The following is a 56,034-nucleotide window of genomic DNA, read 5'->3' on the forward strand; positions in this document are numbered from 1 at the left end:
CGCAGCAGTTGCTGGAACATCGGATTGCCGAGGTCGGGTACGACGAGGGCCACCGTATTGGTGCGCCCGAGCGAAAGACTGCGAGCGACATTGTTGGGGCGGTACCGAAGCTGGTCGACCGCGGCATGCACCCGCGCGACGATCTCGGGGGCGACGGTCGTCCTGCCGTTCATCACCCGGGAGACCGTCGCCCGGGACACCCCCGCCGCGACGGCGACCTCTCCGATGGTGCTGGTCCCCTTGAGCGATCCCACCACTACGCCGCTTCCTCCGCAGGTCTGCGACCGGAACCCCGGAGGGAAACCGGTTCCTCGTTGTTACCGTATCTGATGGCCAGCCCGGTTCCCACGCGCTTGGGACTCCGCGATGCGCCGGGCAGCCGCTGAGCTGGGCGACCGGGCTACCTTGATCCGAGCGGACACCTACCGGGCGGGACTGACCGAGTTCGGCGTGCCGGTGCTGGTGCACGAGCCTGGCTCGCATGCCGCCGCACGCCTGGTGGAACAGTTGTGCGATACCGGGCTGGTGCTGGACGTCCTACCCACTCCAGGGTTCGCCTTGTCCACAGCGGACTTCGCGACGTGGGTGGGTGACCGGAAACGGTTCCTGCTCGAGGACTTCTACCGTGACCAGCGACGCCGGTTCCGGGTGTTGCTCGAACCGGACGGTGAACCGGTCGGCGGCAGTTGGAACCTCGACAAGGAAAACCGGCAACGCCCGCCCAAGCAGTCCACACTGGACGTCCCCGCTCCGTACACGCCGCGGGAGGACGCGATCGACGACGAGGTGCGGACCGAACTCGACGAGTTGGCCGCACACGGACGGATAGCCACCGTCGGCGCCGACGGCCCCCGCCTGTTCGCCGCCTCACCCGCGCAGGCACGCCGCGCGCTGCGCCGGTTTCTCGACACCAGGCTGGCGACCTTCGGGGGCTGAACCGCCGGCCATTTTGTCAACAATTTTGGTTCAGCTATCCGCTGCGATCAGCCTCGTCCAGCGCGGCGATCACGCCGCGCAGGTGTGCCCTGGTCGTGGCCTCGGCCATCACCGGGTCGCCCGAGGAGATCGCCTCGATGATGGCGAGGTGTTCCGGCAGGGACACCGCGAGCCGTCCCGGCCGCATGGCGAGCGTGAACTGGTGGCGGACATTCTGCGCGCGCAACCGTTCCAGCAGCTCGCGCGCGGTCCGCTGGCCGCTGATCTCCCGCACCCGCTGGTGGAGCTCCTGGTTGAGCCGCGAGTAGCCGAGCACGTCGCCGGTGGCGACCGCGGTGTTCATCCGCTCCCCGAAGGTCGCGAGCTCGCGCACCTCGTCCTCGGTGGCGCGCTCGGCCGCCTTGGCCGCGCACAGGCCCTCCAGGGCCATCCGGACCTCGCTGATCTCGATCGCCTCGGCCAGGGAGACCGCGCGTACCCGCGCGCCCCGGTTCGGCACCCGCTCGACCAGCCCCTCGGCGGCCAGCGCCACCAGCGCCGAGCGGACCGCGGCCCGGCTCGCCGCCAGCTGATCGGACAGGTCGGCCTCGACCAGCCGTTGGTTGGGCACGAACTCGCCACGCACGATGGCCTCGCGGATCTGGTCGACCACCGACCGCGCGCTCTCGCTCACCGGCACACTCCGCCAAGATTGTCGCCAATTTTGTCGCAGCGCAGTGTACGGCCCGGAGGACTAGGTCACGGCCACCTGGCGCCGGTGGTGGCGTGGGGTGTCGATCTCGTCGAGCAGGCCGATGGCGAAGTCGGCGTAGGAGATGCGGGCGGCGGGGTCGCCGTGGGCGCGCTGGTCGTAGTGGCCGACGCGCTCGCCGTCGTGGTCGAAGTCGCCGGCGGGAGTGACGTACACCCAGTCCAGCGCGCCGCCGTCGGCCTGGAACACCGCGAACCCGGCGGCATGCGCCAGGCAGAATGGCCGGTGCTCGGCGGGGAAGTCGGGTGAGTCCAGCAGCCGGGTCCCGTCCGGGCCGGGCAGCAGCGTGGACAGCCCGATGGCGACGAGCCGGTCCACCCCGGCCTGGCGCAGGCCCTCGATGAGCGCCCGCGCGGCGCCGGGGAAGAACGCGTCCGGGTCGGTGCCCGCGCCGTACACCGCGGCCGCGTTGATCGCCGCGTCGTGCCCGGCCGCGAGCGCGGCGACGGCCGCCACGTCGGTGACATCGCCGGCCGCGACCCGCACGCCGTCGTCCGGCACACCGCGGTAGCGCGCGGGATCGCGCACCACCGCGGTGACCTCGTGGCCCCGCCGCCGCGCCTCGGCCACTGCCCGCTGTCCCGCCCGGCCACCGGCACCGAAAATCACGATCTTGCCCATCCGCGGAATACCTCCCGTTGAGTCGATGCTCTGGAAGGTAGCCAGCAGGGCGGTTACCACCTGGATACCAAGGGAGTCTCGATGACGCACCGGCAACCGCTGCCGTCCGACATGTTCGACGAGCTGTGCCCATCCTCGCTGGTGCCCTTCCGCTTCGGCGACAAATGGGCGGCGCTGGTCATGCGTTGCCTGGAAGGCGGACCGCGCCGGTTCTCCGAACTCCGCGTGCCGCTGCACCGCGTCACCCCGAAGGTGCTCACCCAGTCGCTGCGCGGCCTGGAACGGTCCGGGTTCGTCTCCCGAACGGCGCACCCCGGCCCGGCGCCGAGGGTCGAGTACGCGCTGACCCCGCTCGGCCGCGGCATGTTGGTGCCGTTGGCGGCCGCGTGCGCCTGGGCGGCCGAGCACTGGGACGAACTACTCGACGCCCAGGAGCGGTATTCGGCCGCACCCGGTGGCGGACACCGCTGACGGCTTACGACTGTTGCACCGCCGGGGTCGTGGGCACGGGCGTGCGCCGACGACGCCACCACCGCAGCGCCGGCACCCCGGGAATCGCCAGCACCAACAGGAACGGCAGCACCGCGCCGACCACGCGCAACGTCGCTCCGCCGAAGGCAAGGAACGCGCCCCACCCGTCGGACAGGCCGCCGATGAACCCGCCCGCCTGCTCCTCCTCCGGCGGGGGCGGCGGTGCGGTGGCGGACTTGCTGACCTCGATGGTCACTGTGGACATGGCGACCTGACCGGCCAGCGCCTGCTGGCGCTGGGTCAGCGACTCGAGCTCGGCCTCCCGGGTGGTCACCTCCTGCTCGATCCGCACGATCTCCTCCACCGTGCCCGCCCTGGCCAGCAGCGCGCGCACCCGGTTGACGCTGGCCCGCTGGGTGGCGACCCGGCTCTCCAGGTCGACCACCTGCTCGGTGACGTCCTCCGCGGTCTGGTCGCGGGAGACCACCTCCCCCAACTCGGACAGCTCGCCGAGTGCCCGGTCGAACCGGTCGGAGGGAATGTGCAGGGTGAGTGTCGCGGCCTCGGCCCGCACCTCCTCCCGGCCGGCGTAGCCGCCCTCGGTGCCGGCGATGCCCCGCGCCTGCTCGACGACCTCGCCGACCTCCTTGGCCGCCAACGAGATCGTCGCGGTACGCACCAGCTTTCGGTCCACCCCAGGCTGGTTGATCTGCTTGCTCTCCGCCGCCCGCGCATTGTCCTCCTGCGCGGGCGCCGCCGGGTCGCGGTCACCGACAGCGGCCCCTCCCGGTGTCCCCTGCTCGTTCGCGATCGCGCCGCTCGTCGCGCTGTCGGAGCTGCCGGTGCAGGCCGAGGCGAAAACAGCCGCGACGCCCAACACGAGTGCCATGCCGGCTAACCCGCGGTTGCGTTGTCTACCCAGTTTCATGCTCCGATAGACGGAACACCGGCCGGCCTCAGTTGCTCGGCCCCGATCACGAGTCGGCCTCGATCCGGCATTCACCGCACGATCCCGCGACCCGGAATGTCCACGTGCTGTGCGCCATTGTCCATGCGGCTGTCCTTAGCCTGAGGCCACCGCGTATGTCCACCTGAGCTGAGGAGGCCGGACAATGAGGCTACGTAACCGCGGCCCATCCGCCCGCTGGCGAACAACGGTCATCGCCGGGGTGGTCGCCATCGGCGCCGGACTGGTCGGCGTGGCGGGCGCGAACACCGCCGCGGCGGCCAGCGTCGACACCGGCGCCACCTACGTGTTCGTCTCCCGCCACAGCGGCAAGGCGATGGACGTGTACAACTGGGCGACCAACGACGGCGCCCCCATCGTCCAGTTCGCCCGCAACGACCTCGCGGTGCAGCAGTGGAGATTCGTGGACGCCGGCAGCGGGTACTACAAGATCAGATCGGTGCACAGCGGCAAGTTCCTGGAAGTGCCCGACGCCAACGACGGCACCGGCCTGGTCCAGACCGCCGACAACGGCAGCACCCGCCAGCACTTCCGCCTCGCCGACTCCGACAGCGGCTACGTGCGCTTCGTCAACCGGCACAGCAACAAGGCCCTGGACGTGTGGGAGTGGTCCACCGCGGACGGCGGCGTGATCGCGCAGTTCACCGATCTCGACGGGTGGAACCAGCAGTGGCAGCTGGCCACCGTCGGCGGCACCAACCCACCGCCCGGCACCTGGCCGACCCCGACCGGGCAGGTGTCGGTCAACGGCACGATCTCGGTGTCCGGCACGCTCGACGGCGGCCTGCGCCGCTACTGCTGCATCGGCGACGGCGGGCAGGAGGAGGACCAGGACCCGATGTTCCAGCTGGCCTCCGGCGCCACGCTGCAGAACGTGATCATCGGCGCCCCGGCGGGCGACGGCGTGCACTGCGCCGGCCCGTGCACCCTGCGCAACGTCTGGTGGGAGGACGTGGGTGAGGACGCGGCCACCTTCCGCGGCAGCGGCTCACCCAACTTCCTGGTCGACGGCGGCGGCGCCCGGGCGGCCTCGGACAAGGTGTTCCAGCACAACGGCCCCGGCACGGTGACCATCCAGAACTTCCAGGCGAGCAACTTCGGCAGCTTCTACCGCTCGTGCGGCAACTGTTCCAGCCAGAGTCAGCGCAACGTGGTCATCCGCAACGTCACCCTCACCCGGCCGGGCAACACCGTGGCCGGCATCAACACCAACTACGGCGACACCGCGCGGTTCTCCGGCATCACGATCGTCAACGACTCCGGCAGGGCCATGGTGATCTGCCGCAAGTACGTCGGCAACGACGACGGCGACGAACCGGACCAGATCGGCACCGGACCCGACAGCACGAACTGTCTCTACAGCTCGTCGGACATCACCTATCGCTAGCCGACCCACCCCGAGACCCGGCTGGGCCTTCAGCACGAGCTGGAGGCCCAGCCGGCCGGCTGACCAGGCCCTGACATGGCTACCGACATGGCCACTGACTTGGCCATTGACGCCGAGCGACGAATCGTTGACTATGGGCAGGCACTTACCTACTCACGAGTAGCCTTCAATGTCGCAGGAAGAGGTGCCATGTCTCGTCGCCTGTTCGCGTCCGTCACCGTGCTGGCCGCCGCCGCACTGAGCCTGGTCACGGCCGCCCCGGCCACCGGGGCGCAACCGCTGAACTACGTCGCACTCGGAGACTCCTACAGCGCCGCGTCCGGGGTGCTGCCGATCGCGTCCGGGTCGCCGCTGCTGTGCCTGCGCTCGGCGCGCAACTACCCGCACGTGCTCGCGGAGCGAACCGGCGCGACCCTGGTCGACGTGACCTGCGGCGCCGCCGAGACCAGCCATTTCACCGCCGCCCAGTACCCCGGCGTGCCGGCGCAGGTCGAGGCCCTCGGCGAGGACACCGACCTGGTCACGATGACCATCGGCGGCAACGACAGCGGCGTGTTCATCGGCGCCATCCTCGCGTGCGGCTCGGCGGGCATCGTCACCCTCGGCCACGGCAACCCGTGCCAGACGATCTACGGCTCCCGCTTCGAGGACACCGTCCGCAACACCACCTATCCCGCGCTGGTCGAGGCGCTGACCGCGGTCGTGGACCGGGCGCCCAACGCCGAGGTGGCCATCCTCGGCTACCCGTGGATCGTCCCGGAGTCCGGCGGCTGCTTCACCAGGATGCCCATCGCCACCGGTGACGTGCCGTATGTGCGGTCGCTGCAGGCCACCCTGAACGACGCCGTGCGCCGCGCCGCCGCCGCGACCGGTGCGACCTATGTGGACCTGAGCGCCGCCTCCAACGGCCACGACGCCTGCCAGCCCCAGGGTGTCCGGTGGATCGAGCCGGTCCTGCACACCACCAACCCGGTGGTCGTGCACCCCAACGCCCTCGGTGAGTCGAACATGGCCGCCACGACCAGTCAGGCGCTCGGCCTGGGCTGAGGCATCAGCGCCGGCCGCCGGTTCACCATCACCGGCAGGTTGGCGTGCTCGTCCCGCAGGCGGACTGTCGCCGCCTGCGGGTTTTCGCCGTCGATCCCAGCAGGACAGTCCGGCACCGGACGTACACCCGGGATCGACACCCTCCCGCCTGGTCCATCTGGGACTGTCCAGTGTGGTCACTGGAACGACCTGCGCATGTCGACGTGCGCCGTCGCCCGCTTGGCCATAAATTTGCTTATCCGCAGGCGGCGGGAGGAGTTCTCGGTGACCGAAAACCAGTACCAGCCGTGGATCGCGCGCCCGAACCAGCGGCCGTCGGTCGCGGCTGGTCGCATGTGGACCGGCGGGATCGCGACCGCCATCGTCGCCGCGCTGGTCGCGTTCGTCGGGGTGCTCAACATTCGCGGGGTGTTCGGCGTCGCGGTCATCGCCCCGGAGAACACCCCGGGCACGATCGACTACCTCGGCGCCATGTGGGTGGCCGGCTTCGCCGCGGGCGGCACGTTGCTGGCCACCGCGCTCGCGCACGTGCTCCTGCTGATCGCCCCGCGCCCGATGGTGTTCTTCTGGTGGATCGTCGGCCTGGTCACCGTGGTGCTGGTGGTCTGGCCGTTCAACCTCGCGGTCGCCGTCGAGGTGCAGGTGGCCAACGCGGCGCTCTACCTGGTGATCGCGGTCGCGATCAGCTCGTCGCTGGCCAGTTCGGCGCACGCCTCCGTGCGGCTGCCGCCCGATCACGGGTGGCAGGAACGCGGCTGGCGGGCCAGGAGCTGACCGGCTGGCCCGCCGGCCGCGCGGAGACGTGACGCGGAGTGATCAGGCGCTGCGGTAGGTCATGCAGTTCGCGTCGTGCCCGCCGGGACCCGGTCCGACCTTCACCGCCGAGGCGGTGCACTCGAGGTCCTTGTTGTGCTGGCAGTCGGCCCGAGAACATGCCCCTACCTGGGACAACACCTTCGGCAGGCCGCCCTTGGCGTCGAGCGGCACGAAGGTGGCGCAGTCGGCCGCCCCGTTGACCCCGCTGACGGTGATAGCGAACGCATGGCAGTCATGGTCGTCGTTGTAGGAACACGCCGTGACCGTACATTCACTGATGGCCGGCATTTCGGTGGTGGTCATTCACCGGCTCCTTTCGTGAGAAGCAGTTCGGAACGCCTGTCAACTCTCCCAGCGATGATCCGGTCCCGCAATTCGTCCAAAGAGGACCATCACCCGTTCGAGTGGTTTACCAGCCGCAGCACCGCAAATCGTCACGAAGCGGTCTCCGTGCTTACCAAACTCCGGTCAGGACGGTCGTGACCACGGAGGAGATCAACAAGTTGGCTGGTCCAGGATTTATTGGACGGCGAATCAGTGGAATTCACCGACCCCGTTCGCGCGCTGCGAACCGATGCGCGGAAATGATCGAACAGCACCCGGCCGAACCATTTCGCGACACAGTGTCATGGTCACGGCATGAGGAACGCATGGGCGACCTGTGAGCCGAGCACTGGCTGGTGCTCGCGACGGTGTCGACACTTCCATGACAAGGCCGCAAGGTCGAAGACCAGTCGAAAATCACTCAAGCCGAGGAGCCATCATGGCCGTCGCTATTGACACCACGCCCGCCACCGTCCAGCTGACCACGCTCGCCGTGGACGGCGGCCGACCCGACTTCCAGCACGTGTTGGTGATCGACGAGTTCGATCACTGGCACAACCAGCCCGACTCCCTGCTGTCGCCGACCTCGATCACCTGGAACGACGCGCTCCCCGTCGCCGGTCGTGCGGCGTGAGACCCTTACCGGGCCTTGAGTTCCCTGGTGAGATCGTTCACCGATGACTTGGCGTCGCCGAAGAGCATGCTGGTCGTCGGCAGGTAGTAGAGCTCGTTGTCCACACCCGCGAAACCGGGGTTCATCGACCGCTTGAGCACGATCACCGAGCGACTCCGGTCGACATCGAGGATCGGCATACCGTAGATCGGCGAGCCGGGATCAGTGCGTGCCGCCGGATTGGTCACGTCGTTGGCGCCGATGACCAACGTGACGTCGGTGTGGGTGAACTCCCCGTTGATATCTGACATCTCCTTCAGCTGGTCGTAGGGCACATCGGCCTCAGCGAGCAGCACGTTCATGTGGCCGGGCATTCGCCCGGCCACCGGGTGAATCGCGTAGTAGACCGCGATCCCCTTGGCCTCCAACGCGTTCGCCAGGTCCCGCACGGTGTGCTGGGCCTGTGCCACCGCCATCCCGTACCCAGGCACGATGATCACCTGGCGGGCGTATGCCAGTTGGATGGCCGCGTCCGCCGCGCTGGTCTGGCGGGCCGACCGGTGTCCGGCCGCGAGTGCCGGCGCGCCGGACGGCCCGTTCCCGCCGAACCCGCCGGCGACGATCGAGGGAATGGACCGGTTCATCGCCTTGGCCATCAGGTTGGTCAGGATCGAGCCGGACGCGCCGACGATCATGCCGGCGACGATCAACGCCGTGTTGTCCAGCGCCAGCCCCATGGCCGCGGCGCTCAGCCCGGTCGCCGCGTTCAGCAGCGAGATCACCACCGGCATGTCCGCTCCGCCGATCGGCAGCACCACCAGTACGCCCAATGCCGCGGTGGCCACCAGCAGCCCGATCATCAACAGCTCGGACCGTCCACCCGCGACGATCAGCACCGCGCAGGTGAGCGCCCCGAGCAGCAGCACGAGGTTGATCGGCTGCTGGAGCCGCCCGGCGCCGATCGGCCGGCCGGGAACGAGCTCCTGCAGCTTGCCGAACGCGACCGTCGACCCCCAGAACGACAGCGAGCCGATCGACGCGGCGAACAGCGACGCGATCGACACGTAGGCCACCTCGTGGGCGAACCCGTTGCTGTGCCGGAACTCCACCCAGGCGATCAACGCGATCGCACCGCCGCCGACCCCGTTGAACAACGCCACCATCTGGGGCATCGCGGTCATCCGCACCCGACGCGCCGCCGGCACGCCGACCGCGGTCCCGATGGCCACACCGAGCAGGATCAGCCACCAGTTGCCGAGGCCGGGGGTGAGCAGGGTCGCGCCGACCGCGACCGCCATGCCCAGCGCGGCCAACAGGTTGCCGCGCACCGCGGTGCGCGGACCGGTCAGCCCCATCAGCCCGAAGATGAACAACGCGAACGCGACGATGTACAGGCCCTGGATGACCGTCTCGTCCCGCACCCAGCTCATGGCCGCGCCTCGTCCGACTCGTCGACCCGCTTGGTCTTGAACATGCCCAGCATCCGGTCGGTCACCAGGAATCCGCCGACCACGTTCATGGTGCCGAAGGCGATCGCCACCACCAGCAGGATCTTGTTCATGGTGCCGTCCGCGCCGGCGCCGAGGACGATGAACCCGCCGAGCACCACGATGCCGTGGATGGCGTTGGTGCCCGACATCAGCGGCGTGTGCAACGTGTTGGGCACCTTCGAGATGACCGCGAACCCGACGAAGCCGGCGAGCACGAGTATGGCCAGGTTCTGCATCAGCATCCGACGACTCCTTCGGCGTACAGATCACCTTCAGGTGTAGCACGCCGATCCCCGGCTGGCACCCACCTCACGGGTGGAGATCCTTCGTCGTCGACGAACGTGGTTCTTCTCAGCCGTCCTGCAGGACGCCGAGCACGTTGCCGTCCGGGTCGGTGAAGGTGGCCACCAGGCGCCCGCCGCCGACATCGCGTGCCGGCTCCTTCACGGTGGCGCCCGCGGCGGTCACCTCGGCCAGCTTCGCCTCGATGTCGGCCACGTGCCAGTAGGCCACCGGCGAGGTCATGCCCTGGGACGATCCTCCCGGCACCAGCCCGATGTGCTGGCCCTCGACGTCGAAGCCGACGTAGTAGGGCCCGTCGTGCTGCGGCGGGATGCCGAGCAGCGCGGCGTACATCGCGCTGCTCGCGGCCAGGTCGGTCACCGGATGCAGCACGGTTCGGATTCCCTGGGTGGTAGAGCCAGTCATGCGCACTCCTGTGGTCGTCGGTCCAATCTGGACTGTCTGACGAGCACGGTAGTGCGGCGCCAGCGGATCCCGCTTCTTCAATCCTGACCGATCCGTCGGCGGCCGCCGTGGCGACCGCCGACGAATCCGTGGTCACCGCAGGGTGTAGGCCCTGATCACGGTCTGGTTGACCGTGTTGCCGTCCCGGTCGGTGGCCGACGCCCGCAGGGACACCGAGGACGCCCCCGCCGGGTGGTCGAGCACGGCCTCCTGACGCGAGGTGACCGGCACCTGGTGCCAGGTCTGACCGTCGTCGTAGGAGGCCTCGACCGTGACCTGTTTCGGCCGGTGCGTGGCGCCGGTCTGGTCCCGCACCCGCAGCGGGACGCGGAACTCGCCGGTCGGGGCGGTACCGTCGTCGTCGAGTCGGGGCAGGAACCGCACCACGTTCAACGGCAGCGCGGCCTGATCGTCGACCTGGGCGGACGTGAATGTCCACTCGGCACTGACCGAGGTGCTCAGGCCGTAGTCGGCGGCTCTGGTCGCCTCCGTGGTGAGCCGGTAGTCACCGGGCTCGGCCGGCAGGTCGGTGAAGTATCCGGCGCCGCCGAATGGCGACTCGCCGACCAACTCCGCACCGAGGTACAGCTTCGTCGAGCCGGACTCCGTGGCACTGAAACCGGCGTTCCCGTCGCCGTCGGTGAACAACGGGATGGTGGCCACGATGTCGTTGGCATCGCGGTAGACCCACGGGGCGTCCGCCAGGGGTAGGCCAGGACCGAACACCGGGTGGTTGAACCGGTCGTGGTGGGTGCTGCCGGGTTTGAAGGAGCGCAACGGTTTCTCGAAGGAGGCGATGTGGTTGAAGTCGGCGTCGGTGATCGCCAGTTCGGTCTTCCAGCGGACGTTGTCGGTGGTGACGTAGGTGGTCGCGGTGCCGGGAATCGTCGCGGTGTGCCCGATCGACACGGCCATCGTCGAGCCGGAAACGGACTGGGGCTGCCACATCGGTGTACCGCTGGTACTCAGTGGACTCCCGCCGACCTCCGTCCGCACGGTCGCGAGTTCGCGCTGCTCGACCACCTTGGTGAACCCGGTCGGGTACCGGTCGAAGAACCAGGCCAGCGCGTAGATCGCTTCGTCGGCCACCCAGGTGCCGTACAGCCAACTGGTCATCGACGTCCCCGGCAGCGGATCACCGATTTGCGCGGTCGATACGAGGCCGAGATCCCCAAAGATCAAGAAGCCGCCGGTGAAGGACGAGTTCTCGGTATCCATCTGGTAGGCGATGTCCGCGATGCTCGGGTCAGCGGTCCGCGGTGGGGTGACGCTGTTCGGCTTCGCGGCGGCGAGGTCGATCTCGAAGGTCTGGTCGCGGTCCAGCACGATGCCGGGCTGCACGACCTGCAGGAAGTGCTCGCCCTCGTCGGCGATCACCAGGTGGTCGACCAGATACCGGCCCTTCGGCAGGCGGATGGTCACCGAGCCGTCCTCGTCGACCGCGTCGTCCATCGTGTAGGTGTCCAACCCGACCACCATGGGGGCGTACAGCTCGACGGCATGACCGGGCGCGTCGGTGTAGTTCAACGTGAGGTTGTACTGCTCCTCCTCCCGAGTGATGCCGACCGGCGTGCGGGTCACCCTGCCGGTGGTGGACGTGGCCACGACCGTGCCGGAGTACGCGCCGTCGACCGGGCCGGTGCTCGGGTCGCCGGTGACCGTCACCTCGGCCGTGCCGCCGGCGGCGAGCGCGACCTCGTCGGCACTCAACGAGAACGCGTCGACCGGGTCGCCGTTGGGGTCGGTCGCGGTCACGGTGAGGTCGAGCGTCACCTCGGTCTCGCCGAGGTTGCGGTAGGTGAGGGTCCTGGTGACCGGCTCGTCGTCCTCCCTCGGCCAGGGCAGGATCCCCAGGCTGAGGCTGGACGGCTCGGTGACCACGGCGGCGTTCATGGCGCCGGCCACGTCGACCCGGCCGCTGCCCTGCTGGAACACCGACAGGTCCTGGGTGGGCGTGGCGGTGGCGGCGAGCGCGGCCTTGAGCCGCTGGCCGGTCCAGTCGGGGTGCTGCTGGGCGATCAGCGCCGCCGCGCCGACGACGTGCGGGGTGGCCATCGACGTACCGGACAGCGCCGTGTACCCGTCCTCGACGGGCGGCGCGATGGTGCCCGCGGCGTGCAGGGCGGCCACGATGTCCACGCCCGGCGCGGTGAGGTCGGGCTTGACCGCGCCGTCGCCGACGGTGGGGCCGGTGAGGGAGAAGTCGGCCAGCGCGTTCTCGCGGTCAACGGCACCGACGGTGAGTGCCGACGGGGCGCTGCCAGGGGAGGCGATGGCGCCCCGGTACCCGTTGCCGGCCGCGATCACGAACAGGACCCCGTGCTCGGCGGTCAGCGACTCGACCGCCTGCTCCAGCGGGTCGATCTCGGGGGTGTCGGCGCCGCCGAGGCTCATGTTGATGATGTCGGCCTCCTGCTCGGCGGCCCACTCCATGCCGGCGATGATCCACGAGTCGAAACCGGAGCCGTAGTCGTCGAGCACCTTCCCGTCCAGGATCTCGGCGCCGCTGGCGATCCCCCGGAACTTACCGCCGGACTTCGCCCCGGTGCCGGCCACGATCGACGCGACATGCGTACCGTGCCCGTAGTTGTCGACGGTATCCGGGGAGTCGGTGAAGTTCTGCTCGGCGATCTCCCGGTCAGCGAGATCCGGGTGGGTCTGGTCGACACCGGTGTCAAGCACCGCAACGCGCACCCCCTCCCCCGTCAGCCCGGCCTCCCAGGCGGCGGGGGCACCGATCTGCGCCGCGCTGCGGTCCAGGACGGCCGCGCGCTTGCCATCCAGCCAGACCCTGGTCACGCCGCTGGCCGTGGTGGCGACGGTGTCGCCGTCGGTCAGCGCCTCCCAGGTCGTGGTGTCCTTGGCCGCGGCCACCGCGACCCCGTTGATGCTGGGTAACGCGCGGGCGTCCCGTGCCAGTCGAGGCGCCGCCTTACCCGCCGGGTGGGTGACAATCAGCGGCACGGTGTCGCGGTGTGCGTCGTCGTAGCCGAATTCCACGAGCGTGGTGATGTCGAACAGTCGCCGGTCCAGTTGTCCGGTCGCGACGAGTTTTCGCGCGTCGTTGGGGATGACGTGGGTGTGGCCGCCGTAGGTGGATCGGGTGAACGTGGCGTTTTCGCGGTTCTTTCCTGGCGTTATCGAGATGCCGTTGGTGCCGTGCACGGTCACCCGGTCGCCGGTGATCAGGGTGACCGTGGAGCCGTCGGCTCTCGACGCCGCAACGGGTCTGTGCTCACCCGGGGGTGCCGCGCCGGCCGCCGGCACGGTGCTGAGCACCACCCCGAGGACCGCGACGCTGATCCCGAACCTGCTGGCGATACGCACTCGAACCTCCGCTTCGTCGGTTGTTGTGCGGAAAAAATTAGCTGGCGGACCTGTTGCGTGCCAACAACTATGAGAAATTCCGAATCCACGCAACCAAATCCGCGCCGGACGCGTTGTTCATATGGCGACAGCTGGCCTGGCGGCGCCAACACGGGCACCAGGACAGATGAGGCCTCGGCTCGCCGGAGCTGATGATCACCCGTTTGCGAGTCCGGTCATTCGTTCGTGGTCTCCAGGGTCCTTTCGGGGCTGCCGAACTCAATTGAGGTAGTGGTGGTGTCGAACGTGGGGAGTTGTCGATGAGTGTGGTTGCCGGTAAGCCCGTGGTGACCGTTCCGGTGGAGGGACACGACCGGCGACTGGCGGGCATGCGGCACGTGCTCCACGACCTGCTCGACGACGTGCTCGACAGCGGCACGACGTCGCTGGGTGAGTGCACCCGGCGGTTGGAGGAACAGCTCGGCCGGCGGTGGGGCGGGCACGCGGTGGCGACCTCCTCTGGCACCGACTCGCTGCACTTCTCCGTGCGCGCCGCGGGCATCGGCCCCGGTGACGAGGTGATCGTGCCGGACATGACCTTCGTCGCCACGGCGTTTGCGGTCAACGCCACGGGCGCGCTGCCGGTGTTCGTCGACGTCGAGCCGGGCAGTTGGCTGATCTCACCGGCGGCGGTCCGCCGGGCGATCACCCCGAGGACCAGAGCGATCATCGCGGTCCACCTCTACGGCCAGGTCGCGGAGATGGACGCGATCATGGCCATCGCCAAGGAGCACGACCTGGTGGTGGTCGAGGACTGCGCGCAGGCCCACGACGCCACCTATCGGGGCAGACCCGCCGGTTCGTTCGGGGACTTCGCCTGCTTCTCCCTGTGGGCGGGCAAGAACCTCGGCGGAGTCGACGACGGCGGTCTGGTCCTGGTCAAGGACGAGGACAACGTGCGGGCGGTGCGGCGCATGCGCAACCTCGGCCGCGACCGCGGCACCCGCCACCCGCACCACGGCTGGGGCGGCCGGTCCCGCCTCAGTGAACTCAACGCCGCCGTGCTGTCCCACCAGCTCACCCTGCTGCCGGCGTGGAACGAGCAACGACGAGTCATCGCCGACAGCTACGACAAGGCCTTCGCCGGACTGCCGCTGAACACACCGACCGCGCTGCCCCGAGGCGAGCACGTGTTCTACAAGTACACCCTGCACACCGAACGCGCCGGCGCGCTGGCGGAGCACCTGGCCGAGCGCGGGATCGGCACCGAACGCGTCTACCCCTTCCGGCTCGCCGAGCAGCCCGCGTTCGCCGCGCTCCCGCACCGGGCCGAGCCAACCCCGGTCGCCACGGAGAACAACCCCAAGCTGCTCAGCCTGCCGATCTACCCCGAACTCGTCGAGGAGGAGAAACACGCGGTCATGGCGGGCGTTACCTCGTTCTTCGACAGCACCGGCTGACCGCGCGCGAACGACATCGGCCGCACACCCTCGATTCCGGGGGTGTGCGGCCGATTCCGTGGTGTCAGGCCATCATCGCGTTGGCGGCGGAGGATTCGTCGTCACTGGTCACGTAGGTCTTCCAGGCGTCGTAGTAGGCCGCCCGGGTGATCACGCCGTCGGTGGCCAGCGTGTCGAACACGGCCGACGCGTGCAGCGGGTCCTGACCGAACCCCGCCATCAGGGAGGCGAACTCCACGCGGTTGAGCTGCCCGTCACCGTCGACGTCCACGTTGTCGAACTCGACATCGCAGGTCGGACCCCAGATGTCGTCGAAACGGGCCTCCCGGTCCGCCTGGGTGGCCATCGCGGCGTGGAACTCGTCCCGGTCGATCCTGCCGTCGCCGTCGGTGTCGACGTGCGCGACGAACCGCGCGAAGACCCGGCGGTACTGGACGCGCACCGCCTCGGCGGACCGCGCGTGCGGGTTGTCAACTCCCGCCTCGATCAGGGCTTCGGCGAGCTGGTCGAAGTCCGCACGCTCGATGGCACCGCTGCCGTCGTAGTCGAGCAGGTCGAACAGCTTGTCGTGCTTGGTCTTCAGCAAAGCGGTGGTCACCGGTTCTCCTCTGTTCTCGATCGGTCGTCCTGCCGTGGGAACTCGGGCGCACACCCGGATTCCCTTGCACACCAAGCAATTCTGACCACTCCAGAGCCGCTTCCCCTGGCACCACGCCCGACACGAACGGGTTACGTGACACGTCGAGCATTCGGCATCCGGAAGGCAATCGAGGGCCGACGACCGCCCCTGTCAGGTCACAACACCACGCGTCGATTGCCGTTGTCCTCAGCGGCGGAACTGGTCGTAGAAACCGGCTTTCAGGTCCACGACCGCCTTCTCGGTGTGCCGGAACACCGTCTGCTCCGCCGGCGACCCGAGTGCCTGCCACAGCCGCAGCCCCAACTGGTCGGAGTGCGTCGACGCCAGTGGTGAGCCCTGTTCGAGCGGGCGGACCTTCGCGTCGTGCACCTTGTGTGGCAGGTAGAACGTCGACCGGTCGCCGAGTACCGGGCCGATCCGCCGCCACAGCTCCTCGTACTCCACCGACACCAGCACCTCGCCCCAGAACCGGAGAATGGTGATCAGCCCGGTCACCGGATGCGCCCCCGCGCCCGCCTCGGCGATCAGCTCCAGCGTGCCGGTGATGGTCCGCAGCGTGCACAACGACGGCCGCGACCGCACCAGCGCGGCCATCGGCACCCCGACGCGCAGGATGTCCTCCTTCATCTCCTCCCGGTGCGACGGCGTGCGGCCGTCCTCGTCCGGGTACTCCTCGCGCAGGATCGCGCGGGCGATCCGCAGGCTCTGCTGGTCGGTCAGCAGGTCGATCGCGAGGTCGTAGGCCGGCGTGAACGCCAGGGACAGGAAACGGCGCTGGAGCAGCAGTTCGTGGAACTCCGCGTCAGTCAGGCGATCCGCCCGGCTGAGCACCGGATGGCCGCGAAACCGCGCGATCAGCTCGTCTTCGAACAGGTCCAACTCGTGCATCATCCCCACCTCACGGTCGAATTCGGTCCAGGTCGTGTTCCCAGGAGGCCGGGTTCACCGGATAGCCGATGTCCCACAACGTGTCCAGCTCCAGTTGGAACTGTTTGGCCAGCACGCTGTCCGCGCCGTCGAGCTCGAACTGCGGCGAGTCGATCGCCAGCTGGCCGTGCAGGAAGACACTGACCAGGTAGTGCTCGTCCGCGCGGTACACCGCGATCGAGGGCAGCGAGTTGTACACCTTCACCCTCAGGTGCGCCGCCCGGCGTTTGCGTTCGGCCACCAGCTCCTCCAGGATGCCGAGGCACTGCCGGACACCGTTGCGCACGTTGGTCTCCAGGTGGTTCACGCCCCTGGCCTTCAACGCGTCGTCGCGTAGTGCCGCGACCAGGGAGTTGGGGTACAGCAACAGGATCCGCACCTCGGCCCGCCGGTCGAGCGCCTCGGCGAGCGGTTCGCGCAGCCGGTGCAGGTTGGGAATCCAGGTGTTGAGTATCGTCACCTCGTTCGCCTCGCGGACGTAGCGGTTGAACGCCTCGTCGGTGAGCCGGGGATGCACCGCGACCAGCCCGGCATGCCGGTCATGCGCGAAACCCCGGTCGACCGCCGAGGTCAACGTGGTCAGCTTGCCGTCGATGGCGTCGAGCTTGTGGAAGCCGTCCAGCTCGAGAAGCAGCACGACGGTCACGCTGCTCAGCACCAACAGGGTGATCTTGGGAATCGCGCCGCCGGGGGCGATCGCGTCGAGCCAGCCGAGCATGTCGGCCAGCACGACGAGCACACCAAGGCCCGCCATGCCGAACAACCCGAGGCGCTCGGAGTTCCGGCGGAGGTTGACCAACGGCTGGGAGGTCATGTGAACAGGCCGATCACCTGGTCGTAGGCCAGGTAGCCGAACAGCGCCAGGCACGCGCCGAGCAACGCGTTGGACACCCACCCCGACCGCCTGACCGACGGCGCCCGGTCGGAGTTGAGCAACACCAACAACGTCCCGGCGAGGAAGGGCATGAACAACGCGCCGAGCGCGCCATAGGCGACGGTCAGCTGGAACGGCTGATCGAGGAACAGCAACGCCATCGGCGGGAACGTCAGCCACAGCACGTAGGCGCGGTAGGCGGGCGCGCGCTCGCCCGCCGCCCGCTCCGGCCGGTCGCGGAAGGTTCGCCACCAGTCGGCGAACAGCAGGCTGACGCCGTGCCACACCCCGATCACGGAGGTGAACGAGACCGAGAAGAACCCGACGAGGAACGGGATCCGCGCCCACTGCCCATAATCGGCGGCCAGCGTGTCGCCGAGGGTCAGCAGGCCCTGGTCACCGGTGACCACGTCATGCCCGGCGAGCAGCTGCGAGCCGACGATCAGCATCGCCACCACGAACACGCCGGTGGTGACATAGCCAAGCGCGTTGTCGGTACGCATCATCGGCAGCCACCTCGGCCCCCGCCAGCCCTTGGCGGTGGCCCAGTAGCCGTAGGCGGCCATGCTGATCGTGCCGCCGACACCGCCGATCAGGCCGAGCACGTAGACCAGTGAGCCGGCCGGCAACCTCGGCACCAGCCCGGCGCCGACATCCACGAGGTTCGGGCCGACCAGCACGGCGGTGCCGACCACGGTCACGAACATGACCCCGATGAACGCGGTCATCACCTTCTCCAGCACCGCGTACCGGCCGTACCAGACGAGCAGGAAACCCGCGATCCCGCACAGCATCGCCCACCACCGGACCGACAGCGCGGGAAACATCGCGTTCAGCGGCAGGCCGGAGGCCGACATGGCGGTCGCGCCGTAGACGAACCCCCACACCACGGCGTACGCGCCGAAGTAGACCAGCGCCCACCGGCCCAGCGTGCGCCAGCCGGCGAGGATCGTCTGCCCGGAGGTCAGCTGCCAGCGGCCGACGGCCTCACCGAGGGCGAGTTTGAAGGCGGTTCCCAGGATGACGGCCCACAGCAGGGTGTAGCCGTACTTGCTGCCGGCGACCATCGTCGCCACCAGGTCTCCCGCGCCGACTCCGGTCGCCGCCGCCATGATTCCGGGGCCGATCTGCCGGAGTCGTGCACGCCAACCCGCCGGCGTGGCCACCACATTGTGGTCTAGTTCACTCGACATGCCGGGAACGTAACCCCGGGTCCAGGTACGAACGGGCAGACTTAACGGTCGCTTAGGAAAGAGAGGCTCGCATGCGGGTGCTGGTCGTCGAGGACGACGACGGGATGGCGAACGCGGTCGTCGGCGCCCTGCGCGCGAGCAAGTACGTCACCGAGCGGGTCATCCGGGGCGAGGACGCGCTCACCCGCCACCACGACGCCGACCTGGTGCTGCTGGACCTCGGCCTGCCCGGCATCGACGGGTTCGAGGTGCTGCACAAACTCCGCCGGGTCGCGGCCACGCCGGTGATCGTGCTGACCGCCTACGGCGACGAACGCTCGGTGGTCCGCGCGCTGCACCTCGGCGCGGACGACTACCTGGTGAAACCGGTGCGGCTGGCCGAGCTGCTCGCCAGGATCCACGCGGTCACCCGCCGCGCGGCGCCGGCCACCGAGCCGGGAGTGGTGCGGGTCCGGGACCTGGAGATCGACCTGGACGCCCGCCGGGTCACCGCCGGCGACCGGGAGATCGACCTGACCACCAAGGAGTTCGACATCCTCGCGGTGCTCGCCCGCGAACACGGCGTCGCGGTGAGCCGGCAGCGCCTGCTGGACGTCGTGTGGGGCGACGCCTACCTGGCGAAGTCCCGGTCGCTGGACGTGCACCTGACCCAGCTGCGCGCCAAGCTCGACCGGCCGGGCCTGCTGGCCACGATCCGCGGCTTCGGCTACCGGCTGGCGGACTGACATGCGGCGCAGACTCATGCTGGTGCTGCTGGCGTTCGCGGTGGCCGCGGTCGCCGGGTTCGCGGTGCCGCTGCTGCTGTCCACCGCGGCCAACCGGACCCAGCGGTTCGTGCTGTCGCGCACGGCCGACGTCGCGCGGTTCGCCTCACTGGCCCGCGAGGACACCGGCCAGCTGGCCGCCGAGGTCCAGGCACACGTCGACCTCTACGGCGACGGGGTCGTGGTGGTGGACGCCCGGCGGCGGGCGGTGGTGGCGGCCGGGCTGACCGCGACCGACCCGGCGGTGGCCGCCGCGGTCGACGCCGCCCTGCGCAACCAGCCCTCCGCGACACCGGCCGAACTGCGGCCGTGGTCGTCGGGCACGGTGCTGTTCACCCAACCGGTCGGCACCGGGCCGAGCGTGTCGGGCGCGGTGGTGCTGCGCTCGGCGATCACGCCGGCGGTGGGCGACATCCGGGCCCAGTGGGCGGTGATCCTGGTCGGCGCGCTGGCCGCAGGCGGGGTGTGCGTGCTGGTGGTGCTGCGGCTGACCAGGTGGCTGGTGCGGCCCGTCGAGCAGCTCGGCGCCGGCGTGCACGCGGTGGCGCAGGGGCGGGAGCGCACCCATGTGGACCTGGTGGCCGGGCCGCCGGAGTTGCGGGGGCTGGCCGTGGAGTTCAACCAGATGTCCGACGCGTTGGCCGAGTCCGCGAACCAGCAACGCCAACTGGTCGCGGACGCGTCCCACCAGCTGCTCAACCCGTTGGGCGCGCTGCGGATGCGGATCGACACGCTGGCGGCCGGCGAGCCGGCCCACGACTCGCTGGTGACCGAGCTGGAACGGCTGGAGGCACTGTCGGCCGGCATGCTGGCCCTCGCCGCGGCCGACAGCGTGGCGACCGAGCTGGCCACCACATCGGCCGGCGCCGAGTGTGACGCCGTCGGCATGCTGGTGGAGCGGGTCGAGGCCTGGCACGAGGCGGCCGACCGGGCGGGCGTGGCGCTGACCGGGGTCGGCGCGCCACCGGCGTTGCCGGTGCGCCAGGCGGAGACGAGCCTGGCCCAGGTGCTGGATGTGGTGCTGGACAACGCGATCAAGTACGCCGGCCGCGGCGCGACCGTCCACTGGGGAGCCCACCGCGACGGCACGAGCGCGGTGGTGACCGTCGACGACGACGGCCCCGGTGTCCCGGTCGACGAGTTGTCCAAACTGACCGGGCGCTTCTGGCGCGGTTCCCGCAGACCCGCGCCCGGCTCGGGTATCGGCCTGGCGATCGCCGACCGGCTGATCACCGCCCACGGCGGGCAGCTCACGGTGTCCCAAGCGGACCGCGGCGGCCTCGCGGTGCGGATCACGCTGGTGCCGGCATGACTGGACTCCGATGTGGACGGCGCGCCTTTCTGCTGTTCGGGGCGGCGCTCACCGCGTCCTGCGCGACCACCGAGTACAACGGTCCACAGCGGACGCTGCGGATCGCGGCCGGAGAGTCCGGCGGGTTCTACAAGGAGTTCGCCGAGCTGCTGGCCCGCGTGCTGACCGAGGCCGAGCCCGGCCTGCGTACGGTGGCGCTCGAATCCACCGGGTCGATCGCCAACCTGGACCTGGTCCGGGCGGGCGAGGCCGATCTCGCCCTGGTGCTGGCCGACGCCGCGGCCGCCGCCAGCGCTGGCGATCCCCCGTTCACCGAGGCGGTGGCGGTGCGCGCGATCGGGCGGGTGTACGAGAACTACCTGCAGCTGGTGGTGTTGGCGAACAGTCCGATTCGGACAGTCGATGACCTCGCCGGGCGGCGGGTCTCCCTGGGGGCACAGGGTTCTGGCGCGGCGCTGACCGGTGACCGACTGCTCGTGGCGAGCGGGGTTCAGGCCGTGGTCGACCGTCACCTGCTCGACGACGCCATCGACAACCTCGCCGAGGGCCGGATCGACGCGCTGCTCTGGTCCGGTGGCGTGCCAACGCCCGCGCTGGCCGAACTGGACCGCCGGCGCCCGCTGCGGCTGGTCGACATCGGCGAGCACATCGACGCGTTGCGGGACGCCCACGGGCAGATGTACCGGCGGGTCACCGTGCCGGACAACGGATATGGGCACACCAGGCGGGTCACCACCATCGGGGTGCCGAACCTGTTGGTGACCGGCAACGAGCTGCCGGCCGACGTGGCCGACGCGGTCGCCAGGGTGCTGATCGGCCGCGCGCCCGAACTGGTGCCCGCGCAGGCGCTGGGCACCCAGTACCTCGACCGGCGGTCGCTGATCACCACCGCGCCGGTGCCGCTGCACCCCGGCGCCGCGGCGGCCTACCGCGACCTGCGCGGCTGACTCAGCCCACCTGGATCGCGACCGAGCCGAGCCGGTCGAACTCGGCCAGGAACCGGTCGCCCTGGTCCATGGGGACCGCGGCGTGCAGCGCGCCGGTCATGATCAGCTGCCCGGGTTCGAGCGGGACGCCGTGCCCGCCGAGGGTGTTGGCCAGCCAGGCGACCACCGCGACCGGGTCGCCGAGCGCCGCCGCGCCAGCCCCGGTGGCGACGATCTCGTCGTTGCGGCTGAACACCATGCCGATCAGCCGTGGGTCGACGTCCCTATAGGGCACGGCCCGGCCGCCGAGCACCACGGCGCCGTTGGACGCGAGGTCGGCGATCGTGTCGGCCAGGCCGATCCGCCAGTCCACGATCCGCGAGTCGACGACCTCCAGGCCGGCCATGACCTCGGCGATGGCCGCGCGCGCCTGCTCGATGGTCACGCCGGGACCGGTGAGGCCGGTGCCGAGCCGGAAGACGATCTCCGCCTCGACCTTCGGCGCGATGAACGCCGCGCGGCGAACCTGGTCGCCGTCGGCGTAGACCGTCGAGGCCAGCACGGGGCCGTAGTCCGGGGTGTCGACGCCGAACTGGCGCTGCATCGGGACGGAGGTCAGGCCGGCCTTGTAGCCGATGACCCGGTCGCCGTCGCCGAGCAGCATCGACACCAGTTCCCGTTGCACCGCATAGCCGTCGACCATGCCCATCGCCGGGTGGTCGTCGGTCAGGGGCGCGATCGGCACGCCGGCCGCCCTGGCCTCGTAGAGCGCCTCGGCCATCGCCCGATGAGTGTCAGACATGCGTACCTGCTCTCGCTGAGGATCAACCTCAGCTCTATACCACGGTGTCGTCGTCCACTTCACCCCTTTCCCTGCGCCGTTGGTCGTTTCCGCTGACCGGACACCGTTGCCGACCGCAGTAATATCGGACATCTATATAGTTAATATTTGATATTAGTTGGTGGGCCAGTGCGATGAAGGCGTCCTTCATCGCATGGCTTTCGCCTCGGTCAGCCGGCGAGTAGCCCCAGCAGGTCCGTGGGGCGGGTGCGGAGGCCCAGGCTGGTTATGCATTCCGCCACCGCGGTCGCGGCGCTGGCGGACAGCACGCCCGCCACGTTGTCGCGGAACTTCGTCCGCAGTTCCTCGACCGTGAGCGGGTGCTCCGGGCCGCCCCGGTTGACCAGCATCTTCACCGTCCACTCCCGACCGTCCGACATGGACGCCCGGACCACGGCGGGGAACTGGTGCGGGAAGATCGCCGTGCACTCGGCGTCCGCGACCACCTCGGCACACGCCATCAGCCGCCGCCTGCGCGGTTCGGCCAGCAACGCGGGGTCGTAGTCGGCGAGGCCCGCGCCGAGCCCGGAACCGCCGAACAGCCCCACCGCGGCCGCGTACGGACCGCTGAACTGCGCCTCGTACGGCGTGCTCGGCGTCCGCTTGCGCTCGATGGGCTCCCCGACCGTGCGCACCACCGAGGCGGGCACCCCGATGGTCAGCGACGCGACCTGGTCGGGGTCCACACCCTGCTCCCGCAGCGCCCGGCCCGCGTCGATGATCGTGTGCGTGAAGTGGTTGGCGGGATAGGGTTTGAAGAAGATCCCGGGCACCGCCCAGCGCTCCCCCAGCCCGTCGGTGATCTCCTCGGCGTTGAACTGACCGCGCAGGAACGCCTGGGAGAACCCGAACCTGCCCTCCAGCACCGTCGGCGGACCGGTGAACCCGTGGCGCACCAACTGCGCCGCGCTCACCCCGGAGTGCGCGGCCCACCCGCAGTGCAGGCGTTTGACCGTGCCGCCGGTGCGGTTGGCCTCGATCACCCCGCCCGCCATGGACACCGAGATCCCGATCGCGTTGGCGATGCCGTCCTCGTCCAGCCCGAGCAGCATCGCCGCGGCGACCGCGCCGCCGATCGCGCCACAGATCGAGGTCGCGTGCTGCCCGTGTTCGAAGAACACCGAGTTGCCGGCCTCACGGTCGTAACCCGCCATGCCGATGCGCACGCACACCTCGAGCCCGACCGCGATGGCGGCCAGCAGTTCCTCCCCGCCGGCGTCGACAGCCTCCGCGACGGCCAGCGCGGCCGGCACGACCGACGCGCTGGGGTGCAGGACCGACGGCAGGTGGGTGTCGTCGTAGTCGAGGGAGTGCGCGAGCACCCCGTTGGCCAGCGCCGCGAGCGCCGCCGGCACCCGCGTTCGCTCCCCGATCACGTGCGCCTGCCCGGCGCCGCCCTGGTCACGCACGTAGGCCAGCGCGGCGGTGCTGGTGTCCAGCTCGCGGGCGGCCACGCACAGGCCGAGCACGTCGAGCACCCGGTCCCGGACGCTGGCGGCCACCTCCTCGGGCAACGGCGTGCGCCGCGCGGTGTCGGCGAACCGCGCGAGGTGCTGGCTCAGCGTCCGCTCAGCCATCGTGGGCTCCGGGCACCACGGCCAGCGGACGAACCGGCGAGCCGGTCGCGCCGACCAGCTTCAACGACGAGAGCACGAACAGGAACTCGTGCACGCCGGCCGCGGCCACCTGTTCGAGGTCGAGCGTCTCGACGATGTGCACCCCGTGCTCCACCAACAGCACCCGGTGCGCGGGCAGCAGGCTGTGTCCCTGTCCTGGTGGCAGGCACTCGAAGGCGATGGTGTCCGCGCCGACCGTGTGCACCCCCGTGCCGGCGAGCCACTTGGCGCCGGCCTCCCCCACGCCGGGCACGCCGGACCCGTGCCCGAGGTACTCGTTCGGGTCCGGCGCGTCGAACCGGCTGCCCCAACCGCTGCGCACCAACGCGACATCGCCCTCGCCGAGCGGGGTTCCCTGCCGTTCCACGGTGCGTTCCAGGTCCGCGGAGGTGATCTCGTAGCCGGGCGCGCAACCGGGTAACCCGAGCGCGGCCGGCACGTCCAGCAGCACGCCGCGACGGAACATCGGCTCGATGGTCTCCGCGCCGAGCGCGCTCATCCGCCCGCCGCGCTGGGTGTCCTCGGCATCCAGCCCGCCGAACAGCCTGCCGTCGTGGGAGACGTGCGCGAACGCGTCGATGTGCGTGCCGACGTGGGTGCCGAGCGAGATGTGGTCGCTGGCCGCCGATCCGCCGTCCGCGCGGACGCTGTCCCCGTGCCGGCGCGGCAGCACGTGCCAGAACGGCGGGTGGTTGAGCGGCTGGGGCATGCCCCGGTAGAGCGGCCGGCCGAGGTCGAACACGCGTACCCCGCCGCCGAGCACGGCGTCCAGCCATGCCGGTGTGCCACTTGATGCCCTCATCGTCTGACGACCCCCTTGGTCGGTTCTGTTGGTCAGGTCGGCCGGTCGATGGCCGACGCGAGCGCCCGGCTGAACGCCACCGGGTCCTGTTCGGCCACGAAGTCGGTCGCGCCGGCCAGTTCGAGCGCCGCCCGGTGCGGGATCTCCGCGACCGCGCGGTCGTGCATCCGCCGGATACGGTCGGCGGAACCGGCCAGCAGCAGGTCGACCTCACCGGCCAGGCGCACCGACGCCCCCAGGTCGTGGCGCCAGATCGCCCGGTACGCGGCGGCGAAGTCCTGGCCGGCGGCCAGGTAGTCCGCCACCAACTCGGTCACCAGCGCGGCGTCGGCCAACGGGTACTCGGCGCTGATCCGCCGCCAGATCCAGCTCAGGTGCGCGCCGTCGGGGGTCGGCTGGTAGGGCGGCGCGAAGTTCGCCAGCCGGTCGGCCTTCTCCTCGCCGGTGTAGACCGGGACGCCGTGCAGCACCACGCCGGCCGCGCGGCCGGGTCGCAGCGCGGCGGCGTGCAGCGCGAACACCGCGCCGGTGGCCCGGCCGAACAACCACGGGTGCGCCACGCCGAGCGCGTCGGCCACCAGCCACGGCACGCCGGCGTAGTCCTCGACGGTCCAGTCCCCCGCGCCCGCCTCGGATCGGCCGTAGCCGGGGGTGTCCACGGCGATCGGCACGCAGAACTCGGCCAGCGCGTCGAGCACCCGGTGGTACCGGCGCGACGAGAGCGGGCTCTGGTGCAGCAGCACCAGCACCGGCCGGCCGCTGGTGACCTGCTCGGCGAGTGGGGCCGTGCCGGCGCACCGGTAGTGCAGCAACCCCCATGGCGCGCGCAGGTAACCGGCGTTCAACCGGCTTCCCCGACGGGCAACAGGTCGTTGCCGCTGGTGACCCGGAGGCAGGCGACGTCGTGCCCGTCGCCGACCCGGCGCGGCGCGACCGGGCCGGTCGAGCACTCGTCGATCTCGATCGGACAGCGTCCACTGAGGACACAGACGGTCGGGGCGGTGGACGGGTTGGGGATCTCGCCGCGCAGCGGGATGTGCTCGCGCTTCTCGCCGACGACCGCGCTCAGCGTCGCGGACATCAAGGCCTTGGTGTACGGGTGTTTCGGGTTGCCGAGCACCTCGGCGGTCGGACCCTGCTCGACGATCTGGCCAAGGTACATCACCGCCACCCGGTCGCTGATCAGGCCGACGGTGGCCAGGTCGTGGGAGATGAAGATGTAGGCGATGCCGTGTTCGCGCTGCAGGTCGCGGAGCAGGTCGAGTACCTTGGCGCGCACCGAGACGTCCAGCGACGAGGTCGGCTCGTCCAGCACGACCAGCTCCGGCTCGGTGATGATCGCCCTGGCGATGCCGATCCGCTGCTGTTGGCCGCCGCTGAGGTTGCGGGGGTAGCGCTGCGCGTGTTCCTCGGACAGCCCGACCCGTTCAAGCATGGCGATCACCAGTTTGCGGCGCTCGGCGTCGGACAGCTCCGGCCGGTGGATGATCAGTGGCTCCGCGACGGTGTCGCCGACCCGGATCCTCGGGTTGAGCGACTCATACGGCTCCTGGAAGACCACCTGCATCCGCGACCGCAGCGCCCGCATACCGGACTTGGACAGCCCGCCGAGCGCGGTCCCGCCGAAGCGCACCTCACCCTCGGTCGGCGTGATCAGCCCGAGCGCGATCCGCCCGAGCGTCGACTTGCCGGAGCCGCTCTCGCCGATCACCGCGACGGTCTCCCCCGCCCCGACCGACAACGAGACCCCGTTGACCGCGTGCACCTCCTTCCCACCCCGCCGAAACACCTGCCGAATCCCACCCAACTCCATCAAACTCACTGTTCCGCCTCCCCGGGATTAAATGTGTTGGTCGCGTTGGGGATGGCAAGTGCTGGTTGGGTGCGTACTTGTGGCTGGGTTGCATCACGTTCCCCTGAGGTGCGGTTGGGGAGCGCTTGTCCTGGGAAAAACAGAAGGTGGCTCATGTGCCGGCCTCCGTTCGGGTGGCCAGGGACCAGGGGGCGGGTGGGACGGCGGCCAGCAACTGTTGGGTGTAGGGGTGTTGGGGGGAGCCGAAGACCTCGGCTACCGGGCCGGACTCCACGACATGGCCCGACTTCATCACCACGACCTGTTGGCAGTACTGGGCGACCACGCCGAGGTCGTGGGTGACCAGCAGCAGCGAGCGGTTGCCGACCGCGATCTGTTCGTGGATGAGGTCCAGGATCTGGCGCTGTACGGTGACATCCAGCGCGGTGGTCGGCTCGTCGGCGATCACCAGCGGCGGGTCGTGCAGCATGGCGAGCGCGATCACCACCCGCTGGGCCATACCGCCGGACAGCTCGTGGGCATACCCGCGCAGCACCCGCTCCGGCCCGCGCACGTGCACCGACTCCAGCCGCTCCAACGCGAGCGCCCGGACAGCCTTGCGGTTCATCGGCCGGTGCGCGCGCACCACGTTGCCGAACTGCTTCTCCACTGACAGCACGGGGTTGAGCGAGCCGAACGGGTTCTGCGCGACGAACCCGATCCGCTTGCCACGCACCGCCCGCAGCTCCGCGCGGCTGGCCCGGACCAGGTCGATACCGTCGAACCGGGCACTGCCGGCGATCACCCGCCCGGTGGTTGGCAGCAGCCCGAGCACCGACCGGATGGTCACCGACTTGCCGGAGCCGGTCTCCCCGACCAGCCCGACCGCGACCCCCTGCGGCACCTCGAACGAGATGTCCTCGATCGCCCGCACGCCGGACAGCCGACTGCGGAACTCCGTGGTGAGACCGGAAACGGTCAGCATGTCAGCTTCCCTCCACCCGACGCTGGATGCCGTTGGCGAGCACGTTGAGGCTCGCGATCGCGACGAAGATCGCCACCCCCGGCCAGATCGCCACCCACCACTGCCCGGTCGAGATGCCCTGCGCGCCGACCTGGACCATCGAGCCCCAGGTGGGGTCGGGCGGGGACACCCCGACACCGAGGAAGTTCAGCGCGGCGATCACGATCACCGCGTTGGCCGCGGTGAGCGAGCACTGCACCAGACACACGTCCACGACGTTGGGCATGATGTGCCGGAAGACGATCCGGCGTGGCCGGGCACCGGTGGCCACGGCGGCCTCGATGAACCGACCGTCCCGAATGGCCAGTGCCTCGCCCCGGATCAGCCGGATGAACCTCGGCCCGTTGATGATCACGATGGCGTAGATGATGTTCTGGATGTTGTTGCCGGTCAGCGACACGATCGTCACCGACAGCACGATCAGCGGGAACGACTGGAACGCGTCCAGCGCGCGCATCAACCGTTCGCTCCACGGGCTCTTCGTGCTCAGCGGCAACCCGATCAGCAAGCCGACGATCAGCGAGGCGAGCGTGCCGCTCAACGCGAGCGGCAGGTCACGCTGTCCGGCAGCGACCACCCGGGAGAACACGTCGAACCCGTTGGCGTCGGTGCCGAAGATGTGCGCCCCGGACGGCTCGGCCAGCACGTTCGTCGGGTCCGGGGTGGTCGGCCCGTAGGGCAGCGGCGCGAAGAACGCCGCCAGCAACATCACCAGCAGCACCCCGCCGCCGAAGGCGATGCCCGGGTTGGCCCGCAGGAACAGCCACCACGACGGACCCGTCCTGGCCAGTGCCCGCTCACTCATAGCTCACCCGAGGGTCGAGTGCCAGGACCACCAGGTCCAGCAACAGGAACAGGGTCAGGGTCATCAGCCCGGCGGTGATCACGAAGCCCTGGATGACCGGCACGTCCACCTTCAGCACGCCGTCCAGCGCCCACTGGCCCATGCCGCGCCAGTTGAACACCCGCTCCACAATGGACGCACCACCGAGCAGCGAGCCGAACAGGATCGCCACATAGGTGATCACCGTGGTGCGGGAGGCGAGGAACGCGTAGCGCACCACGGTGCGTTCGCGCAGCCCGCACGCCCTGGCGAACTCCACCTGGGGCGTGGTCAGCGCGGTGCCCATGCTGCCGCGCGCGGTCTTGGCGAAGTAGGCCGAGTAGACCAGTCCGAGGGAGAGCACCGGCAGCGCCGCGTGCCCGAGCGCCGAGCCGAGGGTGTCCCAGTCGCCGCGGAACAGGCTGCCGAAGATCAGGAACGGCGGATGGTCGATGCCGGCCTCGACGGGTAACCGGCCGATCGGCGCCGGCGCCCAGCCGAGCAGGAAGAAGAACACGTAGATGGCGACCAGCGCGAGGAAGAAGTCCGGCACCGACTGCAGCGCGGAGGTGACCCCGCTCAACGCCCGGTCCGGCCAGCGGCGCGCGAAGTACGCCCCGGTGACACCGATCAGCAGGCCGAGTCCGATCGCGACGGTCAGCGACAGCACGACCAGCTCGATGGTGTTCGGCAGGAACTTGCCGATGTCGGAGAGCACCGGCTCGTTGGTGAAGAACGAGGTGCCGAGGTCACCCTGCAGCAGGTTGCCCCAGTAGGACACGTACCGGTCCCACAGCGGCTGGTCGAGGCCGAGCGCCCGGTTGACCCGCTCCACCTGCTCGGGGGTGGCGAAGTCACCGAGGATGGTGACCGCCGGGTTGCCCGGGATGAAGAACACCAGCACGAACGACACGCTGCCGAGCACGAACAGCGAGATCGGCACGATGGCGATCCGGACCATGGCGTAGCGCAACGCGGGATGCCGGCGGGACCACGACTGCTTACGAGTCCCGTTCGGACTTCCCGGCGGCGCGGTCTGCACTGTCGTCATAGGACACTGACCCCGCCGTCGACGGCGACCGTCTGCCCGGTGACCATCGCCGACCCCGGGGACGCGAGCCAGCGGACCGCGTCGGCCACCTCCTGGGCCTCGACCATCCGGCCGAGCGGAATGGTGGCGAGCTTCGCGGTCACGTAGGCCGGGTCGTCCAGCACGTCCTCGGTCATCGGCGATGGCACGATGGTCGGCGCGACCGCGTTGACCCGGATGCCCGCACCGGCCCACTCCACCGCGAGGGTTCTGGTGAGGTGGATGATCGCGGCCTTGGTCACGCCGTACATCGCCGAGCCGGCGATCGCGACCAGCCCGCCGGTCGACGCGAGGTTGACGATCGCGCCGCCGTGGCGCGCCAGCTCCGGGTAGGCGGCCTGGCACATCCGGAAGGTGCCGTTGAGGTTGACCTCGACCACCGGGTGCCACACCTCCTCGCCGACGTCCTGCGCCCGGCCACGGGCGTTGATGCCGGCATTGTTGACCAGCAGGTCGATCCCGCCCGCAAGCTCCACAGTGGACGCCACGGCGGCCAGGCAGGAGTCGCGGGAGCGCACGTCCACCTCGACCGCGTGCGCGGTGCCGGGGACCGGGGCACCGCTCAGGTCGGCGGCCACCACGGTGTAGCCGTGCTTGGCGAGGTCGGCACAGATGACGGTGCCGATCCCGCCGGTCGCGCCGGTCACCAACGCGACCGGTGCCCGCTCAGCCATGACGCACTCCCACATTCTCGGCTGCGGTCCACTCCGCGTCGGCGGACTCGGGCAGTGGCAACGACATCAGCGCCACGTCCGGACTCAGCGGCCCGTTGATGCCGGCCAGTCGCAGCAACGCCCAGAGGGTGGCCAGGTTGCTGCTGATCGCCGGCCGGTCGGCATCGGCCTCGATCGCGACCAGCGCGTCGAGCGTCCGCCAGTTCGTACAGCTGACCGCGATCGCGTCCACGTCGGTGGTGTCCAGCGCGGTCGCCGCCCGGTAGGCGGCGGCCGGCTCAAGGCGCCCTTTGTCCCGGTTGGACAGGATGTGCAGGTCGTTGCGCGCGAGGACCTCGAAGCCGGCCTGCGCCAGGTAGGCGACCGCGCCGTCGGCGACCGGCGCGACATAGGGCGTGGCCACCGCCAGCGTGTGCGCCGACAACGCGGTGAGCGCCGCGACCAGCGCGCTGCTGGTGGTCACGATCGGCACGCCGTGACGCCGGGTCAGGTCCGCGCACATGACCTGGTCGGAGTCCCGGCCGGCGAGGAAACTGCCGGAGGTGCAGGCGAAGGCGATCGCGTCCACGCCAACACTCGCCAGCTCGATCACCGCCCGTTCCAGCTGGCCGTGCATGGCCAGCAGGCTGGCCGCCTTCTCCTCGACCGAGGCGACCTCCGCGACGAACACCCTGGTGGCGAAGACGGCGACGTCACCGGGCAGGTGGGCGGCGAACTCCGGCTCGACGGTGGTGTTGGTGGACGGGACGATCACGCCGAGCCGGGCCCTGCTGCCGTACATCAGCCCTCCTCCGCCTTCGCCGCGGGACGCAACGGAACCCGGTAGCCCGGCTCGATCTCGGCCAGCAGGTCGGTGACCTCGTAGGCGAGATCCAGCCGCGCACCGGTGTCCGGATCGCGCAGGGTCACCGACCAGTTCCCGCCGAACCGGATGCGCCGGTCGATGCTGGTGTAGGTGCCGCAGTAGACCAGGTAGGAGTCCGGCAGGCTGGTCACCCGCTCGGCGAGGATGCCCAGGATCGTCGGCGGCGGCAGGAAGACCGCCGCCGGCGAGCGCTGGTACAGCTCGCCATCCACTGTGGACTCCAGGATGAGCCGTGACCAGGCGGACTCGATGTCCGCCCAGCGCCACACCCGCTGGCCGAGCACACTCGGGCAGTACTGCTTGGACCAGATGATGCTCTGCCGTTCGAGCTCCCGGTCGGTGTGGTCGGAGCCCACCCCGAGGTAGAGCTCACCCTCGCGCACCACGAGCACGAGCTCGGCCTCACCGGACGTGTCCGCGCTGTGCACGCCGATCGCGGTGTCCGTGGTGACCGAGTTGACCGCCATCGGGTAGATCCGCGGCGCCGGGATGTCGAAGGCGATCCGCACCCCGACGTCGGCGACCTCCTCCTGGTGGGCCACCGCGGCCGAGGCGTCCACAGTGGCCGAGCCGAGGTTGTACACCCGCGCCGGGGTCACCGTCAGCAGACTGTCCACATCGGAGTGCTGGTCGACCAGCAGCGAGAACGTGGTCACCGTCAGGACTCGTCGAAGATCCGGTCGAGCACGTGCGTCGCCTCTTCGACGGTCGGCACCCCGCCGGGCAGCGCGGAGAGCAGGATCGCCTCCAGCACCTCCCGCCGGCTCGCGCCCTCCTGCATGGCACGCCGCCCGCTCCAGACGATCCCGTCCGGGTCGCCCTTGACCGCCGTGGTGATGCCGACCAGCACCAGGTAGCGCGTCTTGAGGTCCAGCGCCCGTGGCGCGTCGGCGAACAGCAGGTCCGAGGCCAGCTCGTCGTACTTGTGCAGGATCTGCGGGTCGACCTCGGCCATCAGCTGGTGCACCGGCAACAGGAAGCCGCGCTTGGCCTTGACCTTCTCCAGTGCCTGCTCGTCGGTGATCTCGGTGGTAGCCATTGTTGGTTCAGATTTCCCTTCCGGCGAGTTCGCCTTCCCAGATGGCGTTGAAGATGCGGCGCGGCGAGACACAGTCGCCGATCGCCCGTACTGACGTCTTTCCCTTCAGCTCACGGAAAAGCGCGTCATCGGCGGCGTTGCCGGTACTGAGCACCACCGCGTCCACCGACTCCCTGGTGCTGAGCTGCCCGGTCCAGACATCGCGCAGCACGACCGAGTCCTCGACGATCTCGGCCAGCTCGTGGTCGGTGACGAAGGTGATGCCCTTGTTGCGCACGCGGCGGTAGGTGGCCTGCAGGTCGCGGCTGGCCTCCAGGTCCGGCGAGACCTGCGGCAGGCGGGTGACCAGGGTGACCTCGTGCCGCCGGTCGGCCAGGTACTCCGCGGCCACCATCGGCTGCCGCGCCCCGGTGTCGTCGAAGATCAGCACCCGGGGGCCGAGCTGCGCGGTGCCCCCGAGCACCTCGTTGATCGAATACACGTTCCACTGGTCGGTGCCGGTGACCGCCGACCCGTCGCCCCACGACGCCGGGTGCAGCGAGCTCCAGCCGTGCCGCAGCGGGGTGGAGCCGGTCGCCACGATCACCTCGTCGTAGCCTGCGCCCGCCAACTCACCCGGCTCGACCCGGTGGTCGAGCTTGACGTCGACCGTGGTCTGGCCGAGTTGGGAGATCAGCCAGTCGGTGATGCCCTGCCACTCGGCGTAGGTCGTCGACCGGCCGATCAGCCGGACCTGGCCGCCCAGTTCCGTGTCCTGCTCGAACAGCGTGACCTGGTGCCCGCGCTGCGCCGCGGTCAGTGCGGCCCGCATGCCAGCCGGTCCACCGCCGACGACCGCGACCCGCTTGTGCGCCGAGGCTTCGGTGAGCGTGCCGACGCCCAGTTCGGCCTCCCGGCCGACGGCCGGGTTGTGCACACAGGCCAGCGGCGAGTTGACGATCGAGGCCATACACCAGTTCGCGCCGACACACGGCCGGATCGCGGTGGCGTCGCCTCGCTGAGCCTTGTTGGCCCACTCCGGATCGGCGATCAGCTGGCGCGCCATGCCGACCATGTCGGCCTTCCCGCTGGCGAGCACCTGCTCGGCGAGCTCGGGGGTGTTCATCCGGCCGACCACCACCACCGGCAGCTCCGGCACCGCTTCCTTGATCCGCGCAGTGTCCTCGATCTGGAACCCGGCGGGCTGCGGCGTCGCGCCGTAGATGTTCATCCGCTCCATGTAGGTGCCCCGGGTGACCGAGATGTAGTCCACCAGCCCGGTGTCCGCGATCGCCCGCGCGATCCGCGCCCAGTCCGCGTTGGACAGTCCACCTGGGACATCACCGTCGCTGCCGTTGATCCGCACGCCGACGATCCGGTCCCGGCCGGTCTCGGCCCTGGTCCGCTCGATGATGTCCACGATCAGCCGCAGCCGGTTGTCGAAGCTGCCGCCGTACTGGTCGGTGCGGTGGTTGGTCGCCGGGGACAGGAACTGCCCGAGCAGGTAGCCGTGGGCCAGCCCGTGCACCTCGACCCCGTCCAGATCACCCTCCATCGCGTACCGCGCGGCGAGCACGTAGCCCTGGATCAGCTCGTCGATCTCCTCCTGCTCAAGGACATGCGGCATCTCCCGATAGACCGTGCACGGCACCGAGGACGGCGCCCACACCGGCAGCCGGTTGACCGTGCCGCTGGTCTCCCGGCCGCGGTGCCACGGCTGGGCGAGCAGCAGCGTGCCGTGCTCGTGCACCGCGGCGGCCAGCTTCTTGTAGTTGGGCACCACCGCCGGGTCGAACGCGAAGATCTTCCCCTTGTACGGCTGGGTCGTCGGGTGGACGGCCATCGCCTCCATGGTGATGACTCCGACACCGCCCCGGGCGCGCTCGGCGTAGTAGTGCACGTGTTGTTCGCTGAAGTTGTGGTCCTTCACCAGCTGCGTGCTGTGCGCGGTCATCCAGACGCGGTTCCTGGCGACCTTCGGGCCGATGGTGAGCGGGCTGAACAGGTTGGGGTACTCGGCCACCGCGGTCATCCCTGCTTGAGTGTGTGCACGAACATCTCCCCGTTCGGCGCGTGCTGGTAGTTGGTGAAGCCCTCGCGGACGGCGTGCACGAAGTCCCGGTCCACCAGGTAGATCAGCGGCGGGTGCTCGACCATGACCTCCTCGGCGTCCGCGGCGAGCGCGTCGCGCTCCTCACCGGGCGAAGTCACGCCGATCTTCTTGGCGAGCGCGTCCAGGTCGGCGTTGGCGTAGCCGTAGGTGTTCAGCTCCGAGAACGACGAGTTGTAGAGGAAGATCGAGTAGTACGGGTCGGCGACCGCCGGCGGCTCCAGGTAGAGCAGCGCCTGGAAGGTGCCGTCGTGGAAGATCGTGTTGATCTCCGTGGCGCTGGCCACCGTCTGGATCTTCACCTCGATGCCGATCTCGGCGAGCTGGCTCTTGAGCAGGATGGCGATCTGCTCGGCCTCCGGGCCGGGCCGGCTCGGGCTGATGTCCAGGGTGATCGCGAGGTTGCCGACCCCGGACTCGGTCATCAGCTGCTTGGCCTGCGCCAGGTCGTGTTCGTACTTGCCGTTGTCGGAGTGCTGGATGCCGTAGGCCTGGCTCAGCCCGTAGGCGGCTGGCTTGTTGAACCCGCGGTACACCGCCTGCACGATCGAGTCCCGGTCGACCGCCAGCGAGACCGCCCGGCGCACTTCCGGCTTGCTCAGGTTCGGGTCGTTCGCGTTGAGCACCAACGGAATGCGGTCGGCCGAGGCGCAGGTCTGCACGTCGACGCCCGGGGTGTCCTTGAGCTGCGCGTACTGCTCGTACTGCAGCCCGGTGCCGTAGTTGGCGTTGCCGGTGGACACCAGCTGCGCGCGGCTGGAGGCGTCCGGCACCGAGAGGAACACCAGGGACTTCACGTCACCGCGCTCGCCCCAGTAGTTCGGGTTGGCCGACAGCGTGAGCCGGTCGCCGGCGGCGAAGTCGCCCGGCTTCTGGGTCCACGGGCCGAAGGTCGCCGAGTTGTCGACCAGGTACTCCTTGCCCCACGGGTCGGCGTCGGTGACGTTCTTCTTGACCTCGGTGCTGTCCAGGATCCGGAACTGGTGCCAGGTCAGGACGGCCAGGTCCATGGCCGACGCGGCGTCGAGCCGGATCTCGAAGGTCTTGTCGTCGACCACCGCGATCGGGTCCGCCGCGTAGTCGGCGACGTCCTGCATCAACGTGCTCGGCGTGCCGACCTCCAGCGCGATCAGCCGGTCGAAGGTCCACTTCACGTCCGCCGAGGTCAGCACGTTGCCGGCGGCGCTCTTCGCGTCGCGCAGCTTGACGGTGATGACCTTGCCGTCCTCGCTGCGCTCAAAGGACTCGGCGAGCTCGCCGGTGATCTGGTCGACGTTGGCCAGCGTCTCGCAGCCCTGGCCGGGCAGGTCCTCGGTGCCCCAGCGGAACAGTGAGCTGCCGAACTCGAAGCCGATGTTGCGGGACGGGTCGCCCTGGTAGTCGGCCGGGTCGAGGCTGGTCGGCAGCCCGGTCAGCGCGTAGGTGAAGGTCGCCGACCCGCCGCCGCCATCACCGCCCTCGCCCCCGGACGAGCCGCCGCAGGCCCCGGCGACCAGGGCCACGACGAGTGCGAGCGCGCCGACGCCCGTTGCCCGCATGCCCCGAGAGGACGCCCGTGCCGTCTGCCCGAAAGAAGATCTGATCATCGCGCACCCTCAGCTTGTTCCAATGAGCGGGACACCGGTAAAATGTTGTTCCAGATTTGACTGCTGTTATCCGCCGGTGTCAAGCCCCACCGCCGAACGGAACACGCCTGTAACCCGCGATCCCGGGCCTTCTCCACGCTCGCGAAGGAGCCACGATGACTACTCCCCGTGATCTGCATGCGCCGGTGCGCGCCGGGCGGCTGGAGTTACCCAACCGGATCGTCATGCCGGCCCACACCACGAACTTCGCCGTCGACGGCGGTTTCTCGGCGCGCCATCTCGCCTATCACCGAGCGCGCGCAGCCGGCGGCGTCGGGCTGATCATCACGGAGGGTATGCGGGTTCATCCGACGAGCCTCGGGCGCGCGAACACCGTGTCGGCCGCCGACGACCGGATCGTGGCCTCGCTCGGCGAGCTGGTGCGCGTGGTGCACGCCGAGGGCGCGAAACTCGCCGCGCAGCTGCTGCACGTCGGCCGGCAGGCGGGCAGTCACCTGATGCTCACCGCGCCGTGGGGCGCGTCGCCGATCCCGTGGTCACCGACGGCCGCGGTGCCCCACGAGATGACCGCCGAGGAGATCGCCGAGGTGGTCGCCGCGTTCGGCGCGGCGGCGGCCCGGGTCGAGGCCGCCGGGGTGGACGCGATCGAGGTGCACCTCGGGCACGGGCACCTGCTCCAGCAGTTCCTCTCCCCCGCGAGCAATCACCGCACCGACGCCTACGGCGGCAGCCTGGACCACCGGCTGCGCTTCAGCCGGGAGGTCCTCGACGCCGTACTGGCCGCCACGTCGCTGCCGCTGATCCTGCGGATCAGCGGCGACGAGTTCCTGCCGGGTGGGCTCGACCTCGACCAGATGCTCACCGTGGTCGAGCGGCTGGCCGCCGCGTACCCGATCGACGTGCTGCACGTCAGCCACTCGGCGTATGTGGCCACCACGAGCGTGGCCACCCAGATGGCGGACATGAGCTTCCCCGAGCTGCCTTTTCGTCACCTGCCGGCGGCGTTCAAGCGGGCCTTCCCCGACCTCGCGATCCTCGCCGTCGGCCGGGTCGACACCCTGGACAACGCCCGCCGGCTGATCGCCGACGGCGACGCGGACCTGGTCGCGCTCGCCCGGCCGCACATCGCGGTGCCGGACCTGGTGGCCCGTGACCGGGACAACGCTCCGGTCCGGGCGTGCATCGCGTGCAACCAGGGCTGCGCGGGCCGGCTGGAGCTGGGCCTGCCGATCAGCTGCGTGGTCAACCCGGAGGCCGGCCTGGAGCGGGAGTGGGCCGCGTTGCGCGCGGCCGCCCAGCACGCCCCGCACGGCCGGATGCTCGTGGTCGGCGGCGGCCCGGCGGGCCTGGAGGCCGCCAGTGCCGCGGCCATGATCGGCCACCGGGTGACCCTCGTCGAAGCCGAGCCCGAACTGGGCGGCGCGCTGCGGTACGCCGCACGCCTCCCGGTGCGGGCCAAGTTCGGCCAGCTGATCGACGAACTGGCCCGGACCGCCCGCCACCACGACGTCGAGATCCTGCTCAACACCCACGCGGACCCGGCTTTGCTGGCCGACGACTGGGACCACGTGGTGCTCGCCGTCGGCGCGACGGACCCGGTCCACGACCGCGAGTTCCCGGTCGTCCCGCTACGCCGGGCGGTGACCGACCCGGCCGCCACCGGGCCACACGTGGTCCTGGTGGACGAGGACGGCGGCACCACCGCGCTCGCCCTGGCCGACCTGTTGGTGAGCCAGGGCAAACAGGTCACCATGGTCACCGACCGGGCCGCGATGTCCTGGCGGGTCCCGGTCTACTCCCGCCCCGCACTGGTGGAGCGATTGCGGGACAAGGGGTTCAGCGCGATACTGATGCGCGCGCCGCGGCGGATGGCCGGCGACACGCTGCTGTGTCGCGACCCGCTGTCCGGACAGGACCAGCGGATCGAGCACGTCGACTCGATCGTGGTGGTAGGTGTCCCGACCGCCGTAGTCGTCGACGAGCTGCGTACGGCCGTTCGGGGGAGCACGGTGAGCGTGGTCGGCGACGCATACACTCCCCGCACCGCACTGGAAGCCGCGTTCGACGGTCGTCTCGCCGGCTTGGCCGCGGCACGAACCCCGGAAACGGCAGCCGCCGCGGCGGCGCTGCGCGGGCAACTGTGAACGAATCGGAGAGGGACGAGCATGCAGTCGGTTGATCGGGTCACGGCCGTGCTGATGTGCTTCACGGACGGCGAACCGGAGCTGGGGGTGACCGACATCGCTCAGCGCCTGGAACTGCCCAAAAGCGCGGTCCACCGGGTGTTGGAGGCGCTGACCAAGTCCGGGATGACCAACCGGGTGCAGGAGCGGGGGAAGTATCGGCTGGGCCCCCGGGCCACCGAGCTGAGCCTGGCCGCTCTGGGCACGGTCGACGTGCACTCGTTGGCGCTGCCGGTGATGGAGGAGCTGCGGGACGCCACCGGCGAGACGGTGACGCTGAGCTTCGCGATCGGCAGCCGGCGGGTGTACGTGGCGCAGGTGGAAAGTCGCCAGGACGTGCGGATGACCGTGGAGATCGGCAGGCGCGCGCCGCTGTATGCCGGCGCGTCCGGCCGCGCGATCCTGATGACCTTCGACGAAGGGGACCTCGACCGGTATCTGACCAAGGTCGAGCTGACCCCCCTGACCGACCAGACCCCACACGACCGCAAGGAGCTGGAACACATCCTCGCGATCGAACGCACCCGCGGCTACACCGACAGCTCCGGCGAACGGGATCCTTACGCCGCAGCGGTGGCGGCGCCGATCGTCGGCCGTAACAGCAGGGCGTTCGGCTGCTTCAGCGTCTGCGGCCCGCGCGCCCGCCTGGATGAACGCGCCCGCGAAACCTGCGGCCCAGCCGCCATCGCCGCAGCGGACCGCCTGACCGAAATGCTCCGCGGCAACTGAAGTGCCGCGGCGAAGGGAACGGCGGGCAGGAAGCCGTCGCGCTGGTCCAGCACAACCTGCTGCACCCCGGCGAGCCGATCGCCGCCGACCACCGGTTCGTGCGACACGCGGTGTTCTCCGCGCCGCAGGTCGCGTCGGTCGGCCTGACCGAGGAGCAGGCGCGTGAGCGCGGTGCGCGGCACGTGGTGTCCCGCCAGGAGTACGCGGGGATGGCCTACGGCTGGGCGATGGAGGACACGACCGGGTTCGCCAAGCTGGTCGCCGACCCGTCGACCGGCCAGTTGCTCGGCGCGCACATCATCGGCCCGCAGGCCTCGACGCTGATCCAGCCGGTGATCCAGGCGATGAGCTTCGGTCTGGACGCGCGAAGCATGGCGCGCGGCCAGTACTGGATTCACCCGGCGATGCCGGAGTTGATCGAGAACGCACTGCTGAACCTGCCGCTCGACTGACCGTTCCGTCACGTTCGACAAGATCGCCGATCGCGTGTTGAATGGGAATCGTGCGCGTACTCTTCGCGACCTCCCCCGGTGTTGGCCATGTGTTCCCGACGATCTCCCTAGCACACGCGCTGCGTGCCGCCGGCCACGAGGTGCTGATGGCGACCGCGGGCGGCAAGGAGGCCGCGAACGCCGGCTTGCACGTCGTGGACACCGCGCCAGGTGTCGACATCGGCGCGGTGTTCCAGCAGGCGGCCAGCGAGCAATCCGAGGAGTTCGACTACAGCACGGACGTCGACACCGAGAAGGGGTTGGAGTTCGTCGGCGCGATCTTCGCCAAGTTGTCCGGCGTGTCCGTGGACCTGACCGTGTCGGCGGCCGAATCGTGGCGGCCGGACGTGGTCGTGTACTCGTCGATGGAGGGCACCGGGCCGCTGGTCGCCGCGAAGCTCGGCGTGCCGGCCGTGTCGCACGGCTTCGGGTTCGCCGACGAGGCGTCGATGACCGAGGCGATCTTCAAGAAGATGGTCGAGGAACGCGAACGGCATGGCGTGCAAGGGTTTCCCGAGGTGCGCGAGTCGATCGACGTGGCGCCGCCGAGCATGGTCGACCGGCCGGTGCGCGGCTGGCCGATGCGGTACGTGCCGTACAACGGAGGCGGCGTGCTGCCCGAGTGGGTGCTCGAACGGCCCGCGCGCCCGCGCGTCGCGGTGACACTCGGCACGGTGCTGACCCAGGTCGGCGCGCTCACGTCGTTGACCAAACTCTTCGACGTGGCACGGCATCTGGACGCCGAGTTCGTACTCGCCCTCGGCGACGCGGACCCGTCGCCACTGGGAGAACTGCCGGACAACGTGCGGGCGGCCGGGTGGGTGCCGCTGTCCGCGCTGCTGCCGACCTGCGCGGCGCTGGTTCACCACGGCGGGGCCGGCTCGACGCTGACCGCGATCGACGCCGGAGTCACGCACCTCGTGCTGCCGCACGGCGCCGACCAGTACATGAACGCGGACGCCGTGGCGCGGCGCGGGCTCGGTCTGCGTTCGGAGCCGGATCAGGTGGACGCGGAGCTGATCGACCGCCTGCTCACCGACCCGGGGCTGGGCCGGGCCGCCTCCGAGGTGGCCGACGAGATCGCGACGCTGCCGAGGCCCGCCGACCTCGTCCCGAAAATCGCCGGCCTCGCCTGACTTTGCCAGGGGTGCACACCGTGGCGTGCACTAATTAGCGTCCATCGCCGCGCGCACCCCCGCCCTGCACGCACCGCAGCTCGGAATCGTTCATTCGCCGAACCGGCTCATCTCCCAGATAAGTCAGTCGTCCAGCACGTAGACTTCCGTGCGTTTCTCGCCAGGAATCTGAAGCGTTACTGACCTGTCTTCGCATGTCAGATAGCTATTAGTGAGCCAAACAGGCGGAGTAAACTTCTCCTCGGGGTGCACGGGGCGCAACCAGCGACGACGCTACCCGCCGTTCCGTTTGACGTACTGTCAGGGGCATCGACCAGAGCCCCGCCACGGCACCCAACGACGAGATCGACTAATTGTGAGACCTCGTTCTCACGCGCAGCCTGGCCGAATGCGCGCGGTTTGGCAGCACCTGCGGGGCGGGTCAAAAAGGCGGCGGGTCCGGGTCTGCGATGGGTTCTGCTCGGTGGGAGCCGTGCACGTTGGCAGCTCGGCCCGAATCTGGTCGCGTAGTGCGGCGGGTGGGGTGTAGCGGCGTCGGCTGACATCAACGGCTACGCCGGTCTTCGGGTCGGTCAAGATCCTTCGCCAGGTCGCGTCGGTCTGGCCTGCGAGGACCAAGGCCCGCTGCGCGGGCAGATCCCACGTTACACCCTGGATCGGGTTACATCACCGCGCAATCACAGATCCCACCAGAGATGACGGGGTGACGCGTCGAAGGCAGGGTCAGGCGGACTGGCGGGTGGCGAGGACCCGGTCGTCGCTGACCACGCCCTGTTCGATCGCGTAGCGGATCAGCTCGGGGCGGCGGCGCAGGCCGGTCTTGTCCCGGACCCGCTCCAGGTAGCTGCGTACGGTCCGCACGCTGATCCGCAGCGTCTGCGCGATGTCCTGGTCCCGGTCCCCCGCCACCAGCCGGGTCAGCACGTCCCGCTCCCGCGCGGTCAGCGACGCCCGCGACTCCGCCAGCCACGACGGCACCGTGGCCGGCGCGGGCGCGCCCGGATCGGTCAGCCGCGCCCGCTGGCCGGACGCGATCCGGCGGATCGCGGCCAGGATCGCCGCGCTCTCCGCCTGCTTGCTCAGGCACCCGTGCGCGCCGGCGGCCAGCGTGCTGTGCACCCAGCCGACATCCGTCCGCGCGGACAGCACCAGCACCCGGTGCCCCATCCTGGTCAGCGCCCGTACCGCGTCGGCGTTGCGCATGACCGGGAGGTCCGGGTCCATCACCACGATGGAGTTCGACCACCGCCGCCGCGCCGCGAACCGGGCCACCGAGTCGCCCACAGCGTCCACGACCATGTCCGGCGCGGCCTCCAACAGCCGGAGCAGCGCCGCGCTGAACTGCGCGTCGCCTTCCACCACTCCGACCGGAATCCCCTGTGCCCCCACCCGGACCTCCTCGCACCACACGTTTGCCAGTACGGCGAACGTAACGAGCATCCGCGCGTGGTGCTGGTGGCTGTTCGTCCACCATTTCCGGGTTCCCAGGTCACAGTTCGTCGGCGAGCACAAGTCCGTCCTGTATCGCGCGGGCGACCAACGCCGCCTTGGTCGGCGCTTCCCGCCCCACGTTGGCGTATTTCACCCGGACGCGCTCAAGACACGCGTTCACTCGGCGGACCGTCAGATTCAGCCTTCTGGCAACCATGTCCTTGGACTCGCAGTGGAACCACTCCAGCAACACCTCGCTCTCCCTCGGCGAGAGCCGGGGGCGGTGTGGCCGGTCATCGGTGCCGAACGCGCCGGAGAGCATCGGCGGCGTGTACGGGGTGTTGGTCGCGGCCGCCTCGACCGCGGCGACCAGGTGGTCCTCGCCCTCGGACTTGGTCAGGTAGGTGAACGCCCCGATGTCCAGGCAGGTCAGCACGGTCTCCCGGTCGGCCCGCATGCTGTAGACCACCACCTGCCGGCCGGCGTCCACCAGGCGCTTGAGGTCGCCGTAGGCCGGGCCGGTCACGTCCAGCTGCAGGTCGAGGATCACCACCTGGGCGTCGCTGCCCGGCCGCAGCCAGGCGACGCCGACGTTCGCCCCGGACGCCAGCACCTCGATCGGCGGGTCCGCGAACATGCACCACGCCCGCACCCCGGCGACCACCGCGGGATGGTCGTCCACCACCACGACCGTGGTCATACTTCCCCTCGACCTCCCTGCCATGTCGCCTGTACCCACAACCGGTCGCCGTCCAGCATGGTCGATGTCCGGATCTGGTCGGTGTTGGGCACCGGGACCGCCTGCGGCGGGCAGTCCGCGATCACGCTCACCGTCACCGTCCCGTCCGAGCCGGCCACCGTGAGCCGCACCCGGCCCTTGGCGGTGGCCAGCGCGGCGATGGCCGGCTCGGTCAGCACCCGGCGGACCGCGAGCGGGATTCCCGGCCGTATCCCACACTCGGCGAACGACACCGAGACACCGTTGCGCTCGGCCAGTTCGATACACGCGCCGAGCTCGTGCAGCAGCGGGTCCGGGGCGGTGGCGTCCTCGGCGAGCAGGCGGCGCATCTTGGCCGCCTCCACCGCGCAGCGCCGGCGCACGTCCTGGTCGCCGGGGTCCAGGATGTTGTCGGCGATGCCGCGCAGCAGCGGGACGGTGGTGTCGGCCAGCCCGGCGTAGCGCTCGACGCGGTCCTGGTGCAGCTGCTCGGCGACCGCCTCGGCGGTGCGGACCTCCTCCTCGGCGCGCGCCGCCCTGGCCGACGAGGTGGCCAGGGCGCGCAGCACGGCGGCGATCAGGCCGACGGCGAACTGGTAGCCGAGCACGATCGCGGTCGCGCTCGCCAGGCTCGCGATGGGCACCCCGCTGTCGCCGCCGAGCGCGGCCTGGGTGAAGGTCATCGCGTACTGCGCGATCACCACCCCGGCGAAGACCGCGACCCGGACGTCCAGCAGCAGCAACACGATCGTCCAGGCGGCGTCGCCCTCCGACCAGTGCAGGACGCCGAGCCGGTGTTCGGGGGGCACCGACTCGGTCGCCAGCGCCGACAGCGCGAACACCAGCGCCACCAGCGCCCACCGCCACCGGCCGAGGTCGCCGCCGCGCCGCAGGTGCAGCCCGACCCCGACGGTCACCGCGACCAGCCCGCCCCAGGCGAGGAACTGCGGCCACACCGCCCGGTAGGCGTCCAGGTTGGTGAGCAGCTTCGGCAGGTCCAGGAAGGTCAGGATCACCAGGTTCATCACCACGATGGCCCAGCGCAGACCGGACAGGAACACCGAGCCGATGACCTCGGTGTCGTCGCCGGCGAGTTCGGCTGGCGTGCGGGGGCAGGTCAGCCGGACCCGGGTGCCCCGGCCGGGTTCGCTGGTCACCTCGGCCCGGCCGCCAGCCCGGTCCATCCGCTCCACCAGCGACCGCGCCAGGCCGTAGCGGTGGCGGGGCAGCCGGTCGGTGTCAAACCCCTGGCCATCGTCGACCACCTCGACCACGACCAGTTCGTCCTCGAGGCGCACGGTCACGGTCGCCTCGTCGACCCCGGCGTGCCGGACGATGTTGGTCAGTGCCTCCCGGGTGCCGTGGCACAGCAACACCGCGGTGACCGCGGGCATGCGCAGCGACTCCGGCAGCGCCAGGTGCACCCGCAGCGGCGTCAGCCGGCAGACGTCGCGCAGCATGGTGATCAGGTCGACCTCCCGGCTGGACACCACGGACGGTCCGCCGATCACGTCGAGATCCCGCGCCGCCTGGTCGGCCAGCCACTGCTGCCGGTCGGCCGCGACGCCCGCGCCGACCATCAGCAGGGTGGCGGAGGCGGTGTCGTGCAGGGCGGCGAGGTACTCCCGCTCGTCGACGCGGCGGGAGGCGGCGACGGTGGCCTGGCGGCGCACCTGTTCACCGCGGGCCACCTGTTGGTCGGCCGATCTGGCCGCGCGGCGGACGAACCGGTAGATGGCCAGCGACAGCACCGCCTCCATCAGCAGCCACAACTGCAGGGGCACCGCCGCGAGCCAGTCGTCCGGGCGGGCCAGGGCCGAGCCGGTGAGCAACGCCGAGGCCACCACCACGGAAGCCGCCGCCAGCGCGGCCGGGCCGATCTGCCAGGGATAGCTGACCACCGTGATGCCGACCGCCACGAGCACCCAGTTCGTGCCGCCGGCACCGACCTCCGGCGAGGTGATCCACAGCTGGCTGAGGCAGATCGCGCAGGCGACGACGACGTCGGCGGGCACCAGCCAGTACCGCGCGCGGTAGGGGCCGCGCACCATCGTGGTGGCGTAGACGGCGTTCCACAGGTTGAGGGCGAGCACGACGGCGACCGCGAGGACGGGTTGCGGGGCCGGTTCGACGAACAGGGACACCAGACTGGCCGCGCCGACAACGGACAGTCGCAGACCCAGCGCGGCGCGCAGGCCCTGCCGTGCCAACCCCCGCTGCGCGGACCCGGTCAACTCGCCCCCGTGACCCGTAATCGTGGCCTTTCGGCGTCCCGCATCCCGCACCTGACCACGACCGGTGATCGTAGCAGTCGTCGGTGAACGGTCCACGAACGCGCGTATCCATCTCCCGGGGAAGTGACTAGGCTGTTACAGATGGTTACCCCTGAACCGTGGCCCATCGACCAGCTGCCGTTGGTGGGCGGCCCGGACCTGCCGCTGGGCATCTTCTGGCCGCCGCACCCGTACGAGGTCACCTTGGCGCGCTACCAGGAGATCGCCGCCGCCGGGATGAACTTCCTGATCACCGGCAACTACATGTTCGACCAGTTCATCAACCGGCGCGCGCTGGACCTCGCCGGGCAGGCCGGGCTCAAGGTGCTGGTGAACGCGCCGGAGCCGCGGCTGTCGGCGATCACCCACACGCTGTCGGTCGACGACAACCCCGACGCGGCGCTGCGGATCAGCACCGCCGACGCACGCCGGTTGGTCCAGCAGATGGTCGAGGACTACCAACGGTTCCCCGCCTTCGCCGGCTTCGACGTCTACGACGAACCGCCGCAGGCCAAGTTCCCGACGACCGCGGCGGTGACCGCGCTGGTGCGGGAGGTGGCGCCGACCCTGCTGGCCTACAGCAACCTCGTGCCGGGCAACGGCGCGAGCTACGCGGCGATGGTGGCGCGGTTCATCGACATCGTGCACCCGCCGGTGCTGTCCTTCGACCGCTACCCGATCCTCACCGGCGGCGTGGTGGACATCAACTACTTCGACAACTGGGCGATCATCCGGCGCGCTGGGCTGGCGGCCGGCATCCCGACCTGGGTGTACCTCCAGTCGGTCAAGTACGCCCGGCACGAGCTGCCGACCGAGGCGCAGCTGCGCTGGCAGGCCAACATCAGCCTGGCCTACGGCGCCAAGGGCATCCTGTACTTCACCTACTGGACACCGGATCCGGCGCGGGGCGAGGCGTTCGAGTCGGCGATCATCACCCGGGACGGGCAGCGGACCCCCCTCTACGACGCCGCGACCACGCTCAACCGCCAGTGGCTGACTCCCGTCGGGCGTGAGCTGAAGCCGCTGGTGTCGGTGTCGGTGAGCCATGCCAACGACGACCCGCTGCCGCCGGGAACCGAGCCGTTCGCCCCCGACGACTACGTGACCGCCGTCGAGGGCGGCGCGGTGGTGCTCGGCCAGTTCCGCGCGGCGACCGACGACGACACCGATGACGGCACCGATGACGGCACCCGGTGGCTGCTGGTGGTCAACCGCTCCGACCGCGCGGAGACGACCGTGCGGCTCACCTTCGGTGCCGGCATCGCGCGCTCCGGCCGGTTCCACGCCGGGCCGATGGGCTACAAACCCGCCGGCGGCCCGGCGTTCGTGCAGCTGGCCGCCGGCGGGGCCGCCCTGTTCCGCCTCGACGCGCCCTGAGGCGGATGCCCTGAATGGGGCATTCGGGACGGTGGGCGTCCCGAATGAGGCATTCAGGGCGTCAGGCAGGTGACCGCGGGGGTCGCCCACTGGCCGTTGGCCATGACGGTGAAGCCGAAGGTGGTGCTGGTGCCGGGGGCGAGGTTGCCGTTTCCGTTGGGGCGCATGGTCATCACGTTGCCGTTCCAGCTGGGCGTTCCGTTCCAGGTGGTGGCGACCTGTTGGGGCGCGGTCAGGGTGACCGTCGCGGTCCAGCTGGTGATCGCCGCGGCGCCCGCCCTGATCGTCACCTCACCGTTGAACCGGTCGCCCCACTGCTGGGTGGTCCGGTAGGTCGCCGTGCACGCGCCGACCGGCGGCGTGCCGGGATCGCCGGTCGGCGCGACCGCGCGGCCGGTGGTCGGCGAGATCATGCCGGCGCACAGGTTGCGGCTGGCCAGGTTGGCCATGATCTGCGGAATGGCGTTGATGGTGGTCTGGTAGCCGTCGTGCATCAGGATGACCCCGCCCGACTGCAGGTTCCCCGCCGCCTGCACGATCTGGCTGGTGCTCGCGCCGTTCCAGTCCTGGGAGTCGACCGACCAGAGCACCTCGGTGAGCCCGAGCTGCGCCTCGACGGTGCGCACGGTCGCGTTGGTTTCGCCGTAGGGCGGCCGGAACAGGTTCGGGGTCTGCCCGATCGCCTGCTGGAGCGCCTGTTGGGTCTGGGAGAGCTCCGAGGTGATCTGGGCGGCGCTGAGCTGGGTCAGGTGCGGATGCGACCAGCTGTGGTTGCCGACCCACATCCCGGCGTCCACCTGACTCCTGGCCAGCGAGGGGTTCTGCTGGACCTTCGAGCCGATGTTGAAGAACGTGGCCCGCGCCCCGGCCGAGCGCAGCGCGTTGAGCAGTTGGCTGGTGGTGCCGCCGTTCGGGCCGTCGTCGTAGGTGAGGCCGACGTAGCCGGCAGAACAGTCGGCGGCCGGCGCGGCGGCGGCGCTCGGCACGGCCGCGGCCGACAGGCCGAGCAGTACCGCGAGCGTCGTCGTGCAGGCGGAGGTAACGGCAGTTCTGAACATCACTCCTCCAGTGGAGTCATCGAACAGACAATTACCCGCCTTTCCTGAATATAAGCCGCCGATCTTGGCCCGTCAAAGAGTCCTGCCGGTGACACCGGGGCGTCACCGGCAGGACTCAGCGGGTCAGCCGATGCCCTGGTGCACCGCCGTCATCAGCTCACCGTTGGGGGTGTCGCCGTCGATGGACCAGATCATCGCGCCGCCAAGGCCGTTGTCCTTGATCCAGGCGGCCTTGCGGGCGATCTCGGTCGCGTCGTCGAAGGTCCAGAACGTGGAACCGTTGAACAGCCACGCATGCCCGGACGCCGCGTCCCGGTGCAGCGTGTAACCGCTGTCCAGCAACGGTTTGAGCAGCTTGTAGTCGTTGATGCCGGCTTCGTAGCGGCCCGGCGCGGGACCGGTCGCCGACTGGTGCAGACCGTTGTTCGCGTTGGTCACCCCGGTCCAGCCCCGGCCGTAGAACGGGACCCCGAGCACGAGCTCGTCGGCCGGTGCGCCCCGGCTGGTCCACGCGTCGGCCGCGATCTCGATGCTGTACGGCTTGGGGCCAGGGTCACCGGCCGGCAGCCGCAGCGCGGACTGGTTGTTGGTGACCGTTTCCCAGCCGCCGTGCAGGTCATATCCCTGCAGGGTGGCGAAGTCGAGCTGGTCGAAGACCTGGTCGACCTCGAAGCCGGCGGTCACCTTCTCCGGGTCGGCCGGCAGGAACGCGCTCAGCTCGTAGTGCTTGCCGGTGGTCGCGCCGTGGGCGTCGAGCTGGCGGCGCCATTCGGCCAGCAGCAGCGTAAAGTTCTGCTTGTCCTCCGGCCGGATCACGTTGCCGGTGTTGCCCTCGCTGCCCGGCCACTCCCAGTCCAGGTCGACGCCGTCGAACACGCCGGCCGCCGAGCCGGGACCGCCCTGCGGCTCACCGCCGAGCTGCGGCAGGTTGCCCTTGATCCACATGTCCAGGCAGGAGGCCACGTGCGCCTGGCGGGACGCGGAGGTCAGCGCGGCGTTGGAGAAGTACTTCGACCAGGTCCAGCCGCCGAAGGAGATGTGCACCTTCAGGTTCGGGTACTTGGCCTTCAACTGCTTGAGCTGGTTGAGGTTTCCGGCCAGCGGCTGGTCGTAGACGTCGGCCTGGCCGTTGACCGTCTGGTCGGCGGTGAACCGGCGCTGGTAGTCCGCCCACGCGTCGCCCTCGCCGAGCTGGTTGACCTGGAAGCACTTGCCGGTCGAGTCGATGTTGCCGAACGCGTAGTTGATGTGCGTCAGCTTGGCCGCCGACCCGGAGGTGTCCAGGTTCTTCACCAGGTACGCGCGGTCGTAGACGCCCCACTGGGTGAAGTAGGCGACCTTGCGGTTGCCGCCCTGGCCGGGGTCGCCCTGCTCGTCGGTGGTCACCGACACCGCGGCGCTGAACGCCGAGACGTTGCCCGCCTCGTCGCGCGCGCGGACGCGGAAGCTGTAGGTGGTGCTCGGTGCCAGTCCGCCGACGGTGATCGTGGTCGAGGCGGTGGAGCCGACCGGGGTGGCGGCGTTGCCCTGGAACACCTCGTAGGCGGCCACGCCGACGTTGTCGGTGGCCGCCTGCCAGCTCAACGGGACCGAGGTGCCGGTCGGGTCACCGGCGCGCAGGCCGGACGGCGCGGACGGCGCCTCGCCGTCGGGTTCGCCCGACGAGCCGTCGCAGGCGAAGCCGTTGACCGTGCAGTTGAGCGGCGCGCCGGGACCGGTGCCGTTGAAGCCGAACGCGGTGGAGCCACCCGCGGGCACCGAGCCGTTGTAGCCGCGGTTGACGAACCGGTAGTGGTCGCCGGTGCGGGTCAGGTCCGCCTCCCACGCCGAGCCGATCGCGGTGCCGGCTGGCAGGTCGAACTCCACCGTCCAGCCCGACAGCGCGCTGGTGCCGGCCTGGACGACGATCTGGCCGGTGAAGCCGCTGCCCCAGTCGGACACCTTGGCGAACACGGCGGTCGGGTTGGTCGCGGCCTGCGCCGTGCCGGCCAGGCCGGTGAACGCGAGCGCTACGGCCAACAGCAACGGGCCGAACAGTCGTCGGTTCGCTGACGATCTCGATGACATCGGTCTCCTCCGGTCGATGGCAGGGGTATCACGGGGGATCTGCACCACCTTGTGGTCTAGACCACAGTGAATCAAGGTCTAGACCACCGTTGTCACCGGACTGCAACCAGGACCGCTACCGCAGCGGTGGCGTGCTCGCCGGCGGGGCGCGGTGGCCGGTCGCCTGCTCGTAGCCGTGCGCCATGGCCAGCAGGGTCGGCTCGGTGAACGGGAGCCCGAGCAGCTCCACGCCGACCGGCAGCCCGGCCGGGGTGAACCCGGCGGGCATCGACAGCGCCGGATAGCCGCTGTAGCCGGCCAGCCGGCAGTTCGCGTACGACTGGCTGGTGCCGATGACCGTCGGCGGCTCGGTGATCGTCGGGTAGACCAGCGCGTCGAGGTCGTGGGCGGCCATCAGCTCGGCGATGCCGGCGCGCAGCAGGTCCCGCTGGCGCAGCTTCTCCGTGTACTCCGGGTTGGGCAGCGGCGGGCTGTGCACCCAGCCGCGCAGCGTGCTCAGCACGGTCGGGGTGACCTGGCCGGAGGCGGCGATGTCGGCCATGGTGACCGCGCGCGCCGGTGGTTCCAGGCGCGCGAGCCACGCCGGGCGGCCGTTCGCCGAGGCGTCGAGGTAGCGGTCGAGGTCGCGCTCGAACTCGTCACGCACCCGGTTGGCCTTGGCCGCGGCGTCCAGCAACGCGGGTTGGGCGCCGAGTTCGACGGTTCGCGCGCCGAGTGCGGACATGTCGGCGATCGCCGCGCGGACCAGGACGTTGGTCTGCTGTTCGGTCTCGGTGGCGCCGAAGTAGTCGGTGAACACGCCGATCCGCTTGCCGCGCAACCCATCCGGGCGCAGGCTGTCCAGGTAGCTGCGCGGCAGCCTGCCGATCGAGGCGGCGGTCACCGGGTCGCGGCGGTCGTAGCCGACGGTGGCGTCCAGCAGCAGCGCCACGTCCCGCACGGAGACGGCCAGTGGTCCGGCGGTGTCCTGGGTGCCGGCCAGCGGCGCGATGCCGGCCCTGCTCGACAGCCCTAGTGTCGGCCGCAACCCGACGAGGTTGTTGTGCGCGGCGGGAATCCGGATCGAGCCGCAGGTGTCGGTGCCCAGACCGGCCGGTGCGAACGCCGCCGCGACCGCGGCCCCGGTGCCGCCGCTGGAGCCGCCGGGGTGGCGCTGTTGGTCGTAGGGGTTGCGGGTCTGGCCGCCCAGCGAGCTGATGGTGGTGATGTTCATGGCGAACTCGTGCAGGTTGGTCTTCGCCAGGATGATCGCGCCCGCGTCGCGCAGCCGGGCGACCTGGGTGCTGTCGACGCGGGGGCGCAGCGACCGCAGGGCCAGGGACCCGGTGGTGGTCGGCAGGTCGTGGGTGTCCATGTTGTCCTTGACCACCACCGGGATGCCGTGCAGCGGGCCGCGGGTGCGGCCGAGGCGGCGCTCCCGGTCCAGCCGCGCGGCCGTGGCCATGGCTTTCGGGTTCACCGTGATGACCGCGTTGACCCCGGGCTGGGTGGCGTAGGCATCCTCGTAGGCATCCTCGTAGGCATCCTCGTAGGCGCCGATCCGGCGCAGGTACTCCCTGACCAGCTCGACCGAGGTCACCTGGCTGGTGTCGAGCAGTTCTGCCAGGTCGGCGACCCCGAGCCCGACCACGTCGACCCTGTCCGGGTGGGCGGCGGCGGGCGTGACGACCAATGACGTGACCAGTGACGTGACCAGGGCGGCGGCAAGCAACGGCCGGGCGATGCGGCGGCGGTAGGTCATGGACTTCGACACTATGGCTGTTTCGCCGGGAGCGGAACCGCTGCTCAGGGCGTCGTGCCGGTGCCAGGATGACGGTATGGCCGACGTCGTGCACCTCCATCCCGACCGCGAACCCGCACCGGAGCCGCTGTGGCGGGAGGCGCTCGGCCGCCACCTGCGCACGGCCAGGGAGCGGCGGGGCGGCCGCCTGGTGGACGTCGCGCGGCGAGCCGGCATCTCGCCGCAGTACCTGTCCGAGATCGAACGCGGCCGCAAGGAGCCGTCCAGCGAGATGATCGCCGCGGTCGGCGGTGCGCTGGAGATCGGCCTGGACGACCTGCTCATCGGCGTCGCGAGCGATGTCCGCCGCGGCCGGCCCCCGGTCGCGCACCGCCGGCCGGCGGGTCCGGTGCTCCTGGCGGCCTGACCGCGGTCAGGTCCGCTGGTCGAGGACGTGGTCGGCCAGGCCGTAGGCGACCGCGCTGGCCGCGTCGAACACCCGGTCGCGGTCGGTGTCGTGCCGCAGGTCCTGGACGCTCCGGCCGGTGTGGGTGGAGAGGATCTCCTCCAGCTGGGTACGCACCCGTACCACCTCATCGGCCTGGAGGATGAGGTCGGGGATCGTGCCCCGGCCCTGTGCGGCGGGCTGGTGCAGCACGACCCGGGTGTGGGGCAGCACGGCCCGCCGCCCGGACGCGCCCGCGGCCAGCAGCACCGCGCCCGCCGCGACGGCCTGGCCGACGCAGGTCGTGGCCACCGGTGCCTGGATGTAGCGCATGGTGTCGTACAGCGCGAGCATCGCCGACGGGTCGCCGCCCTCGCAGTTGATGTAGAAGTTGATCTCCTGGTCCGGGTTCTCCGCCTCCAGGTGCAGCAGCTGGGCGATCAACGCGTTGGCCACCCCCGAGTCGATGGCCGTGCCGAGATACACGATCCGCGACGAGAGCAGGTGGGAGTAGACGTCCATGATCCGCTCGCCGCCCGTGGTGCGGGTGACGACGTTGGGAATGGTGTAGGTACTCATGACGGCACTCCCAGTCCGAGTTCGTGGGTGCGCACGGGCACGACCTGCCCGAGGTGGTCGACGATGTGGTCGATGAAGCCGTACTCGCGGGCCTGCTCGGCGGTGAACCAGCGGTCGTGCAGCGAGTCGGCGAAGATCCGGTCGGTCGGCTGCCCGGTGTCCTCGGCGATGATGCCCAGCACGGTGTCCCTGGTGTGGCGCAGGTCGTCGGCCTGCACCTCCACCTCGACCGCGGAGCCGCCGATGCCCGCCGAGCCCTGGTGCATCAGGATGCGGGCGTGGGGCAGGGCGTAGCGCTTGCCCGGGGTGCCGGCGGAGAGCAGGAACTGGCCGGCGCTGCAGGCGAGCCCGAGGGTCAGCGTGACCACGTCACACGGCACGAGCCGCATGACGTCCCGGATGGCGAGCATCGCCGGCACCGAACCGCCGGGCGAGTGGATCCACAGGGCGATGTCCCGGCGGGGGTCGTCGCCGGCGAGGGCGAGCAGTTGGGTCGCGAGGACGGTTCCGTTGTCGTCGTCGAGCACGCCGTCGAGGACCAGCACACGCTGGCTGAGGAACCGTTCCCGCAACCGGTCGTCGAACCGCGGTTGCCTGTCGTCGTTGGTCATGTCCCCGACGATGCCGCCACCGGGGTGCCGCGCGCTCGCCGTTCTGCCGGCGGCAGATCAGCCAACAGCAGCGCTGCCGGTCCGGACCGCAGCGAAGGGTCCCTTCGCTGCGGCCAGTGCAGTGAAGGGACCCTTCGCTGCGGGCTCTGTTATGAGGTGAGGGGCAGGTATCGCCCGCCGAAGAAGACGGCCGGGTCGGTGACCGCCGATGTGGTGAGCCACTGGGGGGTGCCGAACACCAGGACATGGTCGGCGAGCGTGATGGTGTCGGCTACGGTGCACGCCATCACGGCCAGTGCGCCGGTCAGGGCCGGGATGCCGTGCGTCACCTCGTGGGGGACGTTGGTGAAGCGGTCGCCCGATGCGGTGGCGAAGTGGGTGGCCAGGTGGGCCTGGCCCGCGGACAGGATGTTGACCCCGAACGCCTGGCTGGCGGTGATCGCGTGCAGGGTTCGGCTGGTCTCGTTCAGGGATACCAGTACCAGCGGTGGGTTCAGTGACACCGAGGTGAACGTGTTGACCGTGCAGCCGATCGGCGCGTCGGCGAGGTGGCTGGTGACCACGGCGACGCCCGTCGCCCAGCCTCGCATGAAGTCGCGGAGGGACGACCCGTTCACCACCTCGCCGACGGCGGTCACTGGACGCTCAGCGGTTCGGCCAGGCACTGCGCTCGGTGCCGGGACAGCTCGTCGCGGTCGGCGCCGGGTAGGGCCAGCGCGGCGTCGTAGTCGCGGATCGCGTCCGCCAGTCGGCCGGCTTCCTGGTGGAGGAAACCTCGGTTGTACAGCAGGTCCGGGTTGTCCGGGGCCAGGTTCACGGCCAGGTCGAGGTCGGCGAGCGCGGCCTGGCTGTCGCCGCGGTCGTGGTGGAGGACCGCGCGGCTGGCCAGTGCGGCGAGCAGGTGGGTGTCCAGTTCCAGTGCGCGGTCGAAACTCTGGCGGGCGCGGTCGAGGTCGCCGGTGTCCTGGGCGATCAGGCCTCGGGCGTGCAGCAACCTTGCCTCAGTGGGGTGCCGGCGGAGGCCTTCCTCGGTGTGGGTTGACGCCGCGGGCAGGTCGCCGGTCTCCAGCAGGAGGCCGATCAGGTTCATTCTGGCGTCCAGCTCGTCCGGCTCCAGTTCGACCACATAGGACAGGTCGGCGATGGCGCCGTCGTGGTCGCCCAGTTCGGCCTTGACGTCGGCGCGGTTGTAGTGAAGCTCCCAGAACGGGGGTGTCAGGGTGATCGCGTGGTCGTAGTCGGCGACCGCGCTCGCGAGGTCGCCCAGTTTGCGGTGGATGTCGGCGCGGTCGAAGTAGTAGTCGGGGTAGTTGGGGTCCTGGTCGATCACGTCGTGCAGGTCGGTGAGCGACTCGGTCAGGCGGCCGAGCATCATCAGGACCTTGGCTCGGTTGTTCACCAGCACCGAGCGGTGCAGCAGGTGTTTCTGGCCGGGCAGTTCGGCGTCCAGGCGGGCGAGGCCCTCGCTGACGAGTCGGAGGGCTTCGGTCGGGTTGCCCAGGTGGGTTTCCACCAGTGCCAGACCGTTCTGTTGGAAGACGGTGAAGAACACCCGGTCCTCGAAATCCGGTAGCAGGCCGGCCATGGTGATCGCGTTGTTCAGCAGGCCTTTGGCCAGTCGGTGGTTTCTGCGCTCTGGCGTGTGGTGTCTGGTGAACATCATGGCCAGTGCGTAGCAGCACGACATGTGTACTTTGGGGTCGGTGCCGATGGTGGCGAGCTCCAGGTAGATCGGCTCGGTCTCTTCGCTGCGGCCGATCGCGGCGAGCGCGGTGGTGACCTTGGTGCTCAGCAGCCAGTAGGGGTTGGGCTCCTCGGTCGGGTCGATGATCACTCGGCCGCGGTCGCCGTACTCCAGCAGCACGTGGTAGAAGCCGAGGTCGAAGCAGTAGTCCGCGGCTGCCAGCAACGCCGCGCCCGCTGCCCGCCGGTCCGAGCCGTGTTCCAGGTGGTAGAGCAGGGCGCCGAGGCGCAGGCTCTGTTCGTCTCTGGTGGACAGTTGGGCGGCGTGCTCGTCGTGTAGGCGCGTGCGTTCGGTCTGCGGTGTCGTTTCGTAGGCCGCGATCTCCCGGGGATCGCGGGTGGTGCCGGCCGAGTCCAGGTAGGCGTGGACCAGTTCGGCGACGGTGCGGTGGTCGCCGGGCGCGGAGGGCTGCGGCAGGATGATTTTGCGGGCGTGGCGGTCCAGTGCCGTGGACAGCTCCTCCGTGAGGGGGCCGTCGCCGGTTTCGGCGATCAGGCGGACTCGGCCGGAGTTGGCTCGGCGCAACGCGATCGCCAGGAACTCCTGGTCGGTGTGGTCGGCCTGGTCGACGTTGCGCAGGCGTAGCGTCAGCTCGATTCCCGTCTGGGCGGCGTAGGACTCCAGCAGCTCCACCGCGGCGTGGGCGTGCCGTCTGGTCCGGTTGGCCGGATAGACCCTGGTGCGCTCGCTGGGCACGGCCAGTGAGGTCAGGGTCTGCGGTGCGGCACCGACCACGCTTTGCAGCTCCGGGGCCACCGACAGGATCGCGATCACGTTGCGGTGCACCAGATCCGGACAGCGTTCGGTGATCGCGGGCACCAGTTCGCGCAGTATCGCGCCAAGTCCGGTGTAGGGGCCGCGGAGCTGACGGTGACAGTCGACGACTACGTCGGCCGGCTCGGCACTCCCCTGCCAGGGGACGACGAGCCACAGGTGGCTGTTCATACTGCTTCCTCCCGGAGTTCTCTGGTCGGTGACGGGGTCGGCGTGCTCGATCCGCCTGCCAGCAGGGGCAGCACGACGAACTGCACGACCAACAGGGCGAGTGAGATCAGCGAGTCCCAGAACCTGGCCTGGGTCGCGCCGGCGGCCAGCGCCGAGCCGACCCGCTCGACGAACTCGACGGCGATCGGCACCACGGCGAACACCGCGGTGACCAGAAGCGCCAGCACGCCGCCGGCGGTGATCCAGGCGAAGGCGGGCGCGGTCTTCCGGTCACGGGGCGAGAAGTCCGCGAAGTCCACATCGGATGGACGGACTCCCGGCAGGGACCGGAACTTCCGCCGCAGGTACACCACGGTCGCCTCGTGGGGGTTGGTGCAGCCGAGCGCGGTGGTCAGCACGTAGTACAGGTCGGTACGCAGGAGCAGGTAGAACTGCCAGGCCAGGCGCAGCAACGTGACATAGGCGACGGCGAGCGCGAACCGGCCGGCGAGCGACAGCCCACCCGGCAGGTCGACCACGGCCACCACCATCAGGCAGCCGAACAGCACCAGGTCGCCGACCATCCCGGCCAGGAACGGCAGGTAGCGCTTGGCGCGCGGCACTCCGAGCAGACCGTTCAGCTCGGTCTCGAACACGAAGTAGTACCAGCGGCGGCCGACCCCGAGCCGGGAGGGCAGGCCGAGTCGTCTGCCGGCCAGCATGTGGCAGAACTCG

53 protein-coding genes and 1 pseudogene (2 of these 54 cut by a window edge) are annotated in these 56,034 nt (G+C 70.2%); 16 read left to right on the plus strand and 38 right to left on the minus strand.

Annotated features, from left to right (window positions below):
- Nucleotides 1–254, minus strand: the beginning of a protein-coding gene (locus ACYVIP_RS37045; RefSeq protein ID WP_460405093.1) for a DUF6807 family protein. The gene continues 1,714 nt to the left of window position 1, outside the view; only the first 254 of its 1,968 coding nucleotides appear in the window; it begins with the start codon at nt 252–254; its stop codon lies off the left edge, out of view.
- Nucleotides 255–366: 112 nt separating this feature from the next.
- Between ACYVIP_RS37045 and ACYVIP_RS37050 the strand changes: the two genes are divergently transcribed.
- Nucleotides 367–936: a cryptochrome/photolyase family protein gene (locus tag ACYVIP_RS37050; protein ID WP_460405095.1), complete on the plus strand. Its 570-nt coding sequence runs from the start codon at nt 367–369 to the stop codon at nt 934–936.
- 34 nt (nt 937–970) lie between these two features.
- Here ACYVIP_RS37050 and ACYVIP_RS37055 read toward each other — a convergent pair whose 3' ends face one another.
- Nucleotides 971–1,609 (minus strand): GntR family transcriptional regulator, encoded by a 639-nt coding sequence (locus ACYVIP_RS37055; protein WP_460405097.1) that lies wholly within the window; start codon nt 1,607–1,609, stop codon nt 971–973.
- 60 nt (nt 1,610–1,669) lie between these two features.
- Entirely contained in the window at nt 1,670–2,308 is a 639-nt protein-coding gene (locus tag ACYVIP_RS37060) for an NAD(P)-dependent oxidoreductase (protein WP_460405099.1), read from the minus strand.
- An 81-nt stretch (nt 2,309–2,389) separates the two neighbouring features.
- Between ACYVIP_RS37060 and ACYVIP_RS37065 the strand changes: the two genes are divergently transcribed.
- Nucleotides 2,390–2,779: a winged helix-turn-helix transcriptional regulator gene (locus ACYVIP_RS37065; RefSeq protein ID WP_460405101.1), complete on the plus strand. Its 390-nt coding sequence runs from the start codon at nt 2,390–2,392 to the stop codon at nt 2,777–2,779.
- A gap of 4 nt (nt 2,780–2,783) precedes the next feature.
- On the opposite strand, the gene ACYVIP_RS37070 is transcribed toward ACYVIP_RS37065, so the two are convergent.
- Nucleotides 2,784–3,668, minus strand: coding sequence for a DUF4349 domain-containing protein (locus ACYVIP_RS37070; protein WP_460405103.1), 885 nt, complete (start codon nt 3,666–3,668; stop codon nt 2,784–2,786).
- A 223-nt stretch (nt 3,669–3,891) separates the two neighbouring features.
- On the opposite strand from ACYVIP_RS37070, the gene ACYVIP_RS37075 reads away from it, so the two are divergent.
- The 3 genes from ACYVIP_RS37075 (at nt 3,892) to ACYVIP_RS37085 (ending at nt 6,954) form a co-directional block, all read left to right on the plus strand.
- Nucleotides 3,892–5,133 carry a pectate lyase gene (locus tag ACYVIP_RS37075; protein ID WP_460405105.1) on the plus strand — a complete coding sequence of 414 codons (1,242 nt, stop codon included), beginning with the start codon at nt 3,892–3,894 and terminating at the stop codon, nt 5,131–5,133.
- A gap of 189 nt (nt 5,134–5,322) precedes the next feature.
- Nucleotides 5,323–6,180 (plus strand): SGNH/GDSL hydrolase family protein, encoded by an 858-nt coding sequence (locus ACYVIP_RS37080; protein ID WP_460405107.1) that lies wholly within the window; start codon nt 5,323–5,325, stop codon nt 6,178–6,180.
- Between the two features lie 264 nt (nt 6,181–6,444).
- Nucleotides 6,445–6,954: a DUF6069 family protein gene (locus tag ACYVIP_RS37085; protein WP_460405109.1), complete on the plus strand. Its 510-nt coding sequence runs from the start codon at nt 6,445–6,447 to the stop codon at nt 6,952–6,954.
- 42 nt (nt 6,955–6,996) lie between these two features.
- On the opposite strand, the gene ACYVIP_RS37090 is transcribed toward ACYVIP_RS37085, so the two are convergent.
- Nucleotides 6,997–7,299 (minus strand): DUF1540 domain-containing protein, encoded by a 303-nt coding sequence (locus ACYVIP_RS37090; RefSeq protein ID WP_460405111.1) that lies wholly within the window; start codon nt 7,297–7,299, stop codon nt 6,997–6,999.
- A gap of 460 nt (nt 7,300–7,759) precedes the next feature.
- Between ACYVIP_RS37090 and ACYVIP_RS37095 the strand changes: the two genes are divergently transcribed.
- Complete coding sequence (locus ACYVIP_RS37095; protein WP_460405113.1) at nt 7,760–7,954, plus strand: hypothetical protein; 195 nt, start codon at nt 7,760–7,762, stop codon at nt 7,952–7,954.
- Nucleotides 7,955–7,959: 5 nt separating this feature from the next.
- Here ACYVIP_RS37095 and ACYVIP_RS37100 read toward each other — a convergent pair whose 3' ends face one another.
- The 4 genes from ACYVIP_RS37100 to ACYVIP_RS37115 form a co-directional block, all read right to left on the minus strand.
- Complete coding sequence (locus tag ACYVIP_RS37100; protein WP_460405115.1) at nt 7,960–9,363, minus strand: NAD(P)(+) transhydrogenase (Re/Si-specific) subunit beta; 1,404 nt, start codon at nt 9,361–9,363, stop codon at nt 7,960–7,962.
- Nucleotides 9,360–9,665, minus strand: coding sequence for an NAD(P) transhydrogenase subunit alpha part 2 (locus ACYVIP_RS37105; RefSeq protein WP_460405117.1), 306 nt, complete (start codon nt 9,663–9,665; stop codon nt 9,360–9,362). Before ACYVIP_RS37105 ends, ACYVIP_RS37100 begins: the two co-directional genes overlap by 4 nt.
- 109 nt (nt 9,666–9,774) lie before the next feature.
- Nucleotides 9,775–10,131 carry a VOC family protein gene (locus ACYVIP_RS37110; RefSeq protein ID WP_460405119.1) on the minus strand — a complete coding sequence of 119 codons (357 nt, stop codon included), beginning with the start codon at nt 10,129–10,131 and terminating at the stop codon, nt 9,775–9,777.
- A gap of 132 nt (nt 10,132–10,263) precedes the next feature.
- Nucleotides 10,264–13,497 carry a S8 family peptidase gene (locus ACYVIP_RS37115; protein WP_460405121.1) on the minus strand — a complete coding sequence of 1,078 codons (3,234 nt, stop codon included), beginning with the start codon at nt 13,495–13,497 and terminating at the stop codon, nt 10,264–10,266.
- Between the two features lie 299 nt (nt 13,498–13,796).
- Here ACYVIP_RS37115 and ACYVIP_RS37120 point away from each other — a divergent pair, with 299 nt between their 5' ends.
- Nucleotides 13,797–14,936 (plus strand): DegT/DnrJ/EryC1/StrS family aminotransferase, encoded by a 1,140-nt coding sequence (locus ACYVIP_RS37120; RefSeq protein ID WP_460405123.1) that lies wholly within the window; start codon nt 13,797–13,799, stop codon nt 14,934–14,936.
- Between the two features lie 64 nt (nt 14,937–15,000).
- Here ACYVIP_RS37120 and ACYVIP_RS37125 read toward each other — a convergent pair whose 3' ends face one another.
- From ACYVIP_RS37125 to ACYVIP_RS37140, 4 genes are all read right to left on the minus strand, one after another.
- Nucleotides 15,001–15,534, minus strand: a complete 534-nt coding sequence (locus tag ACYVIP_RS37125; RefSeq protein WP_460405126.1) for an EF-hand domain-containing protein — start codon at nt 15,532–15,534, stop codon at nt 15,001–15,003.
- Between the two features lie 228 nt (nt 15,535–15,762).
- Nucleotides 15,763–16,464 (minus strand): hypothetical protein, encoded by a 702-nt coding sequence (locus tag ACYVIP_RS37130; RefSeq protein WP_460405128.1) that lies wholly within the window; start codon nt 16,462–16,464, stop codon nt 15,763–15,765.
- A gap of 10 nt (nt 16,465–16,474) precedes the next feature.
- A complete protein-coding gene (locus tag ACYVIP_RS37135; RefSeq protein WP_460405130.1) occupies nt 16,475–17,317 on the minus strand; it encodes a hypothetical protein in 843 nt (280 codons plus the stop codon).
- On the minus strand, nt 17,314–18,570 hold the full coding sequence (locus ACYVIP_RS37140) for an Nramp family divalent metal transporter (RefSeq protein WP_460405132.1): 1,257 nt from the start codon (nt 18,568–18,570) through the stop codon (nt 17,314–17,316). The genes ACYVIP_RS37135 and ACYVIP_RS37140 overlap by 4 nt, the downstream gene beginning before the upstream one ends.
- Nucleotides 18,571–18,641: 71 nt before the next feature.
- Here ACYVIP_RS37140 and ACYVIP_RS37145 point away from each other — a divergent pair, with 71 nt between their 5' ends.
- From ACYVIP_RS37145 to ACYVIP_RS37155, 3 genes are read left to right on the plus strand one after another with little or no spacing between them, the layout of a single operon-like run.
- The gene (locus ACYVIP_RS37145) at nt 18,642–19,295 is read left to right on the plus strand and encodes a response regulator transcription factor (RefSeq protein ID WP_460405134.1); all 654 of its coding nucleotides are present in this window, start codon (nt 18,642–18,644) and stop codon (nt 19,293–19,295) included.
- A gap of 1 nt (nt 19,296) precedes the next feature.
- The gene (locus ACYVIP_RS37150; protein ID WP_460405136.1) at nt 19,297–20,646 is read left to right on the plus strand and encodes a sensor histidine kinase; all 1,350 of its coding nucleotides are present in this window, start codon (nt 19,297–19,299) and stop codon (nt 20,644–20,646) included.
- A complete protein-coding gene (locus ACYVIP_RS37155; protein WP_460405138.1) occupies nt 20,643–21,593 on the plus strand; it encodes a TAXI family TRAP transporter solute-binding subunit in 951 nt (316 codons plus the stop codon). Before ACYVIP_RS37150 ends, ACYVIP_RS37155 begins: the two co-directional genes overlap by 4 nt.
- Nucleotide 21,594: 1 nt before the next feature.
- Here the strand turns inward: ACYVIP_RS37155 and ACYVIP_RS37160 are convergent, their stop codons facing one another.
- The 14 genes from ACYVIP_RS37160 to ACYVIP_RS37225 form a co-directional block, all read right to left on the minus strand.
- Nucleotides 21,595–22,374 carry a 2-keto-4-pentenoate hydratase gene (locus tag ACYVIP_RS37160; RefSeq protein WP_460405140.1) on the minus strand — a complete coding sequence of 260 codons (780 nt, stop codon included), beginning with the start codon at nt 22,372–22,374 and terminating at the stop codon, nt 21,595–21,597.
- 209 nt (nt 22,375–22,583) lie between these two features.
- Nucleotides 22,584–23,990: an MmgE/PrpD family protein gene (locus tag ACYVIP_RS37165; protein WP_460405142.1), complete on the minus strand. Its 1,407-nt coding sequence runs from the start codon at nt 23,988–23,990 to the stop codon at nt 22,584–22,586.
- Nucleotides 23,983–24,831, minus strand: coding sequence for a cyclase family protein (locus ACYVIP_RS37170; RefSeq protein WP_460405144.1), 849 nt, complete (start codon nt 24,829–24,831; stop codon nt 23,983–23,985). Before ACYVIP_RS37170 ends, ACYVIP_RS37165 begins: the two co-directional genes overlap by 8 nt.
- 32 nt (nt 24,832–24,863) lie before the next feature.
- Nucleotides 24,864–25,676 carry an alpha/beta fold hydrolase gene (locus tag ACYVIP_RS37175; protein WP_460405146.1) on the minus strand — a complete coding sequence of 271 codons (813 nt, stop codon included), beginning with the start codon at nt 25,674–25,676 and terminating at the stop codon, nt 24,864–24,866.
- Nucleotides 25,673–26,620, minus strand: a complete 948-nt coding sequence (locus tag ACYVIP_RS37180) for an ABC transporter ATP-binding protein (protein WP_460405148.1) — start codon at nt 26,618–26,620, stop codon at nt 25,673–25,675. The genes ACYVIP_RS37175 and ACYVIP_RS37180 overlap by 4 nt, the downstream gene beginning before the upstream one ends.
- A gap of 175 nt (nt 26,621–26,795) precedes the next feature.
- Nucleotides 26,796–27,608 (minus strand): ABC transporter ATP-binding protein, encoded by an 813-nt coding sequence (locus tag ACYVIP_RS37185; RefSeq protein ID WP_460405150.1) that lies wholly within the window; start codon nt 27,606–27,608, stop codon nt 26,796–26,798.
- Between the two features lies 1 nt (nt 27,609).
- Entirely contained in the window at nt 27,610–28,452 is an 843-nt protein-coding gene (locus ACYVIP_RS37190; protein WP_460405152.1) for an ABC transporter permease, read from the minus strand.
- Nucleotides 28,445–29,521, minus strand: a complete 1,077-nt coding sequence (locus ACYVIP_RS37195) for an ABC transporter permease (protein ID WP_460405154.1) — start codon at nt 29,519–29,521, stop codon at nt 28,445–28,447. Before ACYVIP_RS37195 ends, ACYVIP_RS37190 begins: the two co-directional genes overlap by 8 nt.
- Nucleotides 29,518–30,234: an SDR family NAD(P)-dependent oxidoreductase gene (locus tag ACYVIP_RS37200; protein ID WP_460405156.1), complete on the minus strand. Its 717-nt coding sequence runs from the start codon at nt 30,232–30,234 to the stop codon at nt 29,518–29,520. Before ACYVIP_RS37200 ends, ACYVIP_RS37195 begins: the two co-directional genes overlap by 4 nt.
- Complete coding sequence (locus ACYVIP_RS37205; RefSeq protein ID WP_460405158.1) at nt 30,227–31,015, minus strand: maleate cis-trans isomerase family protein; 789 nt, start codon at nt 31,013–31,015, stop codon at nt 30,227–30,229. Before ACYVIP_RS37205 ends, ACYVIP_RS37200 begins: the two co-directional genes overlap by 8 nt.
- The gene (locus ACYVIP_RS37210; RefSeq protein WP_460405160.1) at nt 31,015–31,755 is read right to left on the minus strand and encodes a DUF2848 family protein; all 741 of its coding nucleotides are present in this window, start codon (nt 31,753–31,755) and stop codon (nt 31,015–31,017) included. The genes ACYVIP_RS37205 and ACYVIP_RS37210 overlap by 1 nt, the downstream gene beginning before the upstream one ends.
- Nucleotides 31,756–31,757: 2 nt before the next feature.
- Nucleotides 31,758–32,138, minus strand: coding sequence for a carboxymuconolactone decarboxylase family protein (locus tag ACYVIP_RS37215; RefSeq protein WP_460405162.1), 381 nt, complete (start codon nt 32,136–32,138; stop codon nt 31,758–31,760).
- Nucleotides 32,139–32,145: 7 nt separating this feature from the next.
- Entirely contained in the window at nt 32,146–34,149 is a 2,004-nt protein-coding gene (locus ACYVIP_RS37220) for an oxidoreductase (RefSeq protein WP_460405164.1), read from the minus strand.
- Nucleotides 34,146–35,813: an ABC transporter substrate-binding protein gene (locus ACYVIP_RS37225; RefSeq protein ID WP_460405166.1), complete on the minus strand. Its 1,668-nt coding sequence runs from the start codon at nt 35,811–35,813 to the stop codon at nt 34,146–34,148. The genes ACYVIP_RS37220 and ACYVIP_RS37225 overlap by 4 nt, the downstream gene beginning before the upstream one ends.
- Nucleotides 35,814–35,968: 155 nt before the next feature.
- On the opposite strand from ACYVIP_RS37225, the gene ACYVIP_RS37230 reads away from it, so the two are divergent.
- The 4 genes and pseudogenes from ACYVIP_RS37230 to ACYVIP_RS37245 all read left to right on the plus strand — a co-directional run bounded on the left by ACYVIP_RS37230 (nt 35,969) and on the right by ACYVIP_RS37245 (nt 40,352).
- Nucleotides 35,969–37,957: an oxidoreductase gene (locus ACYVIP_RS37230; RefSeq protein WP_460405168.1), complete on the plus strand. Its 1,989-nt coding sequence runs from the start codon at nt 35,969–35,971 to the stop codon at nt 37,955–37,957.
- 21 nt (nt 37,958–37,978) lie between these two features.
- On the plus strand, nt 37,979–38,725 hold the full coding sequence (locus tag ACYVIP_RS37235; protein ID WP_460405170.1) for an IclR family transcriptional regulator: 747 nt from the start codon (nt 37,979–37,981) through the stop codon (nt 38,723–38,725).
- A 41-nt stretch (nt 38,726–38,766) separates the two neighbouring features.
- Nucleotides 38,767–39,177, plus strand: a pseudogene (locus ACYVIP_RS37240) (mycothione reductase); the annotation flags it as partial.
- A 50-nt stretch (nt 39,178–39,227) separates the two neighbouring features.
- On the plus strand, nt 39,228–40,352 hold the full coding sequence (locus tag ACYVIP_RS37245; RefSeq protein WP_460405172.1) for a nucleotide disphospho-sugar-binding domain-containing protein: 1,125 nt from the start codon (nt 39,228–39,230) through the stop codon (nt 40,350–40,352).
- A gap of 723 nt (nt 40,353–41,075) precedes the next feature.
- On the opposite strand, the gene ACYVIP_RS37250 is transcribed toward ACYVIP_RS37245, so the two are convergent.
- Genes ACYVIP_RS37250 through ACYVIP_RS37260 form a run of 3 tightly spaced genes read right to left on the minus strand, consistent with a single transcriptional unit; the run spans nt 41,076 to nt 44,735 of the window.
- Entirely contained in the window at nt 41,076–41,792 is a 717-nt protein-coding gene (locus ACYVIP_RS37250) for a LuxR C-terminal-related transcriptional regulator (protein ID WP_460405174.1), read from the minus strand.
- A gap of 49 nt (nt 41,793–41,841) precedes the next feature.
- On the minus strand, nt 41,842–42,483 hold the full coding sequence (locus ACYVIP_RS37255) for a response regulator (protein ID WP_460405176.1): 642 nt from the start codon (nt 42,481–42,483) through the stop codon (nt 41,842–41,844).
- Entirely contained in the window at nt 42,480–44,735 is a 2,256-nt protein-coding gene (locus tag ACYVIP_RS37260) for an ATP-binding protein (protein WP_460405178.1), read from the minus strand. Before ACYVIP_RS37260 ends, ACYVIP_RS37255 begins: the two co-directional genes overlap by 4 nt.
- Nucleotides 44,736–44,876: 141 nt before the next feature.
- Between ACYVIP_RS37260 and ACYVIP_RS37265 the strand changes: the two genes are divergently transcribed.
- Nucleotides 44,877–46,151, plus strand: coding sequence for a hypothetical protein (locus ACYVIP_RS37265; protein ID WP_460405180.1), 1,275 nt, complete (start codon nt 44,877–44,879; stop codon nt 46,149–46,151).
- Between the two features lie 53 nt (nt 46,152–46,204).
- Here ACYVIP_RS37265 and ACYVIP_RS37270 read toward each other — a convergent pair whose 3' ends face one another.
- The 3 genes from ACYVIP_RS37270 to ACYVIP_RS37280 form a co-directional block, all read right to left on the minus strand.
- Complete coding sequence (locus ACYVIP_RS37270) at nt 46,205–47,209, minus strand: polysaccharide deacetylase family protein (RefSeq protein ID WP_460405182.1); 1,005 nt, start codon at nt 47,207–47,209, stop codon at nt 46,205–46,207.
- Nucleotides 47,210–47,332: 123 nt separating this feature from the next.
- The gene (locus ACYVIP_RS37275) at nt 47,333–49,276 is read right to left on the minus strand and encodes a glycosyl hydrolase family 18 protein (RefSeq protein WP_460405184.1); all 1,944 of its coding nucleotides are present in this window, start codon (nt 49,274–49,276) and stop codon (nt 47,333–47,335) included.
- A gap of 115 nt (nt 49,277–49,391) precedes the next feature.
- Nucleotides 49,392–51,017, minus strand: coding sequence for an amidase (locus ACYVIP_RS37280; protein ID WP_460405186.1), 1,626 nt, complete (start codon nt 51,015–51,017; stop codon nt 49,392–49,394).
- A 76-nt stretch (nt 51,018–51,093) separates the two neighbouring features.
- Between ACYVIP_RS37280 and ACYVIP_RS37285 the strand changes: the two genes are divergently transcribed.
- Nucleotides 51,094–51,423, plus strand: coding sequence for a helix-turn-helix domain-containing protein (locus ACYVIP_RS37285; protein ID WP_460405188.1), 330 nt, complete (start codon nt 51,094–51,096; stop codon nt 51,421–51,423).
- A gap of 6 nt (nt 51,424–51,429) precedes the next feature.
- Here ACYVIP_RS37285 and ACYVIP_RS37290 read toward each other — a convergent pair whose 3' ends face one another.
- The 5 genes from ACYVIP_RS37290 to ACYVIP_RS37310 form a co-directional block, all read right to left on the minus strand.
- Nucleotides 51,430–52,020 carry a ClpP family protease gene (locus tag ACYVIP_RS37290; RefSeq protein ID WP_460405190.1) on the minus strand — a complete coding sequence of 197 codons (591 nt, stop codon included), beginning with the start codon at nt 52,018–52,020 and terminating at the stop codon, nt 51,430–51,432.
- Nucleotides 52,017–52,631: a ClpP family protease gene (locus ACYVIP_RS37295; protein ID WP_460405192.1), complete on the minus strand. Its 615-nt coding sequence runs from the start codon at nt 52,629–52,631 to the stop codon at nt 52,017–52,019. The genes ACYVIP_RS37290 and ACYVIP_RS37295 overlap by 4 nt, the downstream gene beginning before the upstream one ends.
- Nucleotides 52,632–52,780: 149 nt before the next feature.
- Entirely contained in the window at nt 52,781–53,269 is a 489-nt protein-coding gene (locus ACYVIP_RS37300; protein WP_460405194.1) for a flavin reductase family protein, read from the minus strand.
- Entirely contained in the window at nt 53,266–55,320 is a 2,055-nt protein-coding gene (locus tag ACYVIP_RS37305) for a tetratricopeptide repeat protein (protein ID WP_460405196.1), read from the minus strand. The genes ACYVIP_RS37300 and ACYVIP_RS37305 overlap by 4 nt, the downstream gene beginning before the upstream one ends.
- Nucleotides 55,317–56,034, minus strand: the 3' portion of a protein-coding gene (locus ACYVIP_RS37310; RefSeq protein WP_460405198.1) for a hypothetical protein. The gene runs 470 nt beyond the window's last position; 718 of the gene's 1,188 nt are visible here — the last part of the coding sequence; its start codon lies off the right edge, out of view — the gene reads right to left on this strand; it ends in the stop codon at nt 55,317–55,319. The genes ACYVIP_RS37305 and ACYVIP_RS37310 overlap by 4 nt, the downstream gene beginning before the upstream one ends.

It is taken from the genome of Actinophytocola sediminis (assembly GCF_054779715.1).

Coding starts and splice junctions, on each gene's coding strand:
- ACYVIP_RS37050 (WP_460405095.1), top strand. CDS start 367: ATGCGCCGGGCAGCCGCTGAGCTGGGCGACCGGGCTACCTTGATCCGA.
- ACYVIP_RS37060 (WP_460405099.1), bottom strand. CDS start 2,308: ATGGGCAAGATCGTGATTTTCGGTGCCGGTGGCCGGGCGGGACAGCGG.
- ACYVIP_RS37065 (WP_460405101.1), top strand. CDS start 2,390: ATGACGCACCGGCAACCGCTGCCGTCCGACATGTTCGACGAGCTGTGC.
- ACYVIP_RS37070 (WP_460405103.1), bottom strand. CDS start 3,668: ATGGCACTCGTGTTGGGCGTCGCGGCTGTTTTCGCCTCGGCCTGCACC.
- ACYVIP_RS37075 (WP_460405105.1), top strand. CDS start 3,892: ATGAGGCTACGTAACCGCGGCCCATCCGCCCGCTGGCGAACAACGGTC.
- ACYVIP_RS37080 (WP_460405107.1), top strand. CDS start 5,323: ATGTCTCGTCGCCTGTTCGCGTCCGTCACCGTGCTGGCCGCCGCCGCA.
- ACYVIP_RS37090 (WP_460405111.1), bottom strand. CDS start 7,299: ATGACCACCACCGAAATGCCGGCCATCAGTGAATGTACGGTCACGGCG.
- ACYVIP_RS37095 (WP_460405113.1), top strand. CDS start 7,760: ATGGCCGTCGCTATTGACACCACGCCCGCCACCGTCCAGCTGACCACG.
- ACYVIP_RS37100 (WP_460405115.1), bottom strand. CDS start 9,363: ATGAGCTGGGTGCGGGACGAGACGGTCATCCAGGGCCTGTACATCGTC.
- ACYVIP_RS37105 (WP_460405117.1), bottom strand. CDS start 9,665: ATGCTGATGCAGAACCTGGCCATACTCGTGCTCGCCGGCTTCGTCGGG.
- ACYVIP_RS37110 (WP_460405119.1), bottom strand. CDS start 10,131: ATGACTGGCTCTACCACCCAGGGAATCCGAACCGTGCTGCATCCGGTG.
- ACYVIP_RS37120 (WP_460405123.1), top strand. CDS start 13,797: ATGAGTGTGGTTGCCGGTAAGCCCGTGGTGACCGTTCCGGTGGAGGGA.
- ACYVIP_RS37130 (WP_460405128.1), bottom strand. CDS start 16,464: ATGCACGAGTTGGACCTGTTCGAAGACGAGCTGATCGCGCGGTTTCGC.
- ACYVIP_RS37135 (WP_460405130.1), bottom strand. CDS start 17,317: ATGACCTCCCAGCCGTTGGTCAACCTCCGCCGGAACTCCGAGCGCCTC.
- ACYVIP_RS37140 (WP_460405132.1), bottom strand. CDS start 18,570: ATGTCGAGTGAACTAGACCACAATGTGGTGGCCACGCCGGCGGGTTGG.
- ACYVIP_RS37145 (WP_460405134.1), top strand. CDS start 18,642: ATGCGGGTGCTGGTCGTCGAGGACGACGACGGGATGGCGAACGCGGTC.
- ACYVIP_RS37150 (WP_460405136.1), top strand. CDS start 19,297: ATGCGGCGCAGACTCATGCTGGTGCTGCTGGCGTTCGCGGTGGCCGCG.
- ACYVIP_RS37155 (WP_460405138.1), top strand. CDS start 20,643: ATGACTGGACTCCGATGTGGACGGCGCGCCTTTCTGCTGTTCGGGGCG.
- ACYVIP_RS37160 (WP_460405140.1), bottom strand. CDS start 22,374: ATGTCTGACACTCATCGGGCGATGGCCGAGGCGCTCTACGAGGCCAGG.
- ACYVIP_RS37165 (WP_460405142.1), bottom strand. CDS start 23,990: ATGGCTGAGCGGACGCTGAGCCAGCACCTCGCGCGGTTCGCCGACACC.
- ACYVIP_RS37170 (WP_460405144.1), bottom strand. CDS start 24,831: ATGAGGGCATCAAGTGGCACACCGGCATGGCTGGACGCCGTGCTCGGC.
- ACYVIP_RS37185 (WP_460405150.1), bottom strand. CDS start 27,608: ATGCTGACCGTTTCCGGTCTCACCACGGAGTTCCGCAGTCGGCTGTCC.
- ACYVIP_RS37190 (WP_460405152.1), bottom strand. CDS start 28,452: ATGAGTGAGCGGGCACTGGCCAGGACGGGTCCGTCGTGGTGGCTGTTC.
- ACYVIP_RS37195 (WP_460405154.1), bottom strand. CDS start 29,521: ATGACGACAGTGCAGACCGCGCCGCCGGGAAGTCCGAACGGGACTCGT.
- ACYVIP_RS37200 (WP_460405156.1), bottom strand. CDS start 30,234: ATGGCTGAGCGGGCACCGGTCGCGTTGGTGACCGGCGCGACCGGCGGG.
- ACYVIP_RS37205 (WP_460405158.1), bottom strand. CDS start 31,015: ATGTACGGCAGCAGGGCCCGGCTCGGCGTGATCGTCCCGTCCACCAAC.
- ACYVIP_RS37215 (WP_460405162.1), bottom strand. CDS start 32,138: ATGGCTACCACCGAGATCACCGACGAGCAGGCACTGGAGAAGGTCAAG.
- ACYVIP_RS37220 (WP_460405164.1), bottom strand. CDS start 34,149: ATGACCGCGGTGGCCGAGTACCCCAACCTGTTCAGCCCGCTCACCATC.
- ACYVIP_RS37225 (WP_460405166.1), bottom strand. CDS start 35,813: ATGATCAGATCTTCTTTCGGGCAGACGGCACGGGCGTCCTCTCGGGGC.
- ACYVIP_RS37230 (WP_460405168.1), top strand. CDS start 35,969: ATGACTACTCCCCGTGATCTGCATGCGCCGGTGCGCGCCGGGCGGCTG.
- ACYVIP_RS37235 (WP_460405170.1), top strand. CDS start 37,979: ATGCAGTCGGTTGATCGGGTCACGGCCGTGCTGATGTGCTTCACGGAC.
- ACYVIP_RS37250 (WP_460405174.1), bottom strand. CDS start 41,792: ATGCTCGTTACGTTCGCCGTACTGGCAAACGTGTGGTGCGAGGAGGTC.
- ACYVIP_RS37255 (WP_460405176.1), bottom strand. CDS start 42,483: ATGACCACGGTCGTGGTGGTGGACGACCATCCCGCGGTGGTCGCCGGG.
- ACYVIP_RS37265 (WP_460405180.1), top strand. CDS start 44,877: ATGGTTACCCCTGAACCGTGGCCCATCGACCAGCTGCCGTTGGTGGGC.
- ACYVIP_RS37270 (WP_460405182.1), bottom strand. CDS start 47,209: ATGTTCAGAACTGCCGTTACCTCCGCCTGCACGACGACGCTCGCGGTA.
- ACYVIP_RS37275 (WP_460405184.1), bottom strand. CDS start 49,276: ATGTCATCGAGATCGTCAGCGAACCGACGACTGTTCGGCCCGTTGCTG.
- ACYVIP_RS37280 (WP_460405186.1), bottom strand. CDS start 51,017: ATGACCTACCGCCGCCGCATCGCCCGGCCGTTGCTTGCCGCCGCCCTG.
- ACYVIP_RS37285 (WP_460405188.1), top strand. CDS start 51,094: ATGGCCGACGTCGTGCACCTCCATCCCGACCGCGAACCCGCACCGGAG.
- ACYVIP_RS37290 (WP_460405190.1), bottom strand. CDS start 52,020: ATGAGTACCTACACCATTCCCAACGTCGTCACCCGCACCACGGGCGGC.
- ACYVIP_RS37295 (WP_460405192.1), bottom strand. CDS start 52,631: ATGACCAACGACGACAGGCAACCGCGGTTCGACGACCGGTTGCGGGAA.
- ACYVIP_RS37305 (WP_460405196.1), bottom strand. CDS start 55,320: ATGAACAGCCACCTGTGGCTCGTCGTCCCCTGGCAGGGGAGTGCCGAG.